Here is a 57,173-nt window from a genome sequence, read left to right on the forward strand (position 1 = left end):
TTGGGCTCCGTCTGTTTGTAGGTGTCCGGTTTCAGGTCTATTTCACTCCCCTCGTCGGGGTGCTTTTCACCTTTCCCTCACGGTACTGGTTCACTATCGGTCGCTGAGGAGTACTTAGGCTTGGAGGGTGGTCCCCCCGTGTTCAGACAGAATTTCACGTGTTCCGCCTTACTCAAGGATACATCATCGCATTACCCGTACGGGGCTATCACCCTCTAAGGCCCTGCTTTCCTGACAGGTTCCGGTTGTCTTTGATGTATCACTGGCCTGGTCCGCGTTCGCTCGCCACTACTAACGGAGTCTCGTTTGATGTCCTTTCCTCCGGGTACTTAGATGTTTCAGTTCCCCGGGTTCGCTTAAAACCTCCTATGTATTCAGAGATTTCATACCTTCACTTGATAACTGGAAATCCAAAACCTCGCGGCTTGGTCTCAAACATTGCTGTTCAAACCCCAAGATACGAGATCTTGGAGTTCCAGCTATCGAAGGTGGGTTTCCCCATTCGGAAATCCATGGATCAAAGCTTCTTCGCAGCTCCCCATGGCTTATCGCAGCGTAGCACGTCCTTCATCGCCTCTCAGCGCCAAGGCATCCACCGAACACCCTTAAGGCACTTGATTGCTCTCATTATCAATGTCCACACACTCGGCAGAATGTAGTCCGTACAATTGCCTTGAGGTCGAAACCTCAAAACGCGCACTCTCGATGAATGCTATGCACGGCCGGACAATGATTAGAAAGACCAGCTTGCTTCGTAAGATCAACCCGATAGCGAGGCGGTCAAGCTTCGCTAAAAAGATCATTTACAACTCACTCATCTCACTCATCTTGCGATGAATTACGATGCGCGAGCGCCGAAATGATCTGGAGATTATGAATTGGGCTCCGCAAATTGCTTTGCAGACCCAAAACTCGGATCAATCTCCTCTTTACGATGTCAGAAATCACGCACGCGTATCCCGTAGGACACGACATGCGAAGTGATGTTTCGCGGACGATTTGAAAGGCGCTTTGTTAGCAGGCCACTTTGTCGATCTTCAATTCCATCTGGTGGAGCCAGACGGGATCGAACCGACGACCTCATGCTTGCAAAGCACGCGCTCTCCCAGCTGAGCTATGGCCCCGTACCAGAAGACGAATGCTTACGTCGGTCATGAGACGTGATGCGCTCGATCAAAGTGGTGGGCCTGGGAAGACTTGAACTTCCGACCTCACGCTTATCAAGCGCGCGCTCTAACCAACTGAGCTACAAGCCCCTAACACGAGAGGCCGCAGTGGCGCGCACCGGCTTAACGCCAGATGCGTCGCACAAGCGCTAAGCCCCTGGCGCGTGTTCGTCCGCGAAGAAAGAGAAACGTAGACGGCGAAATCCCGCCAATGCAGCTCAACAATCCTGACGATCGTTGGCCACTGATGTTTCTAAAACGGTTCGATAGAAGCAAGCTTCTGAAGAACCATCCTTAGAAAGGAGGTGATCCAGCCGCAGGTTCCCCTACGGCTACCTTGTTACGACTTCACCCCAGTCGCTGACCCTACCGTGGCCGGCTGCCTCCCTTGCGGGTTAGCGCACCGTCTTCAGGTAAAACCAACTCCCATGGTGTGACGGGCGGTGTGTACAAGGCCCGGGAACGTATTCACCGTGGCGTGCTGATCCACGATTACTAGCGATTCCAACTTCATGGGCTCGAGTTGCAGAGCCCAATCCGAACTGAGACGGCTTTTTGAGATTTGCGAAGGGTCGCCCCTTAGCATCCCATTGTCACCGCCATTGTAGCACGTGTGTAGCCCAGCCCGTAAGGGCCATGAGGACTTGACGTCATCCCCACCTTCCTCGCGGCTTATCACCGGCAGTCTCCTTAGAGTGCTCAACTAAATGGTAGCAACTAAGGACGGGGGTTGCGCTCGTTGCGGGACTTAACCCAACATCTCACGACACGAGCTGACGACAGCCATGCAGCACCTGTCTCCGGTCCAGCCGAACTGAAGAACTCCATCTCTGGAGTCCGCGACCGGGATGTCAAGGGCTGGTAAGGTTCTGCGCGTTGCGTCGAATTAAACCACATGCTCCACCGCTTGTGCGGGCCCCCGTCAATTCCTTTGAGTTTTAATCTTGCGACCGTACTCCCCAGGCGGAATGCTTAAAGCGTTAGCTGCGCCACTAGTGAGTAAACCCACTAACGGCTGGCATTCATCGTTTACGGCGTGGACTACCAGGGTATCTAATCCTGTTTGCTCCCCACGCTTTCGTGCCTCAGCGTCAGTATCGGGCCAGTGAGCCGCCTTCGCCACTGGTGTTCTTGCGAATATCTACGAATTTCACCTCTACACTCGCAGTTCCACTCACCTCTCCCGAACTCAAGATCTTCAGTATCAAAGGCAGTTCTGGAGTTGAGCTCCAGGATTTCACCCCTGACTTAAAGACCCGCCTACGCACCCTTTACGCCCAGTGATTCCGAGCAACGCTAGCCCCCTTCGTATTACCGCGGCTGCTGGCACGAAGTTAGCCGGGGCTTATTCTTGCGGTACCGTCATTATCTTCCCGCACAAAAGAGCTTTACAACCCTAGGGCCTTCATCACTCACGCGGCATGGCTGGATCAGGCTTGCGCCCATTGTCCAATATTCCCCACTGCTGCCTCCCGTAGGAGTTTGGGCCGTGTCTCAGTCCCAATGTGGCTGATCATCCTCTCAGACCAGCTACTGATCGTCGCCTTGGTGAGCCGTTACCTCACCAACTAGCTAATCAGACGCGGGCCAATCTTTCGGCGATAAATCTTTCCCCGTAAGGGCTTATCCGGTATTAGCACAAGTTTCCCTGTGTTGTTCCGAACCAAAAGGTATGTTCCCACGCGTTACTCACCCGTCTGCCGCTGACGTATTGCTACGCCCGCTCGACTTGCATGTGTTAAGCCTGCCGCCAGCGTTCGCTCTGAGCCAGGATCAAACTCTCAAGTTGGACTTGAAACTTCAAACCGGCTGATCACAACGTTTGACGAGGTCCCACCATTTTTTGCCGGCCGAAGCCGACAAGCTGCCTACGATTCACATCGTGGGCAACGATGGTGTAACCTATGTAAACGTGTACCGCCGAAGTCTTTCGTCCGGCCCCAACACTTCAATACTTGCGTATTCAAGTAATCGAGGCCCGCAAGGACTCCGCCGTCCACGTTTCTCTTTCTTCATCTTCACTTGTCAAACAGCCCGGGACCCGAAGGACCCATCTCCCATGGTTGGGAGTTCCGAAAGCACCTTCACCGGACGGCAAATAACAACCGATTGGTATCGGCTGTTGATTCACTCATCATAATGAGGAGCTTCACGGGCGCGACAACTTGCCTTGGCCTCAGGGCCAAAGCAGCGCCGCGCTCAGTGGTCGGGTTATAGGCCCACCCGATCGGACCTGTCAACGCCCTTCGTCAACAAATTGTCGCACGATGTGGAAGAAATTTTGGACCCCAAGAAGTCTATATATTTGGGGCCTTTACGCCGTACTTGAGCCACAATCCTGCGACGTTCTGACTATAACGTAAGCATGGAACGGCCGGATGCCAGTGGGGGCTGCCGGTGTTCATCTACCAGGGATCGGCGATTTCAATGAACCCGTCGCCTTTCCCCACGCGGCCGAGAAACATCGAGAGATCTGCACATCATTGACGTTCGAGATTGCGGCCGGTCTTCTGGCCTCTGATTCCCGAATATCGATTCGTGCGGCGCGCGATGCACCGGGATCCTCCTTATAGGGGGCGCAAACCGGATCTGGATCGAGCGAAGGTCTAGTCGAATGTTGATGGAATTTGGGGGGACACAGGGTTGAATCAGAGGGCGTCACGCGGAAGCGGCTATGGACGCGAGACCGGGATCATTGATCTCGGTCACGAGCCGCCGCTTTCCGTCGATGGCTCCGAGGCCGCGGTGATCGACCGCCGCCGTGTCTCCGTACAATGGTTTAGCGGCACTATCCTGACTGGTCTGTGCGGCGCAGCTCTCATCGGCGGCGCCGTTTTCGCGTCGCTCGACGGCGAAATGACCTTTGCCAAGGTGCCGGAGCGCGTCGAAGGCGCGTTGCGCGGCGCTTTCGGCGCCAACGATCGCTCCGCCAGCCTGCACAAGAGCGACCGCCTGCCGCCGCCAGGTGATTCGACCGCCGCTCGTAATGTGCTGAGGGTGTCGACCGTCACCCGGGTCGGCAACCGCGACGTGATGCGGGTTCGGCCGTTCATCCGCATCTCCGGCAATTTGTCGATGACGACGAGCGACCTTTCCGCAAAAATCCCGCCATTCAACGCCCAGCGCATGCTGACCGATGTCGGCGCCCCCGCCCCTGCCGCCGCCGACGATCCGAACAACCCCGATGCCGTCGAACCCGATGCCGAAGTCTCCTTCGTCACCAAGGACCTCGCATCGGTGCTGCCGAAGGCGAAACTCGCCGCCGTGGTCGCGCTCGACGAAGTCCTGATGCGGGTGCGGGACGCCGCCAACTGGCGCGGCAACACCGGCGGCGTACGCTATACGGCGCTGGCGAACGCCGCCGCCGATGCCAGCGGCGTCCAGTCCGACATGAAGCTGGCCTACGCCACCGAGGGCACCGTCTCCGACCCCTATGCCGGCTTTGAAACCCGCGTGGTGCCGGAAAACGTCACGCTGCTGCCGAAGACCAAAGACCAAATCACCGGCGGCAACCCTTCCAACGAGCGCATTCACATCGTGAAGAAGGGCGATACGGTCACCTCGATCCTGCGCGATCAGGGCGCAACACCGGACGAGGCCAAGGCGATCGCCGCAACGCTGGGCGCCCGCGGCCGCGACGGCGGTCTAAAGGAAGGCCAGAAACTCCGTATCCTGATGGCCCCTGCTGCCCCCGGCCCGGGCGTGCGACTGCAGCCCTATCGGGTGATCGTCGCCAACGAAACCACCATCGAGGCCGTTGCCGCACTGTCCGACGTCGGCAAATACGTCGCCGTCGACGTGCAGAGCATGAACACCGTTGCCGAGGCTGCCGCCGGCAAAGACGACGACGACGATGAGGATGACGGCACCGGCGTCCGGCTCTACCAGAGCATTTACGAGACCGCGTTGCGCAACAAGGTGCCGGCCACCGTCATCGAGGACATGGTCAAGATCTATTCCTACGACGTCGACTTCCAGCGCAAGGTGCAGCCCGGCGATTCCTTCGACGTGTTCTTCGCCGGCGAAGACGACGGCGCGACCATCACCGAAAAGACCGAAGTGCTGTTCGCTTCGCTCACGGTCGGCGGCGAAACCAAGAAATATTACCGCTTCCAGACCCCCGACGACTCGGTCGTCGACTACTACGACGAGACCGGCAAGAGCGCGAAGAAGTTCCTGGTGCGCAAACCCGTCAACAACGCGATCATGCGTTCGGGCTTCGGCGGACGCCGCCATCCGATCCTCGGCTACACCAAGATGCACACCGGCGTCGACTGGGCCACGCCTTACGGCACGCCGATCTTCGCTTCCGGCAACGGCGTCGTCGAGAAAGTCGGCTGGGAAGGCGGCTACGGCAAATACGTCAAGCTGAAGCACAACAACGGTTACGAGACCGCCTACGGCCACATGTCGGCGTTCGCCAAGGGCATGGAGCCCGGCAAGCGGGTGCGACAGGGTCAGGTGATCGGCTTCGTCGGATCGACGGGCATGTCGACCGGCGCCCACGTGCACTACGAAATCCTGGTCAACGGCCGCTTCGTCGATCCGATGCGCGTGAAGCTGCCGCGAGGCCGCTCGCTCGAAGGCCCGGTCATGGCGGGCTTCGAGAAGGAACGCGATCGCCTCGACATCCAGATGAACAATCGCGGCGCTGCGCGCGTCTCCGATGCCGCCGGCAGCACCGCTGCGCCATCGGTGCGGCAAGTCAGCCGCTGAGCCGCTTCACTTCTCGGATTCTCATCTCTCATCAGCGTTAGCGTGAAGTTGGATGCGTTGCTGTTCCGCGACGCGGAATGTTTTGCGCGCGCATGAACTTGACGGAAGTTCCTCCGCAAAAAGATCGCATCGCACGCGCGCGATAATGCTTGCGGGCATTTCGGACGCGGTCCACTCTTGTTGAAGGGAGCAGACAACGGGGCACGCGGAATGCAGGCATATCTGGCACGGCGATTGTTGGCGCTTGTCCCGGCGCTGTTCTTTGCCAGCCTGATTGTCTTCGTCATCGTGCGGCTGGTGCCGGGCAACGTCATCGACATGATGCTCGCCCAGAACGACGTCGGCGCAGACAAGCTCTCGCGTGACCAGCTGATCGCAACGCTCGGCCTCGATCGCCCGATGTGGCTGCAATATTTTCACTGGATCGGCGGCATTCTTTTTCACGGCGATTTCGGCCGCTCGCTCTGGCAGAACACGCCGGTGCGCGAACTGCTCGGCGCACGGCTGCCGGTGACGTTCCAGCTCGGCTTCATGGCGCTGATCATCGCGCTGTGCATCGCGCTGCCGATCGGCATCTATTCTGCGATCCGGCAGGACACCGCCGGCGACTATCTCACCCGTTCGTTCTCGATCCTGATGCTGGCGGTGCCGAGCTTCTGGATGGGCACCATGGTGATGGTGTTCCCGTCAATCTGGTGGGGCTGGTCGCCGCAGGTGAACTTCGTCGCGTTCACCGATGATCCCCTGCAGAACCTCAAGCAGATGATTCTGCCGGCGATCATTCTGGGCACAGCGCTGTCGGCCATCACCATGCGCCTGACCCGCACCATGATGCTGGAGGTGCTGCGCCAGGACTATATCCGCACCGCCTGGGCCAAGGGCCTGTCGGAACGGCTGGTCGTCATCCGGCATGCACTGCGCAACGCGCTGATCCCGGTGGTCACGCTGATCGGCCTGCAGGCGCCGATCCTGATCGGCGGCGCCGTCATCGTCGAGCAGATCTTCGTTATTCCCGGCATGGGGCTGTTGCTGCTCGACGCCATCAGCCAGCGCGACTATCCGATCATTACCGGCGTCAGCCTCGTGATCGGTCTTTGCGTGATGCTGATCAATCTCGCCGTCGACCTGAGCTACGGCCTGCTCGATCCCAAGGTGAGATACCGCTGATGACGCTTGCGATCGATATTCCGGCCACGAGCGGCAAGACCGAGCGCAACGGCGTCCTCCGCTTTGTGATTCGCCTGTTCCGCGAGAAGCCGCTCGGCGCCGCCGGCGGCGTCATCTTCATTCTGTTCCTGCTGTGCGGGATCTTCGCCGATGTTCTGGCGCCCTATGGCATGAACCAGATCAGCCCGCGCAACCGCCTGATGGCGCCGTCCTGGGCCTATCCGTTCGGAACCGACAATCTCGGCCGCGACATGCTCTCGCGCTGTCTCTATGGCGCCCAGATTTCGGTGATCATCGCCTTTACCGCCGCCTCGCTGGCCACCGTCGTTTCGATCGCGATCGGCATTCTCACCGGTTATCTCGGCGGCAAGATCGATCTCGTCACGCAGCGCTTCGTCGATGCCTGGATGAGCTTTCCCGATCTCATCATCCTCCTGGTCGTGGTTTCGGTTCTCGGCCCCGGCCTGCCGCAGATCATCGGCACGCTCGGTCTGCTGCTCGGCATCGCCGGCTCGCGCATCATCCGTTCCGCCGTGGTGTCGGTGCGCGAGAACATGTATGTGCACGCCGCCCAATCGATCGGCGCCTCGACCGGCCGCATCCTGTGGCGACACATCCTGCCCAACATCATGCCGCCGATCATCGTGCTGTTCACGACGCGTGTCGGCACCGTGATCCTCGCCGAGTCGGGCCTGTCGTTTCTCGGCCTTGGCGTGCCGCCGCCGACCCCGACCTGGGGCGGCATGCTGTCGGGCTCGGGCCGCACCTTCATGTTCCAGGGACCGTGGCTGGCGCTGGCGCCGGGCCTTTGTCTCACGGTCGTCGTTTATTCCACCAACGTGTTCGGAGATGCCTTGCGGGATCTGCTCGACCCACGCATGCGCGGATCAAGATAACCAGAAAATAATATCCAGGAGGAAGTCATGCCCCATTCACGCGCCGTATCACGTCTCGCCGCCGCGTCAGTCGCCGTGGCCCTATCGCTTGCAACACCTGCATTCTCGCAATCCGAAGCGCCGCCAAAACCCGGCGGCACGCTGGAGATTGGGACAGTTTATGTCACGCTCTCGGCGCTCTCCTGGGATCTGGCCGACTGGAACTGGAAGCAGAACCACGACACCGGCCAGGTCTACGAGCAACTTTTCGCCGCGGACCTCTCCAAGTCCAAACGGCTTGGCGGCAAGCATTCGTTCTACGCCGATGCCTGGATCCCTTCGGATGCGATCCGCGGCGAACTTGCCGAAAAATGGGAGTGGAAGCAAAATCCGCTCCGCCTCGAGATCAATTTGCGCAAGGGGGTGATGTTTCCCGACAAGCCCGGGGTGATGGCGGCGCGCGAACTGGTCGCCGATGACGTGGTGTTCTCCTTCAACCACCGCGACAAGAGCCCCAAGAAAATCGCCACTTATTTCGATCACATCGACAAGGTCGAAGCCACCGACAAGCACACCGTGCTTTTCACCTTCAAGAACTACAACGCGGAATGGGACTATCGCTTCGGCTGGGGCTATTATTCCGGCATCATCCCGAAGGAAGTCGTCGACGCCGGCGCCGGCAACTGGAAGAACATCAACGGGACCGGCCCGTTCCAGCTTGCCGAGTTCGTGCAAGGCAACTCGAACACCTATGTCAAGAATCCGAACTACTGGGGCACGGAGAAGATCAACGGCGTCGAAACCAAGCTCCCGCTGGTCGACAAGGTCGTCTACCGCACGATCAAGGACGAGGCGACCTTCCTCACGGCATTGCGAACCGGCAAACTCGATATCCTAGAAAACATCAGATGGTCCGCGGTCGATGAGCTCAAGAAGAGCGCGCCGCAGCTAAAGTGGTCGAAGTGGCTCTCGATGAGCGGCCAGTTCCTCGCCATGCGCGTCGATACCAAGCCGTTCGACGATGTTCGCGTCCGGCGCGCCCTCAATCTCGCCGTCAACAAGCAGGAGATCGTCAAGGAATATTACGGCGGCAACGCCGAGCTGTTCGCCTACCCGCAGCACCCCGATTATCTCGGCTATTTCGAGCCGCTCGAGGCGATGCCGGACTCGATCAAGGAACTCTTCACCTACAACCCCGAGAAGGCCAAGAAGCTGCTCGCCGAGGCCGGCGTTCCGAAGGGGTTTACCCTCAAGGTTCAGGTCTGCGCGTGCAATCCCGACCATATCGACCTGATCCCGCTGCTGGCGGCCTATTATGAGCAGGTCGGCGTCAAGCTGGACATTCAAACCATGGAATACGGCGCGTTCCTTTCGGCCATGACCACCAAGACCAATGCACCGGGCTATCTCATGAACAACGGGCACACCAATCCGACGACGACCATTCGCAAGAGCTTCGTCAAGGGCCAGGTCTGGAACCCGTCGCAATGGTCCGATCCCGAATACGACAAGAAGATGGACGCGGTTTATCTTGAGCCGGACGAGACCAAGCGTCAGGCCATGCTGAAGGAGATGACGCGGGAGATTCTGGACAAGGCGCCCTATGTGTGGCTTCCCACCCCGTACATCTTCACGGCCTGGTGGCCCTGGGTGAAGAACTACGCCGGCGAACTCCGCGCCGGTGCGGTTCGTCCGGGACCGATCTATGCGCGGATCTGGGTCGATCAGGACCTCAAGAAGAAGATGGGCCATTGAGCGGGCGAGCTGCGATGACGCGCCCACTGCTGGAAGTCAAAAACCTGACGACGCGGTTCCGCACCGAGCGCGGAACCGTGACCGCGGTGGATGGCGTATCGTTTCATGTCGATCCCGGCGAGACGCTCGCGATCGTCGGCGAGTCCGGATCCGGCAAGAGCGTCACCGCGCTCTCGGTGCTGCGCCTGATCCCGAACCCGCCCGGCCGGATCGAGAGCGGCGAGATCCTGTTCGACGGCGTCGACCTGTTGAAGCTCGACGATCCCGGCATCCGCGCGGTCCGCGGCAACAAGATTGCGATGATCTTCCAGGAACCGATGTCCTCGCTCAATCCGGCGCTGACCGTCGGCCTCCAGGTCGCAGAGCCGATCAACGTGCATCGGGGCACGCCGTGGGAGAAAGCCTATGAAGCCGCGACCGAATTGATCGGCCGCGTCCGCATCGGCGATGCCGCGAGCCGGCTCGGCTCCTATCCGCACCAATATTCCGGCGGCATGCGCCAGCGCGTGATGATCGCGATGGCGCTGGCCTGCGCGCCGCGCCTGATCATCGCGGATGAACCCACCACGGCGCTCGACGTCACGGTGCAGGCGCAGATCCTCGACCTCTTGAAGGAAGTCACGCGTGAGACCGGCTCATCGCTGATCCTGATCACCCACGATCTCGGCGTCGTCGCCCGCTACGCCGACCGCGTCGCGGTGATGTATGGCGGCCGCATCGTCGAAGTCGCGCCGGCGCGCGAGCTCTACGCCCGGCCACAGCACCCCTATACGTCAGGCCTAATGGCGTCCGTCCCCCGCCTCGATGGCGGCGGCGGCCGGCGCCTGATGCCGATCGAGGGCCAGCCGCCTGATCTGGCCAGCCTGCCGCCCGGCTGTTCCTTCGCGCCGCGCTGCCGCTCGATCCTGGATCAATGCCGAACCGCGAAGCCTGAACTGGTTCAGGTCGCCGACCGTCACGCCAAAGCGTGTTTCGCCCATGTCTGACGCGCTGCCCGAGCCATCCGTCGATACCATCCTCCGGGTCGAGGATCTGAAGGTTCATTTCCCGGTCACCAAGGGCATCATCCTTCAGCGCCAGGTCGCGACCGTCAAAGCGGTCGACGGCGTTTCGTTCACGATCCGGCGCGGTGAGACACTGGGCCTCGTCGGCGAAAGCGGCTCCGGCAAATCGACCACCGGACTTGCGGTGCTGCGGATGCTGACGCCCACCGCCGGGCGGATCGTGTTCGAGGGACAGGACATCGCCCCGCACCGCGGCGCCGAACTATTGGGTGTGCGGCGCCGGATGCAGATGGTCTATCAGGACCCTTATGGCTCGCTCAATCCGCGCATGACGATCCGCAACATCGTCGGCGAGCCGCTGGCCGTTCATGGCCTCGATGGCGACAAGGCGGCGACCCGCGACAAGATCGCATCCCTGATCGCTTCCGTCGGCCTGTTGCCCGACATGGCCGATCGCTATCCGCATGAATTCTCCGGCGGCCAGCGCCAGCGCATCGGCATCGCCCGCGCGCTGGCACTGGAGCCGAGCCTCTTGATCGCCGACGAGCCGGTGTCCGCGCTCGACGTCTCGATCCAGGCGCAGGTCATCAACCTGTTCATGGACCTGCAGGAGCGGCTGGGGCTGACCTATCTGTTCATCGCGCATGATCTGGCGGTGGTCCGCCACATCTCGACGCGCATCGCGGTGATGTATCTCGGCCGCCTCGTCGAAATCGCCGACCGCGACGATCTCTATCGCAATCCGCTGCACCCCTACACCGAAGCCCTGATGGCGGCGGTGCCCGTCGCCGATCCCGAGGTCGAGGCGCGCCGGCCGCGAGCGGTGATTTCAGGTGAAGTGCCGAGCGCGCTGCGGCCGCCGCCCGGATGCAGCTTCCACACCCGTTGCCCCCGCGCCATGGCGGTGTGCAAGACCGATCAGCCGCCGCTCCGCGAACTCGGTCCGGGACGCGCGGTGGCGTGTCATCTGCATGCAGGCTGAACTCTCGTAAAATTCTCAAGAGTCCAGTTCTTAGCGCGTTGTCATTTTTGTGGCGGCCAGGCCGGGCCGCAACGACATGTTTTGTTTGCCAAACCCCACGAGCGAACGAATACTCACCTCCATAATAAAAAAACGGGAGGTAGCGTCATGACGAGCAGGCTCGCCTTCGGTGCGACCGTGGCTGCGGCAGTGTTTCTTGCCACCGGCGCCTCGGCGCAGACATATGAAGTTACCAAACTCGTTCCAGGCTCGGCGTTTCACGGCGTCCATGGGCTCGGCATCGACAAGGCCGGGCGGTTGTTCGCCGGCAGCGTCGCCGGTGCGGCGCTCTACGAAGTCGATCGCGCGAGCGGCACGGCCAAGATCTCGGTTGCCTCGCCGGAAGGCATGGCCGACGACATCGCATTTGCTCCCGACGGCACCATGGCGTGGACCGCATTCCTGACCGGCGACCTCTACTCTCGCAAGGGCGACGGCCCGGTCAAGAAGCTGGCCTCCGGCCTGCCCGGCATCAACTCGCTCGCGTTCCGCAAGGACGGACGGCTCTACGCGACGCAGGTGTTCCTCGGCGACGCGCTCTATGAGATCGACGTCGAGGGCGCCAAGCCGCCGCGCAAGATCATGGAGAAGACGGGCGGGCTCAACGGCTTCGAGTTCGGGCCGGACGACAAGCTTTACGGCCCGCTCTGGTTCAAGGGCCAGGTCGCCAGGGTCGACGTCGACAAGGCCGAACTGACTGTGGTCGCCGACGGCTTCAAGATCCCGGCAGCGGTCAATTTCGATTCCAAGGGCAATCTCTGGGTGGTGGACACCGCGCTCGGCCAATTGGTGCGGGTCGATCCGAAGTCCGGCGCCAAGAAAATGGTGGCGCAGCTCAAGCCCTCGCTCGACAACCTCGCGATCGACGACAAGGACCGGATCTTCGTTTCCAACATGGCCGATAACGGCATTCAAGAGGTCGATCCGGAAACCGGCGCCGCCAAGCAAATTATCATCGGCAAACTGGCGCTGCCCGGCGGCATCGGCGTCGTCTCGGACGGCGGCAAGGACACCCTCTATGTCGCCGACGTGTTCGCTTACCGCACCGTCGACGGCGCCACTGGCGAGGTCTCCGAGCCTGCCCGCATGCATGCGGACGGCGTGACGCTGGAATATCCGATGAGCGCCACCGCGAGGGGCGACGACGTGATCCTGTCGAGCTGGTTCACCGGCACCGTGCAGTTGATCGACCGCAAGACCGGCAAGACCAGGGAGATGCTTCACGACTTCAAGGCGCCGCATGACGCCGTCAAACTCGGTGACGGCTCCATTCTCGTCAACGAACTCGGCAGCAAATCGCTGGTCCGCGCCAGTGGCGAGCACGGCAAGGACCGCACTGTTCTGATCGGTGACCTTGAGGGACCGGTCGGCATGGCCGCCACCGCATCGGGAGATGCGGTCTATGTCACGGAAGCCTTCGCCGGCCGCGTGCCGAGGATCGGTACCAACGGCGAGAAGACAATCGTCGCCAAGGACCTGAAAATGCCCGAGGGCATCGCGCTCGGGCCCGACGGCATGCTGGTCGTCGCCGAAGTCGGCGCCAGGCGCATTGTCGGGATCAATCCGAAAGACGGGACCGTCACCGAGATCGCCGGCAACCTGCCGATCGGCCTCGCCCCTGCCCCCGGCGGATTGCCGTCCAACATCCCGACCGGCGTCGGCGTCGGCGCGTCAGGGGTGATCTACTTCTCGTCGGACCTGGAGAACGCGATTTACAAGGTGGTGAAGAAGTAGCCGGAACGCACCCAGCGCATAATGGAATCAACCGGTTCGGGGCGATCTTTACCGCCGCTGCAACCACCTAAAAAACAGCCTGCGCGAGGCAGGCTGTTTGCTCGTCTATGTCGCTCTGCGTGCATTGCCGGAGCGGCTGCTGCGCCGGCCAATCAACTCAGTTCAGCTTACGCTTCGGGATCGGCGCCTCGAAGGTCGCGATCTCGGCGGTCTGCGGCGCCTTGCCGTTGAAGGTCAGCACATTGCCTTCGCTGGAGATCACCACGCGATCGCCGTCGGCGACCTCGCCGGCGAGGATCATCTCGGCCAGCGGATCCTGCAAATTGCGCTGGATCAAGCGCTCCATCCGGGGACCGGCCGTGGCAGCGCACCGGGTGCATATCCATTTTTACGGCGCGGCGTTCGCGCAGATCAGGAAGACGACGCCCAGCGCCGTAAGGCCGAAAGCCACGGCTGCAAAGGGGGGTGATGCGACCGCTCGTATTTTTTCCAGACGAGGGACAGCGACCGGGGTACCAACACCGACATCAGGAGCAGCGCACTGACCCATTACCAGCGGAAGCTCGATGTCGCTTTGCCGGTCGAAAAGAATCCACCCTGCGACAACCAGGCGACAAGGCCGACGGCTGCACAGTAGATGTTAGGGGGAAGCTGATCGAACACCGGCTTGTTGTGAACGATGAGTTGCCTGGTCATGCGGACGCCTTCTCTCTTATGGCTATCCTTGCGGATGATTGGGGGCCGGCGCGGCTCGCATCTTCGCGAGACGCCGAGCGATTCATGCTGCCCGAAAGCGGAAGTATGCTTGCGCCGGAATGGGCCTGAACTCGCCGCTCCTGCGCCCGGCCACAGGGAGGAACCGGCTTGCCCCGGCTGCCGTTTCATTAAATTTTCATTCGGCCGCGATGGAACCGGCTAGGAGCAGTTCGGTTGATTGGAATGGGCAACCTTCAATGGAGGGTGTCATGGAGAACTGGACGAACGCTAGATATTGTGACGTCGCAAATCTGATCCTCGGCGCGGTTTTATTGGTTTCACCTTGGATATTCGGATTCGCAACGGGAGCAGCCTCTACAAACGCCAATGTCGCCGGCATCGCCATCGCGGTGCTCGCCATTGCGGCACTGGCGGCCTTTGCCGTCTGGGAGGAGTGGCTGAACCTCATCGTGGGATTGTGGACGCTGATTTCTCCCTGGATCCTGGGCTTCCAAGGGACCACCGCGATGACGGTGCATCTGGTGATCGGCGCCGCTGTGGCAGTGCTTGCGGCCATCGAGATCTGGCTCATGTCGCAGAACCCGCCGCGGCTTACCACGCACAGTTGAGGCACGAGACGGTTCCCTTCGCCTGCCGGTACTGGCAGGCGAAGGCCGGTTTGAGGGATGAAATGCCATGCAGCGCGTCACCCGTGACGACGTTACCAAGGCGATCGGCCCGGTCGACGAAGTGACCATCGCCAAAATCATTGGCACCGGTGCGACGGCGGACGAACTGGCGGAGGCCCAGGCCTGGATCGTCAACGACGAGCCGCTGATGAATGACGGCCGGCCGCTGGCGAGCGGCCGGGTTCGCGAACTCATCGATATCCTCGCGGAGTTTGAATCGAGCGAGGATGAAGATGGCAAGGCAGGGAGCCCCACGGACGGGCAGATCTGACGCACCGGCCCAATACGGGCGAGCGGGTGCCCCAGCGTCAAGCGCGATTCATTCGACGGTCGCCACCCTGGTTCACCTTATCTAGCTAGTTCAGCTTGCGCTTCGGGATCGGCGCCTCGAAGGGTGCGATCTCGGCGGTCTGCGGTGCCTTGCCGTTGAAGGTCAGCACGTTGCCTTCGCTGGAGATCACCACGCGGTCGCCGTCGGCGACCGAGCCTTCGAGGATCATCTCGGCCAGCGGATCCTGCAGATGGCGCTGGATCACCCGCTTCAGGGGACGCGCGCCGTAGGCGGGATCCCACCCCTTGGCGGCGAGCCAGTCGCGCGCCGCGGCATCCAGCGTGAGCGTGATCTTGCGCTCCTCCAGCAGTTTCTGCAGCCGCGCGAACTGGATCTCGACGATCCGGCCCATCTCGCTCTTCTGCAAGCGGTGGAACAGGATGATCTCGTCGACCCGGTTGAGGAATTCGGGCCGGAAATGCGCCCGCACCATCCCCATCACCTGCTCGCGCACTTCAGACGTATCCTCGCCTTCCGGCTGGTTCACCAGGAATTCCGAACCGAGGTTCGAGGTCATGATGATCAGCGTGTTGCGGAAGTCGACCGTGCGGCCCTGACCGTCGGTCAGGCGGCCGTCATCGAGCACCTGCAGCAGCACGTTGAAGACATCCGGATGCGCCTTTTCGATCTCGTCGAACAGCACCACCTGATAGGGCCGCCGCCGCACCGCTTCGGTGAGCGCGCCGCCCTCGTCATAGCCGACATAACCCGGAGGCGCGCCGATCAGCCGCGAGACCGAGTGTTTTTCCATGTACTCGGACATATCGAGGCGGACCATCGCGGTCTCGTCATTGAACAGATATTCCGCCAGCGCCTTGGTCAGTTCGGTCTTGCCGACGCCGGTCGGCCCTAAGAACATGAACGAGCCCATCGGGCGGTTCGGGTCCTGCAGCCCGGCGCGCGAACGGCGGACCGCGGTCGCCACCGCACGCACGGCTTCGGCCTGGCCGACCACCCGCTGGCCAAGACTGCCTTCCATCTTCAGCAGCTTGTCCTTTTCGCCCTCCAGCATCTTGTCGACGGGCACACCGGTCCAGCGCGACACCACCTGCGCGATGTGGTCGGCGGTAACCGCCTCCTCCATCATCTCGCCGGGGTTCTCCTTGGCTTCGATGTCGGCAAGCTTCTTCTCCAGTTCGGGAATCCGGCCATAGGCCAGTTCACCTGCGCGCTGGAATTCGCCGCGGCGCTGGGCGTTGGCGAGTTCGATCCGCAAGGCATCGAGTTCGCTCTTCAGTTTCTGGGCGTCGGAGAGCTTGTTCTTCTCCGCGCTCCAGCGCGCCGTCAGCGCCGCCGACTTCTCCTCGAGCTCGGCGAGTTCCTTTTCCAGCGTCTGCAGGCGGCTCTTGGAGCCGGCATCGCTTTCCTTCCTCAGCGCCTCCTGCTCGATCTTCAGGCGGATGATCTCCCGATCCATCGTATCGAGTTCTTCGGGCTTGGAATCGACCTGCATCTTGAGCCGCGCCGAGGCCTCGTCCATCAGGTCGATGGCCTTGTCGGGCAGGAAGCGGTCGGTGATGTAGCGGTTCGACAGCGTGGTGGCGGCCACCAGCGCCGAATCCGTGATGCGCACGCCGTGGTGCTGCTCGTATTTGTCCTTCAGGCCGCGCAGAATCGAAATCGTGTCCTCGACCGTCGGCTCGGAAACGAAGATCGGCTGGAACCGGCGCGCCAGCGCCGCATCCTTTTCGACATGCTTGCGGTATTCGTCGAGCGTGGTGGCGCCGATGCAATGCAGTTCGCCGCGCGCCAGCGCGGGTTTCAAGAGATTGGACGCGTCCATCGCGCCGTCGGCCTTGCCGGCGCCGATCAACGTGTGCATCTCGTCGATGAACAGGATGATGCTGCCTTCGGCCGACGTGACCTCGGCCAGCACGGCCTTCAGCCGCTCCTCGAACTCGCCGCGGTATTTGGCGCCCGCAATCATTGAGCCGAGGTCAAGCACCAGCAGCTTCTTGTCTTTCAGGCTCTCGGGAACATCGCCGTTGAGAATCCGCAGCGCCAGGCCCTCGACAATCGCGGTCTTGCCGACGCCGGGTTCGCCGATCAGCACGGGGTTGTTCTTGGTGCGGCGGGACAGCACCTGAATCGTGCGGCGGATTTCCTCGTCGCGGCCGATCACCGGATCGAGCTTGCCGTCGCGCGCGGCCTGGGTCAGGTCGCGGGCATACTTTTTCAATGCGTCATAGGCGTTCTCGGCGGTCGCCGAGTCAGCGGTGCGGCCCTTGCGCAGGCTTTCGATCGCAGCATTGAGGTTTTGCGGCGTGACGCCGCCCTTGCTCAGGATGGTCGCGGCCTCGCTGCCCTTCTCGAGCGTGAGGCCCAGCAGCAACCGCTCGACGGTGACAAAACTATCGCCGGCCTTTTCGGCGGCCTTTTCCGCAGCGTCAAACGCCCGCGCCAGTTCGGGGGCGAGATAGACCTGCCCGGCGCCGCTGCCGGATACTTTTGGGAGTTTGCCCAGCGCGTCCTCGGTCGCCTTGAGGATGGCGCGGGAGTTGCCGCCGGCACGGTCGATCAGACCGCCGGCCAGGCCCTCGCTGTCGTCCAGCAGCACCTTGAGCACGTGCAGCGGAGAGAATTGCTGGTGGCCGTCGCGCACGGCCAGCGATTGCGCAGACTGGATGAAACCACGCGCCCGCTCGGTGTATTTCTCAATATTCATTCTTCGCTTCCCTCGGCCTGCCACCCCCACCCCGAAGGCATGGATGCGGCATCTTCATTGGGTTTCCACGCGGCCGCATTGACTTTCCTCAACCAGCCGGTGGTCGTCGCCATCATTTTTCAGGCTTGGCGCAAATGTGGGCATGTCAGGCCAAAAACGGAAGAGGCCGATTTTGCAATTTCAGCATGTGGCGGGCTGCAAGGGAATCTCTTAAAAGGCCGGATGACCTCACCAAAACCCCCACAGATCACCGGCATCTACCGCTATCCCGTCAAAGGCCTGACCCCTGAACCGCTGCCGCGTGCGGCCCTGACCCCTGGCGAGACCCTGCTGGCCGACCGCCGCTACGCCATTGAAAACGGCCCTAGCGGCTTCGATCCGGCCGAGCCGAAATGGCTGCCCAAGCCGCATTTCCTGATGCTGCAGCGGGACGGCTGGCTGGCGGCGCTGCAGACCCACTTCGACGATGCCAGCCACGTGCTGACCATCCGCCACAACGGCGCCATCGCGGCGCAGGGCAACCTCGAAACCGCCGAGGGCCGGGCCGCGATCGAACGGTTCTTCGCCACCAGCTATGCCGGCCAGATCAAGGGACCGCCGAAGGTGCTGACCAGCCCCGGGCACAGTTTCTCCGACGTCGCCCGCAAGGTGGTCTCGATCATTAATCTCGCCAGCGTCCGCGCCATCGAGAACATGGTCGACCACCCCGTCCATCCCCTGCGCTTCCGCGCCAACCTCTATGTCGAGGGCTGGCCGGCCTGGCACGAGTTCGACCTGCTCGACCGGACGATCGCGATCGGCGATGTCAGGCTCAAGGTGGTGAAGCGGATCGTCCGCTGCGCCGCCGTCAACGTTGACCCTGACACAGCCGAGCGTGACCTCGCCATCCCGCAGGCATTGCAGCGCAGGCTCGGTCACGGCGATTGCGGGATCTATGCCGAAGTGACCGCCGGCGGCACCATTGCGGTCGGCGATGCCATCATGGCGGAGCAGCCGGAGCTGTTGTGAGGTAGCTCGGGACGGCTCGGCGATTTCCGCTGTCGTCCTCCGCGAAAGCGGGGGACCCAGTACGCCGCGGCTTCTCGGTTCAATCATTGACGTCTCTGGAATACTGGGTCGCCCGGTCAAGCCGGGCGATGACGACTGATCGTGTGTTCGCGATCTCGCGGCGCGATGCGTCCGAGCTTTGCCAGAAACTTCCCGCCCTCTCATCGAGAGGGCGCAGGGAAGACCGGGTGCGCGCTGCACCCGCGGTCTCGCGTGCGATTTGCACAAAACAAAATGCACACGAGCATACAGGTCCAGCGGAGAGCATCCGGCCTTCCCTGCGCAGTGGCTTTACGACTTATATCGAGCTCTCCCTGGTGAACGGGCTTTCTTGCCACCATTGCCCGCAAGAAGCGTTTGGCTCCTCGCGAACGTGACGCCAGCAACGGGGCGCCAGGACCACCGTGACGACGGCCGACGCCCTCTGAGTGGGACGGGATGGCGATATATGTGCCCCTGATTTGCCTTCTGGAAAAGCGAAATATTTTTTATTTCAGGGCTTGACATCGTTTCCGAAAATCAGAATTGATTTGCCCCGGCTTCGCCAAGGCTACGCCGGGCGCGGCCGTCGGGTTGATTTGCCGCAGGTCTGCAGCGGGATTTGATTTGCGCCAGGGGCGACGCAGTTGATGTAGCCCGGATGAGCAAAGCGATATCCGGGGTGGCGTTGGAGTGGTCCCGGATGTCGCTTCGCTCATCCGGGCTACTTGCTTCGGCCCTACGGCCTACGGACTACGTCCTTCTTCGAAATCCGGATCGACACGGAGCCGCGGCGCATGTCGGTGATCCCTGACGATCTGAGAAATGCGCGCCGCTGGACGAAACCCTCATCGGGGTCCGCGGTAATACAGCCATCCTGCAGCTGATCGTCGAGGAATACGCTGACATCATAACCGTCCGCGATCAGCGCCAGATGATTGCGGTAGCCGGGATCGAACATCACGGACGATATGCGGCCAAGGAAATGCTGTTGTACAAAGCGGCGGAGTTCAAATGCGTCCGCGGTCATCACACATAGCTCCAAATCGATGCGTGATGCTGGCTGAACAATGCGCTTGTCCCGGATTTGTTCCTCCGGAATCCACCCCCCGTTAAGCTGTCGTCCCTGCGTACGCAGGGACCCATACGCCGCGGCGGAAGCTATCTGGGCACACTGCTGGACGACTTTCCTTGCAACAACCGCTCACTGTGGCTATGGGTCCCTGCGTACGCAGGGACGACAAGCAGCGACATCCGGGATGGCGTTGCAGTGGTCCCGGATGTCGCTGCGCTCATCCGGGCTACTTGCTGACGGATAGAGGTTGCGCAGGGACCGGTTCTGCGGAAAATGGCAGGCGATCTCGCAACTCGCGATATCTGTCACGGGCACCGGTAAACAATGACCACCAACATTTCCATCTTCGACGGCCATAACGATGTTCTGCTGCGTCTTTACAAGTCGGCTTCCAGCGACGTGGTGTCCGATTTCTTGGGCGGCGAAGACGCCGGCCATATCGACCTGAAAAAGGCCAGGGCCGGAGCTTTTGTCGGCGGTCTGTTCGCGATGTACTCGCCATCGCCAGGCAATTTTGCGTCGCTCAGCAAGCAGATGACGGGCGGCCGTTATGCGGTGCCGCTTCCTGATCCGCTTCCCATCGAAGAGGCACGGAAATCCGTTGCCGGTGAGCTGGCGATCCTGATGCGGGTTGTCAGGAGATCGCGGGGCGCCGTGGCGCTTTGCAAGACGACCGCGGAGATCCATTCGGCGATCGCGCGCGGAGCGCTGGCGGTGGTGCTTCATCTGGAAGGCGCCGAAGCCATCGACGGTGATCTGCATTTTCTGGAGGTGCTGTACGCGGCGGGCCTGCGCTCGCTGGGACCGGTCTGGAGCCGGAACAACATTTTTGGTCATGGCGTCCCGTTTCAGTTTCCCGCCGGACCGGATACCGGCGATGGCCTGACCGCTGCCGGTGAAAAGCTCGTCAGCGCCTGCAACGAAATGAAGATCCTCGTCGACCTCTCGCACATCACCGAAAAGGGCTTTTGGGATGTCGCGCGCCTCTCCACAGCGCCGCTGGTCGCGACGCATTCCAACGCGCATGCGTTGTGCCCTTCGCCGAGAAACCTGACCGACCGGCAATTGGCCGCGATCCGCGATTCCGCAGGCATGGTCGGTCTCAACTTCGCGACCTGCTTTCTTCGCCCTGACGGCAGCATGATCGCGGATACGGATGTCGAACTGATGGTGCGTCAGCTCGACTATCTCATCGACAAGCTCGGCGAGGACCATGTCGGATTTGGATCGGATTTCGACGGCGCAACCGTGCCGGCGAAAATCGGCTCGGCGGCCGGGCTGCCCGTGCTGATCGAGGTTCTCCGGCAAAGTGGATACTCCGAGCCGCTGTTGAAGAAGCTGGGCTCGACCAATTGGTTCAATCTGCTCGAACGCACGATTGGCTGAAACCGGGAGTCGTCGACCTCCTGGCGACCACGCCGCCACCTGCCGCCCGCAACGGGCTTCGGCTGACATGCGCTCTTTGAGTTCGCGCGTTCCTTGGAAAATTCGGGGTGCTCCGAAAGAGTAGCTGTTGTTCGCGCTTCGGAATGCGACCTGCTTCACGCAAACAGGTCGGGCGCCGGCGCGCGTGAACTTCACGTCGGGGGCGGACTCGCGTTTCCAGAGCCAGTCCTTGGCGAACGGCCCCGCGATCCGTTATTCGAGATCGGGGTGATAAAATCTCTGTGCAGGGCAGTTGGTCTGTTGGCGCCATCGAACAACACGGTAACGCCCGTGTTGCTAGGGCTCACCTCGACAACGATCCCAGTCTGCCCGGCCAGTTCCGGGCATCGAGCGGCTCCGAGTTCACTCATCTTAAAACGAGTGCCGACGACCAATCTGGTGGTTTTCTGATCCATCCCTGAAGCTATTCAATAGTGAAAAGGTCTTTCTGCTAAAATGTAATGGTGCCAACTGGTTATAAAAATTAATTGCGCGACTCAGGTAGCGACCAATTTAAATCGTTCCGGGTTTGGTCGTCTGTTCGATACCCGACATTTCGGGCAGGTGCCACTTTTTCCCGGGAACCCGAATGAAGCGAGGGGCGTGTACGGCGCTAATTAGTATTGGTCGCAGGCCGCGTTCTTTTGGTTCAAAGGGCGGGGCCTCAGCCAGCGCTTCTGACCGGTTGCCGCAGGATCGTCTTGAGCTTTTCCGGCGGCGTCCGGCGTGCATCGCTGAGATGGATCTCGTGATGCGGCCCTGAAAACGTCACCCCCATCGCAGGCATGATGTCGTGGTGAAGCCTGGCGAGCACCGGGCCCTCGTCGTCATAGCTGCCGACATGCAGCGTCTGCAGGCATCGCCCTTCGTCCAACGGCTCGAGGCGCAGCGAGACCGGAGGCTCTCCGAGCTTGTCCCGCGATCTTGCGAGCGCAGCCTCGTACAGGGGCCGCTCGACGAAGTCGGGCACCATGATCATCATCGTCCATTGCCACAGATGCTCCCGCCGCCCGACAAAATCGTCGGGATTGTCGGCCCACCAAAGGCCTTCGAGCGGCGGAACGACGTAGTCCTTTCCCGATGCGGTCTTGCTGGCAAATTTCATCGCGTAGCTCAGCGAATACAGCCACTCGATGGCGCGCTGATAGGCTGGATCACGATTGGGGTCGCCTTCGCCGTTGATCTTGACGAATTGCATGGCTGGCATGTCGACGGTGGCAAAACTGCCCCTGGGCGCGCTGTAGAATGTTGCGAGCTGCTTCTTGAAATCGATCTTGTCCACGTTCGTCGCGGTTCGCTAGATGCTGCGCTGTGTCGCGTTCCGGTCCAATCCGCATGCAATGGTACAATCCACCGCTTGAGACAGGTAGCGGCGGATTGCGCAACGCGAATCCGCCGTACGAGCTACGGGCTGCGAATGGTTGGCAAGCATGTCGCCAACGTCAAGCGCGACGTGGTGCGCTAGCAGGCGAGGGCGCCTCTCATCCGAGAGGCGGCGCATTCCATCATGCTTCGTCTTTGGGCACGTATTTGCCCGCGATGCATTTGTATCTCTGTAGTTTCCATTGGTGATACGGACCCTTGGCGAGCCATTCGGCAATGCCGATTTGCGCATTGACCATACAGGCGGTCATGGTGATGCCTGACTGCTCACTGTTGGTGACGACTTTCTCCAGGCATAGCTGGCCGTTGCAGAGAACGGCGACAAGAGTAACGAGCATGGCGTCCTTCGTTGATAGGAAATTCCCGGTCAACTAACTCCATGCAGGCTTCATGCCATGATTCTGCATGCGCCGTACGCAGCCAAAGGCTTTCCCGGTAATACTACGGGCGCGCGAAACCAAACGCCGCAAGCGCGCTACTCGGTGGGAGATTAGCGCAACGGGTCCGTCCAATGCGCGGCCCGATGACAGGCTCCGGCGTAATGCGCCGCTTTAGAAAAATACGTAACGGCAGATTACGCCTTCCGCCTTCGCTCTTCGAGCTACGGCGGACAAGCCGGCTCCAATCCGCTCTACGGGCTACGGGGTGACCATGGCCATGACACTGACGGTTGCGGTTTTTTGGCTTGCGGCCGCACCTGACTTGGCGCCGGCTTTTGCGTCTGGGCGACATTGGCCGACTGCCGCGGACGCGGCAGTGGTGTTCCGGGCATCACCTTTGGCTCTTCAGGGATCATCTTTGGCTCTTCGGACATCGCCTTTGGCTCTTCGGGCAGCGCGTTTAACTCCGAAGCGCTGGCGATGATGCGGGCGAGTTGTTGCTGGCTTGCGTTGACGCGATCGGTCAGCGTCTGGCTTTCGCGCGCCATCTGGATCTGGGTCGCCCTGAGCTGGTCGATGATGCCGTTGTTGCGCGCGATTTCCTCTCGCCCCGCCGCCAATTGGCTTCTGAGATTTTCATTGTCGCGGACCAATTGTTCTTGCGTCACCCTGAGCTGTTCGACCGTTTGCCTCAAGGCAGCGAGATCGCGCGCCATCGGTTGGAGTTGCTGCTCCAATCCGGCAGACGCGGCAACAGCAGCCGGTGCGGCGTCTTTCGGCGCAGCGGCTTCCGGCGCAGCCTGTGTCAGAGCTATCGGATTTGAGGGGGCCGTCATCGCCGTATCGGCGGAGGACGACCACCACCAGGCGACGACACCAATGGCTGCTGCCAGCAGGCAACCGGCGAAAGCCACATGGCGCCAATCCGTCAATCGGCGACTCGTTGGCGGCGGGACGCTCGACGTCTTCATGCTGGGCGGCGGGGCCGAAGCATTAAATCCCGCTTCGCGCGCCAGGTTCGAAAGCTGCTCCTCCAGGCTCGCGATCTGCCCTTCGGCGAGCCTGTCGCTCATTGTGGAACTCATTTGGTGCTCCGTATCAAATGCAATGGCACCCGCCTGAAAGCGATCCGCACATCTGCGTTTTAACGCAGCCGAGGAGGCGGAACTATGTTCACGGCCGGAGAACTACGGAAGGAACTCTGACCCTTTGCGGGCGCGCTTCATTCATCGCCTGGTGGGATAGGCGGATTGGCCCAACGGTTCCGCGCAAGGCGCGGCCGGATGACAGGGTTCCGGCGTGGTACGAGCAGCCTGCTACGTGCACTGGCCTCGACGCCGCACCAAGCGTCAAAAGATCGGCTCGCCGATCGCGACCTCGCTGCGCGGACCAAGCACGATCACGTTGCCTTCGGCATTCCTGGCGCCAAGGATCAGCAGTTCGGACGTGAAGCCGGCGATGTTCTTCGGCCCGAAATTGCAGACGCACACGACCGGCGAGCCGAGCAGGTCGGCGGGCTGATAGTTCGTGATCTGCGCGCTCGACCACATGATCCTGTCAGCGCCGACGTCGACGCCGACCTTGACGGACGGATTGCGCGCGCGGGGGAACGGCTGGACGTCCACGATCTTTCCGATCCGGATGTCGAGGCGGGCGAAATCGTCGTAGGTGGCCTGGGGTTTCAGGACAGTCATTTATCGCTCACGGTTGGTGCGGACGGCGGCTACATGAGGTAGCGAGCGCAGCTTAAGCAAGCGCCTTGCGGCGACCGCGCAAGTCCCCACCGCGCGCCCCGAAAATTCCAGCGAACCTCCACGGCTCCTCGCGCGACCAACACGCGGTTCTGCATTCCATCATCACGTTTTTGTGCGTTGCAGCATTGAACTATTGCATTGCAACAATTGACATATAGATCAGCATTCCAAGCCATCGAAGGAGAATTGCCGTGAAGAAGATTTCCCTGTCCATCGCCGCCGCTGCCGTGTTCGCCATGACGGCTGCTGGCGGGGCTGTCGCAGCCGAGTTGCCGGCTTACGAAAAGGCAGGCGTGCCGGTCTCGGCCGTGCAGGTTCAGGTGCTCGGCGCTGAAGGCGTCCAGCAAGCGTCGCCGGCCGCCACGTCGGTCACGCCCGTTCAGCTCAGCGTCCTGACACCGCGGAACAAGATCACGACCGCCCAGGGCCGCACCGAAACCATCGGCCGCGCCATTCAGTGAGGACAGATGCTTGATCGGCGCTTCGACCGGCGCCGATGCATGAGCACCTTGTCGCGTTTGCAGAAAGCCCGCGATGTCGTCGCGGGCTTTTTGTCGTGATGAGGGCGCATAACGGCGAAGCAATGTGTTGTTAGGAATTGATCCGCGCTGATTTGCGCGATTCCGATTCGTTCCTTGCGAACAAACTGGAGTCGGATGGAGAACAAAGCCGCCTTGGCTGATCCATACTGCGTAGGGGCTAGGCCAGCAGGGCGCTTTTGTTGTGTCGATCATGACAATGATGGTCCATACGTCCGCGATCTCGCGGCGTGAAGCGCCCGAGTTTTGCGACTTGCTGACCCTCCCCAAGTGAGGAGGGCGCAGGGAATGCCGGATGCGCGCTGCACCCGCGGTCTCGTGTGCGGTTTGCACAAAACAAAGTGCACACGAGCATACAGGGCAGCGGAGAACATCCGACATTCCCTGCGCAGTGGCTTTACGGCTTATATCGTGCTCTCCCTGGTGAACGGGCTTTCTTGCCACCATCGCTCCTGATCAGCGTTTGGCTTCTCAGGAACTTGACGCCAGCAACGGGGCGTCAGGACCACACGACTTCGCCGTACGCCTCTGTCGCGTTACGTCTCCGCAACATCGGCGTCCACCGCAACCCGTCCAACGTCCGTGACGACGGCCGACGCCCTTCTGAGTAGGACGGGATGGCCAACGTTATGCCCTTGATTTGCCCTTCGGGAAAAGCGAAATATTTTTTATTTCAGGACTTGACACGATTTCCGTAAATCAGAAGTGATTTGCCCGACGGGCCGATTTGCCGCAGCTGGTGCACGAAATTTGATTTGCGCGCGAAGCGACGCAGCGAACGGAGCGGTAGGGCGGATTAGCCCAACGGGTCCGCGCGAAGCGCGGCCCGATGACAGGCTCCGGCGTAATCCGCCTTCTTGGAAAACACGTAACGGCGGATTACGCTTCGCTAATCCGCCCTACAACTTCTTCGCCTCAGCGCGCATCAGTCGGCGTCGGCGATCTGCCGCTCATGGTCGGAGGCATTGGATTTATCCGTCATGACCTGCGGACAGCGGAAGCAGGCCTCTTTGCCTTCCTGACGAAACCAGCGGCAGGTGGATCTGATCTGGCACGCAGGCAGCGCGTTGACCACCACAGGGGTGCCCGCAACGATGCGTTCGGCCAGACTGCAGGCGTTGCCTTTGAAGTGCTTGCAGCCGCCGCTGGCGCCGGCGCACGGCGCCGCAATTCTGAAAAGTTGCGTGGGCTTGGCCGGTCCTGCCAGCGCCAGCAGTTTTTCGGACACCGGCAGGGTCTCGGTGAGATAGCCAACCCTGTGTTCTTCAGGTGCGCCCGTCATGACGCCAAAGACGCGCGCGCCATCCGCTGTTGCCTGGGCGCTGGGGCAGTCGATCTCTTGGCTGGATGCTCGGGACATCAAACGACCCTCCAGTTCGCGGCTGGTGCCGATCGATTGCCTCACCGCAGTTGGGTGTGCAGCGGGAAGCGCAATCCGCGGCTCTGCCTTGAACGCTCAGTCTCGCAAATGCTTATCTGAAAAGCCTTCGAGACGGCGTCCGGCGCATCACGCGCCAAACGCCATCCCGCATATGGAAATCAACTAACTTGTCAGCTTGGTGGTGGTCGTCTTCGGCCCAACGGCGCCTGTCGTGGTCGTGCCGGTGCCCTTGGGGTCGATGCGCCTAATCATGCCGCCTGCGACGGCTTCGAGTTGATCCGGGTCGAGCTGAACCGGCGCTTCGACCTTCTTGTCGGCGGACTTCTTGGAGTTCGTATCAGATTTTTTCATCTGCGCTTCTCCTCTGCCGAGACGAAGCGACCATCCGCTTCGACTGTGGAGGGATGCTATCACGGACTGGGTGGTTTACCAGTTGGCAGAGCGGTGCTGCTGTGTGACCGCCGTCACAACGGCTGACCGGATCGTCCTTGCTGAAAATTGTGCGCAGCAACGGGCCGTCATTGCATCGCGCCGCCTGGCTTCAATCCGAACAAGCGAATGAAGCCTTCGGCTACGGCGCAGTTATTGCCCGGACGCGCGGCGATGCCATTTCACAATCCGCCTGGCCACGAGGATGGCCGCAGCTGCATAGGCGACGCTTACGGCCATGAATGCGAAGGAGGGGAGCTGGAGTGCTCTCATCTGCACTAGAACAAGGGGAAAATAGAATGCGGCGCTCATGAGGACGAGGGCCGCCCAATGCGACATGAACCCGACTGCCCGGGAAATCCCCATGAAAAAGAACGGCATCAGAAACATGCCGACCGCGATCCCGCTCCCGATCACCTGCCAAAGCGGCGGGGCCGGACGGGGGCCGAGATAGCTGACCTGGCAAGCCATCAGGATGCCCCAGGCAATTGATGCTCCAGCCGCGGCGGCAATGAACGCGGGCTCATCGTTGCCAAGGAGAACCTTCGCAACGCGCATGGCAATCGATTTCTTGGGAGGTTCTGACATTGGTCGTGGCAAGCCCATGTTCGAGATAGTCTCTACTGGCCGCAATCTGCCTTGAACCCCCGATTCCTGGTGTGATGCTCCGCACAGTTCGTGGATTCATCTCGAAGCGAAATTCGAAGGAGACTCGACGGCGGAGTACGCTCCGCTAATCCGCCCGACGAGCTACGGCGCATTCCGATGTCGTCCCGGCCGAGTGCGCAATTGCGCACGGGGGCCGGGACCCATAACCACCGGCCGCAATTGCTTTTACGCGCTGATCGTTATCTTTCTTTCCAACAACATTGGCCGCGGCGTATGGGTCCCGGCCCCCCGTGCGCAATTGCGCACTAGGCCGGGACGACAACGGAAACGCTGCGCTCCAATCCGCCTTAGGGACCACGGACCATTCACGTGATTCAAATCACGGAAATTGAATCGCCGTGGTCTCACCCTGGCCCGGATGAATCGAGGGATGATCCTTCTTTCTTATCCAACGGAGCAGAACATGAATACGCGGAAAGATGAACTCGGCTGCCTGGAGAGCACGGTCGAATTGTCAGTTGCCGACCTCGACCAGGTGAGCGGCGGACGGCGCGCGATCGAAGGCGAGATCCAGTACCTGAATTGGGTCAAACAGTTTTATTCCCCCTGGGCGAACATCAACTTCGGCGGCGGCCGGACGATGGTCGCCTAACGCGTAACGGGTAGGGCGGATTACGCTTCGCTCCAATCCGCCTTACGAGTTTCGGCAAGGGCCGCCGTAACGTCAGGTTTGATGTGGTCAGGCTGGAACGAGCCGACGGCGCGGCAGAAGCCGCTCAGCCATTGTGCGCCCAAAATTGATAGAGGGACGTTCGACAGTGCGATAGAATATCTCGGAGGCACAAAGAGCGATAATTGCAGCCAAAGCCACGATGTAAATCATCGGAATCGTCGTATTGAGAAGGTGTGCAGCCGCGATCAAAATGGGCACATGGATCAGGTAAAGGCTGTAAGAAATCTTTCCAAGCCAAAGGGGGACCGAAGCGGTAAGTGCGTCGCGGACCTTCACATCGGCAAAACTTAAAGCGACGAGCAGAGCGGAACCGACTGCAGTCGGTATCCCCCCGAAGTGTATCGGATTTACCGAAAACGGAATGAGCGCCGCGCACCATAATCCCAGTCTGGCCCGTCCGCTCAATGCCTGAGAGACCTTTATAATCTGCGACGAGTTCTCGGCGAGCACAGCACCCACGACAAACAGATAAAGGTACTTTCCCGTCTGAAACGGATTGAAGAGCCAGTCGGGCGAAAAGCTTCTCTCAATGTAGAAGCAGGCTGCCGAAATAAGAGCTCCTAGCGCCATGGCCACGCGCCAGTCTCGTTTGACCGCAACAGCGATGACCGGAAAGATCAGTGACAACCTCAGTTCGATGACAAGGCTCCACATCACGTTGTCGAGCGACTGCCACGCCTGCACGTCGGTCATTGCCAGATGGGCCAAAACCACGGACCAGATAGGGCGGAGGTGCCAGCTGTATTCGTTTGCCCAGTTGCCCACATCGAGCATAGGCCCCGCCGGGTTGACCAGATACCAAAGAGCCGCCGAGATCAGGATGGCAACGCAGAATGGCGGATAGATCCGCAAGAATCGTTTGGCTGCAAAAGACCAGTAGGAGCCGCCGTCTCGTGAGGTCAGCGCGAGGTAGAGAACAAGGCCGCTTAGAATAAAGAACACGGTGACGGCAGATTCGCCCGCAATCAAAACCCTCAAAGGAGAGTATTTGATCCAGGCCGGCGTTTCCGGAAACATCAGTCGCATGTGAGACGCTACAACGATCAACGCAGCGATACCTCGCAATGAGTCCAGCGATCCGATTCTCATCACGGTTTGCACATCCCTTGCTGCGGCCGCAGGCGGTACGCCCTATCCGGATGTTGGTTTAGCGCGACAAAGCGGCACGGTCCCTATGACCTCACAGTTAACCCTAACCAGCTGGCTCGAATCACTGGTCTGCTAACGTTCCGAAGTTTGCCTTCATTGCCTGTTGATTACGCTGACAGCGCGGTAGGGCGGATTAGCCCAACGGGTCCGCGCAAGGCGCGGCCCGATGACAGGCTCCGGCGTAATCCGCCACTTTTTGGAAAACACGTAACGGCGGATTACGCTCCGCTAATCCGCCGTGCCAGCCAAAACTGGGTGTTGAAATCACGCACAGCTTGTTCCGCAGGGAACAGCGCGAGCGGGGCTAGTCCGTCATTGTCCTGATCAGCCCCGAAGCGATCATGCAGCGGGCCGCAAACAGGAGCGTAAAATGGAACGAGCAAATTTGAATGCAAAGTACCCAAAAACCCGCGTGTTGACGGACGCAGATCTCGATAACGTGGCCGGGGGGTTCATTTTTACAATTGGAGGAAAGACATACCAGTCGAGCCTGCAGGAAACGACGGATAGATATATTCATCGGCACACAAAATAGGTAAGCCGCGGGCATCCGAGATGGTCCCAGCTTTCTTCGGGCTGGGGCCATTTGGGAATGATCTGGCGCTGTGGCGTTTCCCGAACCGGAGATTGCATGCAGCGCGGTAGGGCGGATTAGCGAAGCGTAATCCGCCGTTCTCGTAGCAAACAAGGCGGCGGATTACGCCTTCGGCTCCAATCCGCCCTACGAGCTACTCAGCGTTCGGAAGTTCGCCGTCCTTATGTATACCTGTCCAGACTTCTTGTTCGAGCGAAGGCTTTTCCACTTTGAGCGAGGCGAACTTATCCTTTGGCGTCGACTGTAAAGCGCTGAACACGGCGAAGCGGTGGGCACCGTCAATAAGGCTTAATCCCTCGGGCCTACGCATGACAAGCGGTGTTGCGGGAAACGTACCGGTGTTTAGCATATAGCGAAAAATGTTGTCCCAGCGGCGTTTGGTGCTCGCGCTCGGCGCGCCGCCCGAGATCTCTTTGCGAATGTCCAATACGTCCGCCCGTGCTTTCGGGGTGAGTTCCGAGAGTCCGCAGTCCGTTTTTTCTAGGGCCCAGGTGACGTTCTGCCACCATGACAACGGTCGTTGCCCGAGGAGTCGGCCCCAGCGATGGTTGCCGTATGGTTCGGGCGGCGGCCAACCCATGCCAGGGTCGTTCGCGAATTCGATCAACCACGGATCGATCACGGCATCGGGCCAATTCGGGAAATCCTTTTGGATGTCGGCGACGGTCACTATCGAGGTCTCTCCAGAGACTTGTTCAGCGCATTCCGTCTTGGGTGCCGCGCGCTTCACATTCAGGCACCCGTCCTGCGTTGCAGCGGTGCATGGCTGAATGTAGTAGTGGCCGCAAAATTCGCATTCTGAGGCACGCGGGCGCGATTTTCCGGTCTCTTGTCCCACAGTTAACCTCGATCGCGGTCCGGAATAAACGAGTAGGGCGGGTTAGCGAAGCGTAACCCGCCCTACGAGCTGAAGACATCCGAGGTGAGCGGTCCGCCCCAACTGTAGGAAAATCCGGCCCCAGTCAGGAGAATGAAGGTCATGGCTTAACCGGCCTTGGCATGTTGTACAGCAAAAGGGTGACGATGATGTCCCGCTGCTTATCCTCGGGATGGCTGAAGATGTACCTGAGCCTAGTTTCACTCTCGTTGGTTGGCCCTGATTTGTAGTGCTGATGATCCTTCATCGCACGCTGAGCCTCTGAAATGACATTCGTGAAGTCGAGGTTACGGTTGAAGATGATGAGGGCTGTCCTCGTGTCCCTCCAAGTTGTGTATCCCAAGAGCTGGTCGACCGTTTTCTTCATGGCCTCGTAGCCGCCCCAGAACTTACACTCGGCCACAAAGACGTTCTTGTTCTCATGCCTGATGAGAATGTCCGTATCGCCGATGTGATTGAAGGTCTCGCCCGTGGCCTCGCCCTGGTACTGGCCATTCAACTGAACGAGGTAGTGTACCCTGATGTGTTCTTCCCCAACGCCGATGAAAACGGAAGGGCTGCGCTCCATCACGAGCGACATGCTTTCGCAGATTTTCAGGATGTTCTGGTAGTCGACCTCGTCGAGGATATAGGACTTATCGACCTTGACCGGCTTCGGAGTGAGCTGCTTGGGCTTCTCGGGAAGTTTGAACGTCTCGGGTGCATTGGCCAATCGCCTCAGGGGATACTTCAGGCCTTGGGTCGTCTGCCGAGTTTTCTTCGCGATCTCAATCCGGTGAGCTAGTCGGGCAACGATCACATCGCGAAGGGCGGCGTTGAACGGCGTGACGTTCTTCGCGACTCGGGCGATCCCGTCCTCAAGCGTCGCAAGGTTGGCGTCGAACTGTTGATTAATGGACTCGGAGGTGTGCCATGCGCCGCCGGCGGTGAAGACAACCTCGGTCTTGGATACGGTGGCATGCGCCGGGTTCGGGGGCGGGGGTAGCGGCATGTAATGAAACAGATACTCGTCGCCCGTGTAGGGGACATGGAGCGAATAGATTCGACCCTTCACCCCCGGCTGCTGGTCGAAATCGGGGTTCGGGGTCCGGTATTCCGGGACGTAACCATCAACCCAGTCGCTCCCGATGTTGTCTTTGTCCAACACAGGCGTCTTGACGGCGAATTTATCGTATACGCTGTCGGCTAGATCCTCGATGGGGTGGCCCAGCACATAGTCATCGCTGAAACTCGCGATTTCACTTTCGGCATTTCCTTGCACATTTTTGAGGGCTACCTGGACATCGGCGCCCGAAAACAGGAGGGCCATTCAAAATCTCGCAGCGGTTAAGGCAGTATCTGACGAACTTTGAGTGCAAAGAAAACGAGCCAGCTGCCAATACTCAAGACCGATAATGTGAAAGCGGTGACGCGGTTGGTCCGGCTATCCAAGAGACGGTCGATCATCACGCCAATTCCTTTGGCGGAAGTCTTCAACTTTCCTGCAATCATCTGCCTGATGGCATAGGCAAAAAACTGAACCTTACTGATAGTGGACAGGTGCATTCGGATGTAGTCTTGGTTCGCAAAGCATTGAGACTCTTGTTCACCGGTCAAATAGTCCTTAGGCATCTCGCCTTGCATGTGGATCAGGTTCGGCATCTGCTTGTGCGGGACATAAAGGTCTCCGTATTTATCCCGCAGCATATCGTTGAGATTTACGCGGCTCTCAACCGGAATATCGGTAGCCTTCTTTCCCGTCAGCACCTCGTACCGGTGCGAGAGATGCTCGAACCCAAAGACCACGCTTCGCATATTCCAGTGAATCCAACAGAGGTGCGCCCGGGGAGCGGCGAAGTTATAGAACTGGCGAAGCATCTCGGCTTCGATGGTGTCGTATTGGGCAACGACATTCTGCTTGGGGATATTTAGAATGTCGGCGACCGTGTGGATGGCAAAGCTGGTGATCTGCCCCGTCGCGTAATGAATCGCCACGATCGAGGTGATCCGGGGAGCGTTGCCCTGTATTGTCTTGTCGTACAGGCTCTCCGACGAATAATGAACGATGTAGTATTTCTCGGGACGTTCTTTTATCTCTTTGAGAAATTGAGCAGATTTGGCCACCGACTCCCCCAGGCTAGGCGAATGCCAATCTCTAGCATGGATTGCAGCCGCGTGTTGGCAAAGCCTCATTGCGTAACGGGTTGTTAAGCGACGTTTTTTTCACCCGTTCAAAAGTAACGTAGGGAGGTAGTCGTGTGACTACCTCCCTATCGCGTGGATGCCCGGGTCAAGCCCGGGCATGACGATTGCTAACCGCTCAACTGCACCCCGTCGTGGACCCACACGTATCGCACTTCATGCACGTCCCGTTGCGGACGAGAGTAAAGTTGCCGCACTCGCCGCACATCTCGCCTTCGTAGCCGCGCGCCTTGGCTTCGGCGCGGCGTTCGGCTTTGGTCACGGTGGGCTGGGCGGCTTGCGCTGCTCCCGCCTTGCTCCACTGCAACGCTTCCAGCTTTTCTGTCGGCGACAGGTCGTGCTGGGCTTCCTGCTTCAGCGCGACGGCGCCTTCGACGGCGTCGGCTGCGCGGGAGGTTGCGCCGTGGGCGGCCAGCGAGGTGACGCGGGAGCCGCCTGTCGGCGCCTGGTCGGAGCCAGAGGAGACGGCGGTCGAGCCGCCGCGCATCACAACCAGATTATCCGTGCGCGAGCGGGTGAGGCCCTTGGACAGATATTTGGTGGCCTGGTGGTGGCCCTGGCTGCCGTCCGGCTCCTTGCCTTCCTCGACGCCCTTGCCGAGCGCGTCGAAATTCGACTCGGAGGGATCGACATGGGCGAGGTCGAAGCGGCTCATGTAGCTGACCGCAAGTTCCCGGAACACGTAGTCGAGGATCGAGGTCGCGTACTTGATTGAGTCGTTGCCCTGCACCGGACCCGCCGGCTCGAAGCGGGTGAAGGTGAAAGCGTCGACATATTCTTCCAGCGGCACGCCATATTGCAGGCCGAGCGAGACCGCGATCGCGAAGTTGTTGATGAAGGAGCGCAACGCCGCGCCTTCCTTGTGCATGTCGATGAAGATCTCGCCGATCCGGCCGTCGTCATATTCGCCGGTGCGGAGATAAACCTTATGCCCGCCGACGACCGCCTTCTGGGTGTAGCCCTTGCGGCGATCCGGCATCTTCTCGCGCTCGCGCATCACGACGATACGCTCGACCAGTTTTTCGACGATCTTTTCCGAGACCTGCGCGGTGCGCGCCGCCATCGGCTTGTCGTAATACGCGTCGGTCGCATCATCCTCGTCGTCATCATCGCTGATGAGCTGCGAGTTCAGCGGCTGCGACAGTTTTGAGCCGTCGCGGTAGAGCGCGTTGGCCTTCAGCGCCAGTTTCCAGGACAGCAAATACGCCGACTTGCAATCCTCGACGGTGGCGTCGTTCGGCATGTTGATGGTCTTGGAGATCGCACCCGAGATGAACGGCTGTGAGGCCGCCATCATGCGGATGTGGCTCTCCACGGACAGATAGCGCTTGCCGATCTTGCCGCAGGGGTTGGCGCAGTCGAACACCGCATAATGTTCTGCCTTGAGGTGTGGAGCTCCCTCGACCGTCATCGCGCCGCAGATGTGCACGTTGGCGGCTTCGATCTCGCGCTTGGTGAAGCCGACGGCGGCGAGCAGGTCAAAGCCGGGGGCGGCGATCACTTCCGGCGCCAGCTTCAGCGTCTCGCGCAGGAATTCCTCACCAAAGGTCCACTTGTTGAAGGCGAACTTGATGTCGAAGGCGGTCGGCAGCGCGGCTTCCACTTTTGCAAGCGCTTCGTCGGTGAAGCCCTTGGCCTTCAGGGTGGAGACGTTGACGCCGGGCGCGTTGGAGAGCGAGCCGTGGCCGACGGCATAGGCCTCGATCTCGGCGATATCAGCTTCGCGATAGCCGAGCGTGCGCAGCGCCACCGGGACAGCCTGGTTGATGATCTTCCAGTAGCCGCCGCCGGCGAGCTTCTTGAATTTCACCAGCGCGAAATCAGGCTCGATGCCGGTCGTGTCGCAATCCATCACGAGGCCGATGGTGCCGGTCGGCGCCACCACCGTGGTCTGCGCGTTGCGGTAGCCATGGGCTTCGCCGAGCTGGAGCGCGAGGTCCCAGGCGGCCTTGGCGTGCTCGACGATGTCGGTCTGCGGCACGCTGGCGTAATCCAGCGGCACCGGGTTGACGGCCAGCGCCTCGTAGCCACGGCTTTCACCGTGCGCGGCGCGGCGGTGGTTGCGGATCACGCGCAGCATGTGCTGGGCGTTCTTCTTGTAGCCGGGGAAGGGGCCGAGCTCTTTCGCCATCTCGGCCGAGGTCGCGTACGACACGCCGGTCATGATCGCGGTCAGCGCGCCGCACAGCGCGCGGCCTTCCTTGGAGTCGTAGGGCAGGCCCATGGTCATCAGGAGGCCGCCGATGTTGGCAAAGCCGAGGCCCAGCGTGCGGAACTCGTAGGAGAGTTCGGCGATCGCCTTCGACGGGAACTGCGCCATCATCACGGAGATTTCGAGGACGACGGTCCAGAGCCGGCAGAGGTGCTCATACGCCTCGACGTCGAAGCGTTTTGTCGTGGTCGAGTAGAACGTGATCAGGTTCGCGGACGCCAGATTGCAGGCGGTGTCGTCCAGGAACATGTATTCCGAGCACGGATTGGAGGCGCGGATGTCGCCGGACGCCTTGCAGGTGTGCCAGTCGTTCATGGTGGTGTTGAAGTGCAGGCCGGGATCGGCCGACGCCCAGGCGGCGTGACCGATTTTTTCCCAGAGATCGCGGGCCTTGAGAGTCTTCGTCACCTTCTTGCTGGTGCGGCCGATCAGATTCCAGTCGCCATCGGTTTCGACCGCGCGCAGGAAATCGTCCTTCAGCGAGACCGAGTTGTTGGAGTTCTGGCCTGACACGGTGAGGTAGGCTTCCGAATCCCAGTCGGTGTCGTAGGTCGGGAAGTCGATGTCCTTGTAGCCTTGCTTGGCAAACTGGATCACGCGCTTGATGACGTTGTCGGACACCAGCGCGCGGCGCGCGAGCTTGATTTCGCGGCGCAGGGCAGGGTTCTTTTCGGGATCGAAGCAGTCGTCGCCGGAGCCTTCGCAATTGACGCAGGCTTTCAGCACGGCCTTGAGGTGCTTCTGGTTGATCTTGGAGCCGGTGACCAGCGCCGCAACCTTCTGCTCCTCCTTCACCTTCCAGTCGATATAGGTCTCGATGTCGGGGTGATCGGCGTCGACCACGACCATCTTGGCCGCGCGGCGCGTGGTGCCGCCGGACTTGATCGCGCCGGCCGCGCGGTCGCCGATCTTGAGGAAGCTCATCAGGCCGGACGAGCGGCCGCCGCCGGACAGGCGCTCGCCTTCGCCGCGCAGGCGCGAGAAGTTGGAGCCGGTGCCGGAGCCGTATTTGAACAGCCGGGCTTCGCGGACCCAGAGGTCCATGATGCCGCCCTCGTTGACGAGGTCGTCATCGACGCCCTGGATGAAGCAGGCATGCGGCTGCGGATGCTCGTAGGCCGATTTTGACTTCGTCAGCTTGCCGGTCTTCCAGTCGACATAGTAGTGGCCCTGGCCGGGGCCATCGACGCCGTAGGCCCAATGCAAACCGGTGTTGAACCACTGCGGCGAGTTCGGCGCGACCATCTGCTTGGCGAGCATGAAGCGCAGCTCGTCGAAGAACGCCTGCGCGTCTTCTTCGCTCGAGAAATAGCTGCCCTTCCAGCCCCAATAGGTCCAGCAGCCGGCGAGGCGGTCGAATACCTGTTTGGCCGAGAGTTCGCTGACGAAGCGCTCGTTCTCAGGCAGCAGGGCCAGAGCTTCGGTGTCGGGAACCGAGCGCCACAGCCAGGACGGCACGGTCTCTTCCTCGACCTTCTTCAAGCGTGCGGCCACACCCGCCTTGCGGAAATATTTTTGCGCCAGGACGTCGGAGGCGACCTGCGACCAGAACTGCGGCACCTCGACGTTTTCCAGCCGGAACACGATCGAACCATCGGGATTGCGGATCTCCGATGTCGTTAATCTGAAATCAATCCCTGCGTAGGGTGACTGGCCTTGAGTCGTGTTGCGCCGTTCGATTCGCATGGTCGTGCCCCGTCTTCTTCTGACCGGTCCGCATTGTCGCGGGTTCCGGAATGTTATCCTTGAGCGGACCTCCCGAACCATGGCTGCCAGTTGCAACCCTGATCCCTTGATCCGCAGCTCAACCGGTGAACCCGGTCTGTCTCTCTGGCACTTGCTGGGGGTCCCGATCCGGGCCTTCCAGGTCATGCAATCAACGCCCCAACGCTTCACTTGTGGGCCTATTCCAGCCCGCTTTTTTCGGGCCTTGCGGCCCTGTTTTCGCGCCCCGAACTGCCCGTTTTTGAGGGCAGAAAAGTCCTCTCCCGCGGCCTTAACCGGCGGGCGGAGTGGTCGTTTCGGAACCCTTTTGGGATGACCGGCGGGGACCCAAAACACACTCGCGCCGAACAGGAAGAAAGCTAGGCCAAGTCCGTTACGCCCGTCAAGGACTAGTACGAGTTCCTGAATCAAATACTAAATATGGTGGAAAGAGGGGGATAACAGGGGGTGATCTCGCGCCTGTGATCGGTCCAAGTATCAGTGAGTCCTCACAGATTCGACAAGGAAAAAAAGTTGCCGGCCTGTGGAGCGCGGCCTTCTCCCGGCTGTTCACAGGACAAGTATTTATTCGCGTCTTTCGGGCCTTCCGGGATTGCGCTTTGGAGACTCACGTAAGGCTACGGAGAACTCCACCCTGGCATGCCGGCGAGCCGATGGTCGCCGCCGCCGATAAGGGCCAAAGTCGCCGCCGATTCCCCCGGCTGATTCTTGAGCCGATTCTCTTTTCTCCGATTCCCTTTCGGTCCTTGCCGGTCGTTCATGACAGACCCTGTGTCACCAGCTGCGCGTGCGCGTATCGCACCCGCCGGCCTCATGTTCCTCGCCATCACCTCGGTGGGCTGGGGCTTTAACTGGCCGGTCACAAAATTCCTGCTCGGCGAACTGCCGCCGCTGACCTTGCGCGGCGTCACCGGCGTGATCGGGGCCTTGCTGCTGGCGGCGCTGGCGCTGCTGCGGGGGCAGACTCTGCGGGTCGACCGGGCGCTGTGGCCGCGGCTGCTGCTGGCGGCGCTCCTCAACGTCACCGGCTGGATGGTGCTGATGGGGCTGGCGCTGCTGTGGCTGCCGGCCAGCGAAACCGCGCTGATCGCCTACACGATGCCGGTCTGGGCCTCGCTATTGGCCTGGCCGGTGCTGGGCGAGCGGCCGACATTATTGCGCACGGTCTCGCTGGTGATGGCGTTCGCCGGGTTAGCTGCCATCATGGGCGGCAATGGTGTGACGGCGTCCGCGGCCAAACTGCCGGGGATCGTGATGGCGCTGGCCGGCTCGATCGGCTTTGCGCTCGGCACGGTGCTGGCCAAGAAACTGCCGCTCGACATGCCGCCGATCCCGGCCGCCGCGTGGCAGATCGGGCTTGGCTGTTTTCCGGTCGCCATTGTCGGCCTCGCGATCGAGACCACGGATCTGGGCAAGGTCAGCCAGATCGGCTGGTGGCTGCTGATCTACTCCACCGTCATCCAGTTCTGCATCGCCTATGTCAGCTGGTTTGCCGCGCTGTCGCGGCTGCCGGCCTCGGTTGCCGCCATCGGCACCATGGCGGTGCCGGTGATCGGCGTGGTGGCCTCGGCGGCAGCCCTGGGCGAGCCGTTGGGATGGGTCCAGATCGTGGCGCTGCTGTTCACGCTGGCGGGCGTGGTGCTGGCGACGCGGTCGTAACGGCTCACAAGCCTCGTATCACTTGCTCTTACTTCTCGCGGCTCCACGGGAACAGATTGGCCGGGAAATCCGCCGCGTAGCGGTGTCCTTTGCGCAGGTGGGGTTCTTCCTCTTGTGGAGGATTGGGATCCGGCTCCACCACTTTCCGGTACAGATGCCAGGTGGCATGGCCGAGCACCGGCAGAACGACGGCCAGGCCAACGAACAGCGGCAGCGAACCGATCACCAGCAGCGCCGCGACAATCAGACCCCACGCGGCCATCGCAACCGGATTTTTCATCACGGCCCAGATCGACGTCCGGATCGCGTCTATCGCCGTCGCATGCCGGTCAAGCATCAACGGAAACGATACGACACTGACGCACAGCGCCACGACCGCGAACAGAAAACCGACGCCGCACCCGACGATGATGAGCGACCATCCTTCCGGCGTCGTCAGCACGCGCGTTGCGAAGTCAGGGATGCTCGCAGCCGGAGCGTGGCCGAAGATTGAAACGTAGATGGCGTTCGCTACGCCGATCCAGGCCCCGAACAGGACGAGCAGGAGAATGCCGAGTTCCAGCATGGCGCCGAAAGCGGGCGCGCGCAGCACGTGAAGTGCTTTCGATACGTCGACTTCCTCGCCGCGCTCGCGGCGGCGGCTGAGCTCGTACAAACCAATCGCGGCAAAGGGTCCAAGCAAGGCAAACCCGGCTGCCAGTGGAAACAGCAGAGGCAGTACTGAATAGCCAAGGACCATCCGGAACAGGGCAATACCGAGCACGGGATAGATCACGCACACGACCACCGCGTGGCTTGGCATTGCCTTGAAGTCTTCCCAGCCCAGGCGCAGCGCCTCGTGCAGGTCGGACAGTCCGATTTTGCGAATCGGATATGTGGCCGCGTCCCCGAAGACGTGGCGTCCAACTCTTGCGATGTTGTCGGAATACAGAGTGGCCATCGACGCACCTCCCGTGCTGAAAGTCGCGGCGATGCAACGGCGCGGTTTCCAGCCACGCGTGTCCGCCGCTATGTGCGAGAAACGCGATCGAGCCGAGTACCGGCAAACCCGAGGTCAACGAAGTAGCCGGACGAAACTTGTCGCGACCTGCAGAGCCAGATTAACGCGATTGGGATTAGGCAGCGCTCACGGTTCGGTGAAGTGTGCACGTTTGCAGTCATTTGCCCGGCCACTTGCTGCGTTGCGTCATCATCAAACGGTTGTGCCGGCTGACGCGCGCTTGCTTGCGGCATCAGTCTGGCGCCCCGACGAGGTAGTCCTCTATTGATTATTGATCTATTGACGCGTGGCTCGACGCGTACCATCTTACTTTCTGACGCCCCGGATCCGATGGTTAGCGGTCGTAACGTGTGCTCCGTGCCACGTCTGGATGTCGCGACCGGTCATATGGGCGAGGCAAGACGCACTGCGATGGCGCATGTGAAGTCGGCCATCGAGCAGGTGTGAGCTGCGCCCTTTAATCCGTCTCCGTTGCCTTGATTGGCAAGGAGGACTGAAGGATGGTTGTCGCACTCATACTGCTTCTGGTCGCAGTCGGCTCGGTGCTGTTTCACATCTACAGCCCGTGGTGGTGGACGCCGATCGCCACCAACTGGAGCTACATCGACCACACCATCAGCATCACCTTCTGGATCACCGGAGCGGTGTTCTTCGCGGTCATCGCCTTCATGGCCTATTGCGTCTTCCGCTTTCATCACAAGGAGGGAAGGCGGGCAGCCTACAATCCCGAAAACAAGAAGCTCGAATGGTGGCTCACCATCGGGACTGCGGTCGGCGTCGGAGCCATGCTGGCGCCCGGCTTGGTGGTCTGGCACCAGTTCGTCACGGTTCCGGCTGATGCCACCGAGATCGAGGTCATGGGCCAGCAGTGGCAATGGAGCTTCCGCCTCCCGGGGAAGGATGGCCGGATGGGCACAACCAATGTCCGCAACATCAGTCCCGAAAACCCGATGGGCTTGAATCGCGACGATCCGAATGGACAAGACGACGTCGTGATCGAAAGCGGCGACTTGCACCTTCCGATCGGGAAGCCGGTCAAGGTTTTGCTCCGCTCCCTCGATGTCCTGCACAATTTCTATGTGCCCGAGTTCCGGGCCAAGATGGATATGGTTCCTGGCATGGTCACCTATTTCTGGATGACCCCGATCCGGACCGGAACGTTTGATGTGCTGTGCGCCGAGCTATGCGGCGTGGCGCACGCGCAGATGCGGGCCAAGGTCATCGTCCAGGAGGTGAGTGAATATCACGCCTGGCTGGAGCAGCAGCAGACGTTTGCAGAACTGTCGGGCCGAAATGCCGTGACGAAGGCGACGTACAAATCCGGCGGCGAGTAAGAAAGCGCCGCTGGGAAGATAGATCGGGCGCGTGAACTCATCGCCCCCGATGGAAACGACCAAGGAGGTTTTTCTATGGTCGATGTCCCATATGACGCACGCGCGGACGCGCCGCCTGCCGAAGTGCCGGAGGTTGAGCTCTATCATCCCAGAAGCTGGTGGACGCAGTATGTCTTTTCGCAGGACGCCAAAGTCATCGCCATCCAGTACTCGCTGACGGCGTCCGCAATCGGGCTGGTGGCCCTGGTACTGTCGTGGCTGATGCGACTGCAACTGGGATTTCCCGGCACGTTTTCCTTTATCGATGCAAGCCAATACCTCCAGTTCATCACCATGCACGGCATGATCATGGTGATCTATTTGCTCACGGCATTGTTCCTGGGCGGTTTCGGCAACTACCTTATCCCGCTGATGGTCGGCGCCCGGGACATGGTTTTCCCCTATGTGAACATGCTGAGCTACTGGATCTACCTGCTCGCAGTCCTGGTGTTGGCGTCGACCTTTTTCGTGCCTGGCGGGCCCACCGGCGCCGGCTGGACGCTCTACCCACCGCAGGCGGTTCTCTCCGGTACCCCCGGGCAGGATTGGGGCATCGTTCTCATGCTGGTCTCCCTGATCCTGTTCATCATCGGCTTCACCATGGGCGGGTTGAATTATGTGGTGACGGTGCTGCAGGCGCGCACACGCGGCATGACGTTGATGCGGATGCCCCTGACGGTGTGGGGCATATTCACGGCCACCGTGATGGCGCTGCTGGCCTTCCCCGCGCTGTTCGTCGCCTCGGTCATGATGCTGTTCGATCGTCTGCTGGGAACCAGCTTCTTCATGCCCGCACTCGTCGAGATGGGGCAGCAGATGAAGTATGGCGGGGGCAGCCCGATCCTGTTCCAGCACCTGTTCTGGTTCTTCGGTCATCCGGAAGTCTACATCGTCGCCTTGCCCGCCTTCGGCATCGTTTCGGATCTGATCAGCACCCACGCGCGAAAGAACATCTTCGGCTATCGCATGATGGTTTGGGCGATCGTGGGAATCGGCGCTCTCAGCTTCGTCGTATGGGCGCACCACATGTATGTGAGCGGCATGCATCCGAAATTCGGCTTCTTCTTCGCCACCACGACGCTCATCATCGCCATCCCGACCGCCATCAAGGTCTACAACTGGGTGCTAACCCTGTGGCGCGGCGACATTCATCTCACCGTCCCGATGCTGTTCGCCCTCGGCTTCATCATCACGTTCGTGAACGGCGGGCTCACGGGCCTCTTCCTCGGCAACGTCGTCGTGGACGTCCCGCTTTCGGATACCATGTTCGTCGTCGCGCATTTCCATATGGTGATGGGCGTGGCGCCAATCATGGTCGTGCTGGGGGCGATCTATCATTGGTACCCCAAGGTCACCGGGCGAATGCTGGATGACTGGATGGGCAAGTTTCATTTCTGGGTGACGTTCCTCGGCGCCTATCTGATCTTCTTCCCCATGCATTATATTGGACTGCTCGGCGTTCCGCGCCGGTATCACGACATCGGCGAGGCGGCGTTTATCCCGTCATCGACCCATACGCTCAATGCCTTTATCACCGTCATGGCTTTGATCGTGGGCTTCGCCCAGATGGTGTTCCTGTTCAACCTTGTCTGGAGCCTGTTCAAGGGCAGGCCTTCGGGTGGCAATCCATGGCGGGCGACAACACTGGAGTGGCAGACGCCGGAAACCCCGCCCGGCCACGGCAACTGGGGCAAGGAGCTCCCGGTGGTCTACCGATGGGCGTATGACTACAGCGTGCCCGGTGCCGCGCAGGACTTCATTCCGCAGAACCAGCCGCGGGTGACGCCGGCGCTTCAGGGAGCTGCGCCGTGAGCGCCATCATCCTGTTCATGGCGGTGATAACGGTCATCGTCGGATGGTGGCTCTCGCAGCAACGGCTGACAGCCAAACCCTGGCTGGAAGAAGGTTCGATCGATGATTTCCCGGGCACGGGTGCTATCACCTTGCCGGCAGCCAAGATCGGACTGGGCGTGTTTCTCGCTGTCGCCGGCTCGCTGTTCGCACTCTTCATCAGCGCTTACTCGATGCGCATGAACATGGCGGACTGGCGCACGATGCCCGTGCCTTCGCTGCTGTGGTTCAACACGGGCGTCCTGGTCCTGAGCAGTATTGCGCTGCAATGGGCACACGTGGCCGCGCACCGGAACAACATGGACGGTGTGATCGTCGGCCTCTGCGCCGGCGGCGCGTCCGCGGTTACATTCCTGATTGGGCAACTGCTGGCGTGGCAACAGCTGCGCGAAGCGGGTTATTTCGTCGCGTCCAATCCAGCCAATTCCTTTTTCTACATGATGACCGCGGCGCACGGGCTGCACCTGATGGGCGGTTTGGTGGCGCTCGGCAGAGCGACTGCCAGGGTGTGGCGCGGCGCCGAGATGGCCCAGTTACGCCTGAGCGTGGAGCTCTGCACGATCTACTGGCACTTCCTGCTGTTGGTCTGGCTGGTCTTGCTTGGTCTGCTGACGGGCTGGACGGACGATTTCGTCGACATCTGTCGCAGGTTGCTCACCTAGGAGAGACCAGATGGCAGAGACTGTGCTGACAAACCCTGGAGAATCGCCCGCGCGTGCCGCCGGCTTGCGGGGCGTTGCCGACGACTGGTCCTCGGATCAGCGCGCGTTCAAGAATGTCTCCTGGGGGAAGGCCATGATGTGGATCTTCCTCCTGAGCGACACCTTTATCTTCAGTTGTTTTTTGCTGTCCTACATGACCGCGCGAATGTCCACGACGGTGCCGTGGCCGAATCCGAGTGAGGTATTCGCTCTCACGATTGGCGGGCATCATATACCCCTCATCCTGATCGCCATCATGACCTTCGTCCTGATCTCTAGCAGCGGCACCATGGCGATGGCCGTCAATTTCGGTTACCGCCGCGATCGCGTCAAAACCGCAGTCTTGATGCTGGTCACAGCGGCGCTTGGCGCAACGTTCGTCGGAATGCAGGCCTTCGAATGGACCAAGCTGATCATGGAGGGCGTACGGCCCTGGGAAAACCCCTGGGGCGCGGCGCAGTTCGGCTCGAGCTTCTTCATGATCACCGGCTTCCACGGCACTCACGTGACGTTCGGCGTGATTTTCCTGATCGCCATCGCGCGAAAGGTCTGGCGGGGAGACTTCGACGTCGAAAGGCGCGGCTTCTTCACGAGCAGAAAGGGACACTACGAGATCGTCGAAATCATGGGCCTGTACTGGCACTTCGTCGATCTGGTGTGGGTGTTCATCTTTGCCTTCTTTTATCTTTGGTGAGGTCGGCGCATGACAAACGTGGCGGTACATCTGGAAGCCCAGCAACCTTCGCTGCACGCGCATGTGCATGACGTGCCCGCATCGGGAGCCACGCATACAAAGGGCCAGCAGCACCCGATCAAGCTCTATCTCGTGGTCTGGGGATGGCTGTTCGTCCTCAGCGCCTGCTCCTATCTCGTCGACTACTTTGGCTTCCATGGCTATCTCAGATGGTCGCTGATCCTGCTGTTCATGGTGTTGAAGGCCGGCTTGATCGTCGCCGTCTTCATGCACATGGCCTGGGAGCGGCTGGCCTTGAGCTATGCCATCCTGCTGCCGCCGGTGCTGGTGTTGGTGTTTGTGGCGATCATGGTGTTCGAATCCGACTACACGCACCTCATCCGGGTCGTGTTCTTCGCGCCTACGACGTAGGCGCCGTTGCCTCGTACCAAATGGAGGATGGCCATGACCACATATGTCATGCTTGCAAACTGGACCGAGCAAGGCATTCTGAAGGTGAAGGACTCGCCAAGCCGTCTGGACGCAGCAAAGAAAGCGCTCAAGGACATGAGCGGCGAGTTCAAATTGTTTTTCCTTACCATGGGCGACTTTGACATCGTCGCGATCTACGAAGCTCCTGATGACGCCGTGGCAGCACGTTTCAGCCTGCAACTGGGCATGCAGGGAAACATCCGGACGCGCACGCTGAAAGCGTTTCCTGAAACAGCCTATCGGGAAATCATCAAATCGCTGGGTTAGACGGCACAAAGGTGTGCTCGTGAATAGCCGCGGATTTTCAAGGTCTGGTTTTGCAAAAGGATCGTTCAGCGCAATTGCATCATGTTTTAATACGCAGCCGTCGCCATGGCGCCGGCAAGGGGAGGCATTAATCTCATGCAAATCAATCGTTCAATTCCCCTTCGCGGGAGCTATGCCAGCATCGGGGACTATGTCGCGCTGACGAAACCGCGCGTGATGTCGCTGGTCGTCTTTACCGCACTGGTTGGTCTCATGGTCGCACCAGGCGGCATCGATCCCTTCGCCGGTGCCGTTGCTCTTCTTTGCATCGCTGCCGGAGCTGGCGCCGCAGGTGCGCTCAATATGTGGTACGACGCCGACATCGATGCGCTGATGGCGCGTACCGCCATGCGTCCGATTCCCAGCGGCCGTGTATCGCGCTCGGAAGCATTGGTCTTCGGATTGATACTTGGAATGGGCGCCATTCTGGCCCTCGGCACTTTGCTGAACATGGCCGCGGCCGCGCTGCTGGCTTTCACAATCTTCTTCTATGTCGTCGTCTACACGATGTGGCTCAAACGCCGAACACCGCAAAATATCGTCATTGGCGGTGCGGCCGGCGCGCTGCCTCCGGTGATCGGCTGGGTTGCGGCAACCGGAAATGTCGGGCTCGAGCCGCTCATCCTGTTCCTGATCATCTTCCTTTGGACGCCGCCGCACTTCTGGGCATTGTCGCTTAATCTTGCCGGGGAATATGCCAGCGCCGGTGTGCCGATGTTGCCGGTCGTCGCCGGCAAGGCCGAAACAAAGCGCCAGATTCTTCTCTACAGCGTTGTTCTGGCTCCGATCTCGGTGATCCCCTGGGTACTGGGGTTCGCGGGAGCGATCTATGGCGCGGCTGCGGCGATGCTTGGAGCGATCTTGATTGTTCTCGCATGGCAGGTACGTCGGAGCGACGACAAGGAAAGGCGGCCCGCGCGTCGCCTGTTCGTGTTTTCGATGCTCTATCTGGTCCTGCTTTTTGGTGTGTTGCTGATGAATGCTGTTCCCTCCGTTCAGTCCCACTAGGACGCGGACTCTCGCTAAGCTCCTTCGTAGAACTGGCGATTGCCCCGCCGGCCCCGCGTGGTCCAGCGAAGCCAGCCGGAAAGCGAGGTCGGCGTTTGCTTTCCGAGGTAAGGCATGTCGGCGGCCAGCAGCTTGCGCGCGTCCATGTAGGCCGCGGTCTCTCCGTACAGCGCCTCGATATGCGCCAGCTCGTCGAGGGCGCCGAGGTCGCATTGCGACGATGAGGTCAGCAGCGGCAGGGTGAAGTAGTGGCGAACCCAGTAGTTGCTTTCGTAGGCGTCGCGCCACGCGGCCTGGGTCCGAAACAGGGGCGAGAACCCGAGCCGCTGCACGATCTCGTCCAGGTGCCTTTCGGTCGCCTTGTTGCCGGGTGCGACGGCGGGCTCGCGGCCGATGAACGGGCCCAGCAGGCTCCGCGGCAGCGCCATCCAGGCAGGCCGACGCGCGAGGCGGCGCTCCCGGACAGCGTCCGCATAGTCATGCACGCTGTGGAGCACTTCGAACCGGTTGAGCGCGAGCTCGCTGCGGCGGTAGAAGCCTCTATCGATGTTTGTCGCAATGCCTTGGAGAAGCCCTTCGTCGCCCTTGAACCCCGACTCGTTGGCGTCTCGTTTGACGTAGAACCCCGGCTGACAAGCCCAGAAAATCCAGGCGGCGATGGCGATGTCGCAGTCGGGATCGTCGATCATGCGCTGCCTCATCGACTCCCCACCGTCCCAGACCATGCTCTTCAAAAACATGAGCCACGTGCCCTGGGGCTGCGACGGTAGCCACGCCTCGATCTCGGCGCGGTAGTCTCGCTCGCGGGACCCATCCTTATACGCCACATAGATGACGGGGATTGTGCTTGTTTCAGCCATGGCCCACCTGCTTGCGAAGCGGTCGCGAAGGCCGAAGCCTAGCAAGCCGGGGGTTACGAAACGGTTGGCGCCTACGGGGCGCTGTTCATTGTTTGCAAGCGCACCCGTGGCGAGGCTAGAAACCCGATCCCGACACCAACAGAATTGCTCCGATCACCATAAGGAGAATGCCCGGCCAGTTCGTTCCCAGGCCCAGGAATCGGAGGCTGCGCCGTGGCGGCTCCAGAGTACCGCGAACCGGCCGGGAGGAGTCCGGGCCGCTGAGCGATCCCCGCCAAATAGCGGTGCGTGCCATGTACAACATTCCGCCGAGAACGAGCAGCGCGCCAAGTCCCATGAGGAACATTTTCGCCTCTCAGTTCATGGTTGCCACGTACAACAGAACCAGGATTCAAGCGCCAGGTGGTAGGATTCGTTCCGGGCTACGCGCTAATGAGTCCGCCCGGTTCTGCTTCAATCTGAACCGATAAGGCCCCTAGTCCAGCGCCTGGCGGATCATTTTTGCCAGTTGCGACTTGCGATAGGGCTTGCTCAGCAGCAAGACGCCGGGGTCGAGCCGCCCCTGGTGCACGATCGCGTTGTCGGTATATCCAGAGGTATACAGCACTCTTATACCGGGCCGGTGTTTGACGACTTCGTCGGCAAGCTGCCTGCCGGACATGCCGTTGGGCAGGATCACGTCGGTGAAGAGCAGGTCAAATGGCAATCCGTTTTTCACGGCCTGCAGTGCCGAGGGACCGTCTGATGTATCGAGGGTCTGGTAGCCGAGGGTCTGCAACTGCGTGGTGACGAAGTTGCGCACCAGCTCATCGTCTTCCACCACCAGGATGGTTTCGGCGCCGCCGACCAGCGGGGCGGCCGCGGCCACGGCCGCCGGCGCCTGGCCACGGGCGGGCGGCAGATAAAGCTTGATCGTGGTGCCGTGGCCTTCCTCGCTGTAGACCCGGATGTGGCCGCCGGACTGCTTGACGAAGCCGTAGACCATGCTCATGCCGAGGCCGGTGCCCTTGCCGACTTCCTTGGTGGTGAAGAACGGCTCGAACACCTTGTCCTGGATCTCCTTGGACATGCCGGTGCCGGTGTCGCTGACCGCCAGCATCACGTACGGGCCGGGCAGCACGTCGGGATTGGCCTGTGCATAGGCCTCGTCGAGCGTAACGTTGCGGGTCTCCAGCAACAGCTTGCCGCCTTCGGGCATCGCATCGCGGGCATTGATCGCCATGTTGAGCAGCGAGTTCGCCAGCTGCGAGGGATCGATATGCGCCGCCGCAACCTCCGGCTCGAGGATCGAGTCGATCTCGATGTGTTCGCCGAGGGTAGGGCGCAGCAGCTTGGCGATGTCGAGGACGGTGCCGTTGACGTCGATATTGCGCGGCTGAAGCGGTTGCCGGCGCGCGAATGCCAAGAGATGCTGGATCAGCTCGATGCAGCGTTCCGCCGCCACGTCGATCAGCTCGGCGGTTTTCCGCAGCGCCGGCTGGTCCTCGAGTGCGCCGACCAGCCTTTCGGTGGTGCCGGTGATGACGGTCAGCATGTTGTTGAAATCGTGGGCGACGCCGCCGGTCAGTTTGCCGATGGCGTCGAGTTTTTGCGACTGCTGCAGCTTGCGCTCGATTTCGCGCGTCGCGGTGATGTCATGATAGAGCAGCGCCGCGCCGCTGATGGCGCGCGACGCGTCGCGCAGCGGCCGGCCGCTGATGACGAGGTGAGCCGGCGCGCTGCCGCTCTTGGGCCGCACCACGATTTCGGTGGCGTCGAATTCCTCGCCGCGCAGCGCGCGCGCCGCCGGCATCTCCCGGGTGGGCAGCGGCGTGACGCCATCGGCACGAAAGACGGTGCTCAGCTGCCGCAGCAGTTCCACGGTCATGCCCGGGCGGTATCGCAGCATCTTTTCCGCGGCCGGGTTGGAGAGCAGCACGCGGCCCTTGATGTCGATGACAAGCACCGCCTCGGCCATGCTGTGAAAGGTGCTCTGCATCACTTCGGTCGAATGCCGGAGTTCCTCGTGGGCCGTGACCAGGTGCCCGGTGCGTTCGGCGACCGCGGCCTCCAGCGCCTCATTGGTGGCCTTGGTTGCAGTCAGGGAGTCTTGCAACTCACGGCGTGACCTGCCGGTCGAGCGCGTGAGGACGGTCGCAAGGATCAGGATCAGCAGCACGCAAGCCAGGTCAACCGCCAGCAGGAAGCCGCCGTTGGTTTCGGACTGGGTGCGCCGGAGCGTGAGACGCCTTCGCTCTTCGGCGACGGTCTTTGCCAGATTTTCGCCGATCGTCTCCGTCGCCTTGCGGTCCTCGTCATTGGCCAGCAATGCGGCGATTTTCGCCTGGTCGCCCGCATTCTTGAGCCTGATCAACTCGCCGCCCGTCACAATCTGGCGGGCCACCTGGGCCTTGGCTTGCTCGAGCAGCTGGGTTTGACCGGGATTGCCCTCGACGGTCTTGATCAGGTCATCGAAGGCCGGCAGGATTGCGTTACTGGACTCGTTATATTCCTTCACGAAGTCCGGGTTGCCGGTGAGCGCAAAGCCGCGCGCAGCACTTTCGGCGCGGCGCAGCAGCGGCCGGATATCCGAGATTCTCTTCAGCACTTCCAGGGCGTGGTCGACCGAAGCCGTGTCGGCCCGCGACTTCAGGTCGAGACCGATGGAAGCAGCACCGATAAGGAGGAGGATCGCGAGGCCGATTCCAAGGATGATACGCTGCGAAGGCATTGACGCTTTTATTTTCATCTTTTCGAGAGGCGCGCAGGCTGTATCGGTTTGGTGAGGCATTCGTTGACGCCGGTCAACAGCGCGTTGGGCGTGAACGGCTTGCGCAGGCAGCATGCCGCGCCGAGTTCGATGGTCAGCCGCAGCAAATCGGGCGCGCGGTCGGTATTGGCGAAGCCGTAGCCCGACATCGCAATGATCGGAACCTCGGGCCGGCGCTCGTGGAACGTCCGAATTGATTGAAACCCGCGCATCTGCGGCATGAAGACGTCGATCAGCATCACGTCGAAATCGGACGCTTCTAGCGCCTGCATCCCGGCCTCACCACCATCGGCAATGGTGACATCGAAACCCTGGCTCTGCAGACAAACTTCGATGGCAACGCAAACCATCGGGTCGTCATCGACCACGAGAACGCGCGGCACGAGGATTCCTTTTGCTCGGGCTGCAGTCGGCGACTCGCAAAACCCCTGACAAGGATTAAGTCGGAACGTTGACCAGCCGTCTGTATGATAGAGTGCATATAAGATTTGCCTAGAGGCGAATTCGGTAGTCTGTGTCAGAACGAGAACAAATGCGTCCCCGGTTCCGGATCTAAACCCGCCGTGTCCATACATCGCCCAGCGGGTCGTCCCCGAATGTCGCCGCTCGGCCTCATTGTCCTGTCGATCGCCTCGGTGGGCTGGGGCCTCAACTTCCCGATCATGAAACATCTGCTGACCGAGTGGCCGCCGCTGTCGTCGCGCGGCCTGTGCGGCATCGTCGGCGCTGCAGCCCTCGCGTTGATCGCGTTGGCGCGGCAGGAGACGCTCCGCGTTCCCAGAGGAATGTGGCTGCGGCTGTTGCTGGTTTCCACGTTGTCGCTCGGCGGCTGGGTTGCGTTCATGGGGCTCGCATTGCTGTGGCTGAGTGCCAGCGAGGCTGCGGTGCTCGGCATCTCGATCCCGGTCTGGGTGGCGTTTCTGGCGTGGCCGATCCTCGGCGAACGGCTGTCGCTGCTGCGTGCCCTTTCCCTGACGGTCGCGCTGGCCGGCATTGCGGTGCTGATCGGCGGCAGTGGCTTCGACGCCAGCGTCGAGAAGCTGCCGGGCATCCTGTGCGCCCTGGCGGGCGCCGTCTGCGTCGGGCTCGGCACCGTGCTGACCAAGCATTTTCCGCTTGCGATGCCGCCGCTGTCACTGGCCGCCTGGCAGATCGGCCTCGGCTGCCTGCCGATCGCGGTCATCGGGCTCGCCGTCGAACAGCCGCAGCTGGCGGCGCTCTCGGGGATCGGCTGGGCGTCGATGGTCTACATCACGCTGATCCAGTTTTGCCTGTGCTACGTCTGCTGGTTCGCAGCGCTGGAGCGGCTGCCGGCGGCGACCGCGTCGATCGGCACCCTGCTGGTACCGGTGGTCGGCGTGGTGGCGGCGGCGGCCATGCTGAATGAGCCGTTGGGCTTGCGCGAGGTCGCAGCCCTGGTGATCACGCTCGGCGGCGTCGCGGTGGCGCTGCGCGCATGAAAAGAGCGGCGCCCCGGAATGCGCCGCTCTTCCAATTCAGATTGACTGGCTAGCGTTACGGGCAGGGATGCCGCTGCCCGTCATAGCCGAGATAGGTTTGCGACCGGACATCGTAGGAGCGATATTTCTGCCTGCAGGAAGCAACCGTGTCGCCGCCGGGGACCACCGCCACCACGCCGTCATCGACATATTCGTCGCCGTAGTAGTAGGGATCGTTGTAGTAGCCGTAGCTGCTGCCGTAATAGCCAAGCCCGCTGCCGATAAAGGCGCCGGTTGCGAAACCGGGGTAGAAACCGCCGTGGCGATGGCGATGATGATGGCGATAGCCGCCGCCTTGATAGACGCCGCCGCCGCCGCTAAACCTCGGGCCGGGGGCCACACCGCCGCCGATGACGGCGCCGCCGCCGCCGCCACGAATGCCGCCTGCCATCGGTGGGGGTGCACCGCCGCCGCCTCGGAAGGCGCCGCCACCACCGCCACCAATCACCGCTCCGCCGCCGCCTCCGCGGAAACCACCGCCGCCGCCACCGATAGCTGCTCCGCCGCCGCCGCCACCCCCGATGGCTGCTCCGCCACCGCCACGGCCGCCGCCACCACCGCCTCCGCCGCCACCCCCGGCGCTAGGCGGGGCTTGCGCGAAGCTTGGGTTGGGCAGCACGGTCGGTGCAACGAGTGCCGCGATCGCTGCGGCAGAACATAAAACTTTCAAACTGATCATTGTCGGCTCCATCTCCGGGATACGGACCTAACCATTTCAGGAGAAAGGCGTTCCCGAGCCCGCGCACGGATCGTGCGCAGCGCTGAACCTGTCAGGCAGGAACTGTATGCCAAATGAACGGATCGTTCTGATTCCGCGACAATTGGACGCCAAAAACGGGCGCTAAGACGGACACGCCACGGTCTGGCCAAGGTCCGGCGGGGTCTGGGCGTAATTGGCGATCGCGTCTGGACAATCGGGCGCGCCGATGGCATCACCGGCCCACGCCTTCTCGAACCGGCCGAGCCCTCATGAAGCTGTTTCTGCTCAAAATATTCACCTGGTGGAACGGCCAGACCTTCGGCACCCAATTGTGGACGTGGCGGTTCGGCGAACTGGTCGGCCAGGACGAGCAGGGCAATACCTACTATCGCACCAAGGGCGGCAAGATCGATCCGACGCTCGGCTTCCAGCGGCGCTGGGTGGTCTACAACGGCTATGCCGAAGCGACGAGGGTGCCGCCGTCATGGCACGGCTGGCTGCATCACACCGTCGACGTCGCCCCGACCGAAGAGACCTACACCCCGCGCGAGTGGGAAAAGCCGCACCAGCCGAACCTGACCGGCACATCGGCGGCCTACCGTCCATCCGGCTCGACGCTGGCGAGCGGCCGCCGTCCGAAGGCGACCGGCGACTACCAGCCCTGGACGCCGGGAAGCTGAACCACCGCATCGGCGCGTCGCCTGCGCCTAGCCTCACATATTCTTCAACCACTGATCCGGGCTATTGCGTCGGAATGATATGTGTATCTACACTCATTTTCATGGCAACGCGCGAATTCGACACCACCGATTACATGGCCGCCGGCGGCTGCTTCTGCCTCGCGTCGCGGCAGGCCGCGCGGAAGATCACCCGGCTATACGATTCACACATGCAGGAATCCGGCATCCGTGCCACCCAGTTCACGATCCTGTCGCAACTGATGCTGCGCGGTGAAATGCCGGTCGGCAAGCTGGCCGGTTTTCTGGGAACGGAGCGCACCACGCTGACGCGCAATCTGGCGCTGCTCGAAACACAGAAATGGATTTCGACCAAGCCCGGCGAGGATCCCCGCGTGCGCATGATCGCCATCACCGCCCAGGGGCGGGGCGTCGTGCGCCGCAGCTTTCCCTATTGGGCGAAGGCGCAGGCCGAGGCCGGCAAGCTGCTCGGCGCCGACGGCCAGGCGGCCCTGAAAGTGTTGGGTTCTCGAAATCTGGGATGAATGGGACCGGCGTTTTTCGCCCGGCATTTGTGCGTCTTGATACGTGTAATTACACTTAAAAGGAGGCTGCGATGCTCGAACTGATTGGAACGACCGTTTTGACCGCCGTAATCGCGTTGAGCCTGAATGCCGCGATCACCATGATGCCGCTGTCGCCGCTGCAGAAACTGACGACGGTGACCATCGTGGGACTGTGGACTGGCCTGGCTATCGCGCTGGGGACCACCGGCATCTATGCCTCGACGGCGACACCGGTGCCTGTGGTCGGCGTCATGTTGGCCCTGCCGCTCGTAGCCATCGGTGCAGCGGCGCTGTTGTCGGCGCGCTTGCGTGAAACGCTGCTGGCGTTGCCGATGCGCCTCTTGCTCGGTCTCAATGCCCTTCGCATCCTGCCGGGCGCCTTCATCCTGTTGCTGGCGTCGCAGGGAAAACTAAGCGGACCATTTCCGCAATCGGCGGGATGGGGCGACATCATTGTCGGCGTCACCGCCATCCCGTTGATGCTGGTCGCGGCGCGCAACTTTGCCGGCAGCCGTCATGCGCTGCTGGCGTGGAACGTTCTCGGCACGCTCGATCTGGTGGAAGCGGTTGCGCTCGGCGTGTTGTCGGCGCCGGGATCGCCGCAACAGATCTTTGGCGGTGCGGTCGGCTCCACCGCAATGTGGTCGCTGCCGTGGTCGACCATTCCAACGCTGTTGGTGCCGTTCTACTTCATCACCCACGGCATCGTTTTCGCGCAGTTGCTGCAGGGCAAACGCCAGACGGATGCATTTGCTGCGTCGCAAGCGCGCCTGTGAATATCGGGAACAGCGGGGACGGTTGTTACGGTGTGCTTGCGCGCCGAACGCATTCGCCGTTCAATGAACCCATCTTACGGAGATGGGAAACCATCGCGTACGGTTCGGGCTCCAGTTCGCGACTGTCCCGATGAGCAGCGGCACCCGATCAGGATACGGCTGGGAGATAGGCCCCAGTGCAGAGGTTCTGAAATCGCCCGTCAATGTGGCGCCGCCGTAGGAAAGGAAAGGCCGTCTGGGCAACCAGGCGGCCTTTTTCTTGTGCCGTAGCGGAGGCGGCGCGTCACGTCATCCTTGCGGCCGCGCGGCCGATCATTTCGGTGCGGCGGGCTTGCGCGGGCGCGATCTTGTCTTTCATCAGCGCGAGGATTTCCGGCGGCGCGGTGTCGGGCGAGCCTGAATTGAACGGCGGCGCCGGGTTATATTCGAGCCGGAGCTGGATCGCTTCGGCGGTCCGCCGGTCGACCAGCAGCGACACCAGCGTCAGCGCAAAATCGATGCCCGCGGTGACGCCGCCGCCGGTGACGCGGTTGCGGTCGACGCAGACGCGGGTCCTGGTCGGTGTGGCGCCGAACGCGGAGAGAAACTCCATCGCGGTCCAGTGCGTCGCCGCTCGATATCCTTTCAGCAGGCCGGCCGCGCCCAGCACCAGCGATCCCGTGCAGACCGAGGTGATGTATTTGGCGCCATCCGCCTGCTTGCGCAGGAATGTCAGCATCTCCGCGTCATTGACCATATCATCGGTGCCGAAACCGCCGGGCACGCAGATGACGTCGAGCTGCGGGCAATCCGCAAAGGTCACCGTCGGCGTGATCGTCATCACCGAGTCGCTGGGCACAGGCTCGATGCGTTTCCAGATCAGATGCACCTGCGCGCCCGGTACGCTGGAGAACACCTGCAGCGGCCCGGTGAAATCGAGCTGGGTCACCTTTGGAAACAATACGAGACCGATCTGAAGCGGCGCCGACATGAGGACCTCCAACGTTTTGCGAGTTCCGGCCGCTCCCTGTCATTGCCGGGCTTGACCCGGCAATCCATCCACTTCGCAACTCTTGCGAAGGGTGATGGATGCCCGGATCAGGTCCGGGCATGACGACCGCGGCCTTGACTTGTGCATCCTGACATGATGGCCTTCTGTCAGAAATGCCATATTTCCCTCATTTAAGGACATAGCCTCAAATGATCGGTGTGCTGATCTTTCCGGACTTTCAGTTGCTCGATGCCGCGGGGCCGATTTCGGTGTTCGAAATCGCCGCGCGCTTCTCGGGTGCGGCGCCTGCGATCAGGACTTTGGCGGCGACGCCGGGTCCGGTGCGCAGCACCTCCGGCGTCGAGATGCTGGCGCGTGGCTTCAAACCTTCCAGCGCGATCACGACGCTGATCGTGGCGGGCGGCGAGGGCGTGCGAACGGCGGCGATCTGCCCGAAGACGCTGGCTTTCGTGCGTGCTTTGGCCAGGCGCGGCGTCCGCGTCGCCAGCGTTTGTTCCGGCGCTTACGTTCTGGCCGAGGCCGGTCTGCTCGACGGACGCCGCGCCACCACGCATTGGCAACGCACGCGGCACTTCGTGTCGGCCTATCCGAAAGTGAAGCTGGAAGCCGATCGGATCTACACGCGCGATGGCAATGTCTGGACCTCGGCGGGGATATCAGCGGGCATCGATCTTGCGCTCGCGATGGTCGTCGAGGATTACGGCGACGAGATCGCGCAGCGCACCGCAAAGCAGCTCGTGCTGTACCATCGCCGCAGCGGCGGCCAGTCGCAATTCTCCTCGCTGCTGGAATTGAAGTCGCCGACCGGACGGTTCGGACCGTTGCTGGCCTGGGCGCGCGAACATCTCGATGCTCCGCTCACGGTGGAGGACATGGCCGAGCAGGCCGGCATGAGTTCGCGGCATTTCACCCGCGCCTTCATTGCCGAGACCGGCACCACGCCGTCGAAGGCGGTCGAGCGGTTGCGGATCGAGGTGGCGCGGCAGCGCGTGCAGTCGTCCAGCGAGGCGATTGAACGCGTTGCCGAGACCACCGGCTTTCGCGATCCGGAACGGATGCGCCGCGCCTTCATCCGCGCGTTCGGCCAGCCGCCGCAATCGCTGCGCCGCGCGGCGCGCGCGGGGTGAGGCGCTGATGCGGCGAGATCAGCCGACATGATCCGGAAAGCGCACGAACGCGACGCGTCGGCGATCGCTGCGGTGAGCATCGAGGTCTGGATGAACACCTATCTTCGGAAGGGCATCAGTCCACACTTCGCAGACTATATTCTTTCGGAATTTACGACGCAGAATTTTTGCGATGCGATCGGTGATCCCAGCAAGGCGATCTGGGTCTCGGAGAACGGCACCGGAATTGACGGGTTCGTGACCGTGTGTTCATCGGCAACGCCGCCTTTGGCCGATTGCTCGCCGCTGGAAATCAAAACCCTCTTTGTTCGGCCGAGGCAGCAGTCGGGCGGAAGGGGCACCGCATTGTTGCACTGTGCGCTGGAGCATTGCCGGGACCTCGGCGGCGAGAGCGTCTGGTTGACGGTCAATGCCAGGAACAGCCGGGCGATCGGCTTCTATCTCAGGCATGGCTTCAACAAGATCGGCACCACGCATTTTTGGATCGGCGATCAGGCTTACGAAAACGACGTGATGAAGATCGATATCCGGCGTCCGCCCGCAGGGTAGGCCGCCGCAACGATCGCAGGTGCAATCGCCGCGGCGAATGGCGCGGTAGGCACACATCTCTATCGGCGGAAATCCAGCCGTCCCTCTGGAAAGCAGCCATCTATGCGCCTGTTGTCAACGATCAGGCCGATCCAGGGGCGGGTGATCGCGGGGCTGGAGAGGTTGATATATTTTCCGACCAGCTGCTGTGGGCCATCGCGTTTGGCATCGATCAGGCCTTTGCGCGCGCCGGAATCCCAGTCGAAATAGAGATAGACGCGATCTTGCGCTGCTTTCGCCTGGCCTCGGCCCTGTTTCCATTTGTCGGCAGAATCGCCAGCGATC

49 protein-coding genes, 2 tRNA genes, 2 rRNA genes and 1 pseudogene (2 of these 54 running past the window's edge) are annotated in these 57,173 nt (G+C 61.3%); 27 read left to right on the top strand and 27 right to left on the bottom strand.

Annotated features, from left to right (window positions below):
• The 4 genes from JQ567_RS08490 to JQ567_RS08505 form a co-directional block, all read right to left on the bottom strand.
• Positions 1-620 (bottom strand): 23S ribosomal RNA (locus tag JQ567_RS08490); it reaches 2,225 nt to the left of the window's first position.
• A 428-nt stretch (positions 621-1,048) separates the two neighbouring features.
• Positions 1,049-1,124 (bottom strand) — tRNA-Ala (locus tag JQ567_RS08495).
• 55 nt (positions 1,125-1,179) lie between these two features.
• Positions 1,180-1,256, bottom strand: a tRNA-Ile gene (locus tag JQ567_RS08500).
• 208 nt (positions 1,257-1,464) lie between these two features.
• A 16S ribosomal RNA gene (locus JQ567_RS08505) occupies positions 1,465-2,955 on the bottom strand.
• Together the 16S and 23S rRNA genes with 2 tRNA genes alongside form the textbook arrangement of a ribosomal RNA operon.
• Positions 2,956-3,809: 854 nt before the next feature.
• Between JQ567_RS08505 and JQ567_RS08510 the strand changes: the two genes are divergently transcribed.
• The 7 genes from JQ567_RS08510 to JQ567_RS08540 all read left to right on the top strand — a co-directional run bounded on the left by JQ567_RS08510 (position 3,810) and on the right by JQ567_RS08540 (position 13,438).
• The gene (locus JQ567_RS08510) at positions 3,810-5,882 is read left to right on the top strand and encodes a M23 family metallopeptidase (RefSeq protein ID WP_212438399.1); all 2,073 of its coding nucleotides are present in this window, start codon (positions 3,810-3,812) and stop codon (positions 5,880-5,882) included.
• A 210-nt stretch (positions 5,883-6,092) separates the two neighbouring features.
• On the top strand, positions 6,093-7,049 hold the full coding sequence (locus JQ567_RS08515; RefSeq protein ID WP_212438400.1) for an ABC transporter permease: 957 nt from the start codon (positions 6,093-6,095) through the stop codon (positions 7,047-7,049).
• Positions 7,049-7,945, top strand: a complete 897-nt coding sequence (locus JQ567_RS08520; RefSeq protein ID WP_212438401.1) for an ABC transporter permease — start codon at positions 7,049-7,051, stop codon at positions 7,943-7,945. Before JQ567_RS08515 ends, JQ567_RS08520 begins: the two co-directional genes overlap by 1 nt.
• 27 nt (positions 7,946-7,972) lie before the next feature.
• On the top strand, positions 7,973-9,679 hold the full coding sequence (locus JQ567_RS08525; protein WP_212438402.1) for an ABC transporter substrate-binding protein: 1,707 nt from the start codon (positions 7,973-7,975) through the stop codon (positions 9,677-9,679).
• A gap of 14 nt (positions 9,680-9,693) precedes the next feature.
• Positions 9,694-10,665: an ABC transporter ATP-binding protein gene (locus tag JQ567_RS08530; protein ID WP_212438403.1), complete on the top strand. Its 972-nt coding sequence runs from the start codon at positions 9,694-9,696 to the stop codon at positions 10,663-10,665.
• Positions 10,658-11,665, top strand: a complete 1,008-nt coding sequence (locus JQ567_RS08535) for an ABC transporter ATP-binding protein (RefSeq protein WP_210337426.1) — start codon at positions 10,658-10,660, stop codon at positions 11,663-11,665. The genes JQ567_RS08530 and JQ567_RS08535 overlap by 8 nt, the downstream gene beginning before the upstream one ends.
• 147 nt (positions 11,666-11,812) lie before the next feature.
• The gene (locus JQ567_RS08540; protein WP_212438404.1) at positions 11,813-13,438 is read left to right on the top strand and encodes an SMP-30/gluconolactonase/LRE family protein; all 1,626 of its coding nucleotides are present in this window, start codon (positions 11,813-11,815) and stop codon (positions 13,436-13,438) included.
• Between the two features lie 157 nt (positions 13,439-13,595).
• On the opposite strand, the pseudogene JQ567_RS08545 reads toward JQ567_RS08540, so the two are convergent.
• Positions 13,596-13,784, bottom strand: a pseudogene (locus JQ567_RS08545) (hypothetical protein); the annotation flags it as partial.
• 203 nt (positions 13,785-13,987) lie between these two features.
• Positions 13,988-14,134, bottom strand: a complete 147-nt coding sequence (locus tag JQ567_RS08550; protein ID WP_212438406.1) for a hypothetical protein — start codon at positions 14,132-14,134, stop codon at positions 13,988-13,990.
• 269 nt (positions 14,135-14,403) lie between these two features.
• Here JQ567_RS08550 and JQ567_RS08555 point away from each other — a divergent pair, with 269 nt between their 5' ends.
• Positions 14,404-14,763 (top strand): SPW repeat protein, encoded by a 360-nt coding sequence (locus JQ567_RS08555; protein WP_212438407.1) that lies wholly within the window; start codon positions 14,404-14,406, stop codon positions 14,761-14,763.
• 67 nt (positions 14,764-14,830) lie between these two features.
• Positions 14,831-15,094 (top strand): hypothetical protein, encoded by a 264-nt coding sequence (locus JQ567_RS08560; RefSeq protein ID WP_212438408.1) that lies wholly within the window; start codon positions 14,831-14,833, stop codon positions 15,092-15,094.
• A gap of 85 nt (positions 15,095-15,179) precedes the next feature.
• Here JQ567_RS08560 and clpB read toward each other — a convergent pair whose 3' ends face one another.
• Positions 15,180-17,819, bottom strand: a complete 2,640-nt coding sequence (clpB, locus tag JQ567_RS08565; protein WP_212438409.1) for an ATP-dependent chaperone ClpB — start codon at positions 17,817-17,819, stop codon at positions 15,180-15,182.
• Between clpB and JQ567_RS08570 the strand changes: the two genes are divergently transcribed.
• Positions 17,742-18,827 (top strand): MOSC domain-containing protein, encoded by a 1,086-nt coding sequence (locus JQ567_RS08570; protein WP_312017374.1) that lies wholly within the window; start codon positions 17,742-17,744, stop codon positions 18,825-18,827. The genes clpB and JQ567_RS08570 overlap by 78 nt on opposite strands.
• Positions 18,828-19,584: 757 nt before the next feature.
• Here the strand turns inward: JQ567_RS08570 and JQ567_RS08575 are convergent.
• On the bottom strand, positions 19,585-19,875 hold the full coding sequence (locus tag JQ567_RS08575; protein ID WP_212437256.1) for a hypothetical protein: 291 nt from the start codon (positions 19,873-19,875) through the stop codon (positions 19,585-19,587).
• 369 nt (positions 19,876-20,244) lie between these two features.
• Here JQ567_RS08575 and JQ567_RS08580 point away from each other — a divergent pair, with 369 nt between their 5' ends.
• Positions 20,245-21,306 carry a dipeptidase gene (locus tag JQ567_RS08580; protein ID WP_212437255.1) on the top strand — a complete coding sequence of 354 codons (1,062 nt, stop codon included), beginning with the start codon at positions 20,245-20,247 and terminating at the stop codon, positions 21,304-21,306.
• A 703-nt stretch (positions 21,307-22,009) separates the two neighbouring features.
• Here the strand turns inward: JQ567_RS08580 and JQ567_RS08585 are convergent.
• The 4 genes from JQ567_RS08585 to JQ567_RS08600 all read right to left on the bottom strand — a co-directional run bounded on the left by JQ567_RS08585 (position 22,010) and on the right by JQ567_RS08600 (position 24,802).
• On the bottom strand, positions 22,010-22,627 hold the full coding sequence (locus JQ567_RS08585; RefSeq protein WP_212437254.1) for a GyrI-like domain-containing protein: 618 nt from the start codon (positions 22,625-22,627) through the stop codon (positions 22,010-22,012).
• Between the two features lie 223 nt (positions 22,628-22,850).
• Positions 22,851-23,066 carry a hypothetical protein gene (locus JQ567_RS08590; RefSeq protein WP_212262085.1) on the bottom strand — a complete coding sequence of 72 codons (216 nt, stop codon included), beginning with the start codon at positions 23,064-23,066 and terminating at the stop codon, positions 22,851-22,853.
• A gap of 293 nt (positions 23,067-23,359) precedes the next feature.
• Complete coding sequence (locus JQ567_RS08595; protein ID WP_212437253.1) at positions 23,360-24,193, bottom strand: hypothetical protein; 834 nt, start codon at positions 24,191-24,193, stop codon at positions 23,360-23,362.
• Positions 24,194-24,457: 264 nt separating this feature from the next.
• A complete protein-coding gene (locus tag JQ567_RS08600) occupies positions 24,458-24,802 on the bottom strand; it encodes a tRNA-binding protein (protein ID WP_212437252.1) in 345 nt (114 codons plus the stop codon).
• A 251-nt stretch (positions 24,803-25,053) separates the two neighbouring features.
• Between JQ567_RS08600 and JQ567_RS08605 the strand changes: the two genes are divergently transcribed.
• Positions 25,054-25,323, top strand: a complete 270-nt coding sequence (locus tag JQ567_RS08605; RefSeq protein WP_212437251.1) for a hypothetical protein — start codon at positions 25,054-25,056, stop codon at positions 25,321-25,323.
• Between the two features lie 1,003 nt (positions 25,324-26,326).
• Here the strand turns inward: JQ567_RS08605 and JQ567_RS08610 are convergent.
• From JQ567_RS08610 to JQ567_RS08620, 3 genes are all read right to left on the bottom strand, one after another.
• A complete protein-coding gene (locus JQ567_RS08610; RefSeq protein ID WP_212438411.1) occupies positions 26,327-26,761 on the bottom strand; it encodes a hypothetical protein in 435 nt (144 codons plus the stop codon).
• A 183-nt stretch (positions 26,762-26,944) separates the two neighbouring features.
• Entirely contained in the window at positions 26,945-27,133 is a 189-nt protein-coding gene (locus tag JQ567_RS08615) for a hypothetical protein (protein ID WP_212438412.1), read from the bottom strand.
• A gap of 231 nt (positions 27,134-27,364) precedes the next feature.
• Entirely contained in the window at positions 27,365-27,769 is a 405-nt protein-coding gene (locus tag JQ567_RS08620) for a hypothetical protein (RefSeq protein ID WP_212438413.1), read from the bottom strand.
• Between the two features lie 514 nt (positions 27,770-28,283).
• On the opposite strand from JQ567_RS08620, the gene JQ567_RS08625 reads away from it, so the two are divergent.
• Positions 28,284-28,472, top strand: coding sequence for a hypothetical protein (locus tag JQ567_RS08625; protein WP_212438414.1), 189 nt, complete (start codon positions 28,284-28,286; stop codon positions 28,470-28,472).
• Between the two features lie 87 nt (positions 28,473-28,559).
• On the opposite strand, the gene JQ567_RS08630 is transcribed toward JQ567_RS08625, so the two are convergent.
• From JQ567_RS08630 to JQ567_RS08650, 5 genes are all read right to left on the bottom strand, one after another.
• Positions 28,560-29,642 carry an acyltransferase gene (locus JQ567_RS08630; RefSeq protein ID WP_212438415.1) on the bottom strand — a complete coding sequence of 361 codons (1,083 nt, stop codon included), beginning with the start codon at positions 29,640-29,642 and terminating at the stop codon, positions 28,560-28,562.
• A gap of 788 nt (positions 29,643-30,430) precedes the next feature.
• Positions 30,431-30,967 (bottom strand): hypothetical protein, encoded by a 537-nt coding sequence (locus tag JQ567_RS08635; RefSeq protein ID WP_212438416.1) that lies wholly within the window; start codon positions 30,965-30,967, stop codon positions 30,431-30,433.
• Between the two features lie 307 nt (positions 30,968-31,274).
• Positions 31,275-32,483 (bottom strand): hypothetical protein, encoded by a 1,209-nt coding sequence (locus JQ567_RS08640; protein WP_212438417.1) that lies wholly within the window; start codon positions 32,481-32,483, stop codon positions 31,275-31,277.
• A 17-nt stretch (positions 32,484-32,500) separates the two neighbouring features.
• Positions 32,501-33,277 (bottom strand): hypothetical protein, encoded by a 777-nt coding sequence (locus JQ567_RS08645; RefSeq protein ID WP_212438418.1) that lies wholly within the window; start codon positions 33,275-33,277, stop codon positions 32,501-32,503.
• 196 nt (positions 33,278-33,473) lie between these two features.
• A complete protein-coding gene (locus tag JQ567_RS08650) occupies positions 33,474-37,253 on the bottom strand; it encodes a vitamin B12-dependent ribonucleotide reductase (protein ID WP_212438419.1) in 3,780 nt (1,259 codons plus the stop codon).
• A 798-nt stretch (positions 37,254-38,051) separates the two neighbouring features.
• On the opposite strand from JQ567_RS08650, the gene JQ567_RS08655 reads away from it, so the two are divergent.
• A complete protein-coding gene (locus JQ567_RS08655; protein WP_212438420.1) occupies positions 38,052-38,951 on the top strand; it encodes a DMT family transporter in 900 nt (299 codons plus the stop codon).
• 28 nt (positions 38,952-38,979) lie between these two features.
• On the opposite strand, the gene JQ567_RS08660 is transcribed toward JQ567_RS08655, so the two are convergent.
• Positions 38,980-39,891, bottom strand: coding sequence for a DUF2189 domain-containing protein (locus JQ567_RS08660; protein ID WP_212438421.1), 912 nt, complete (start codon positions 39,889-39,891; stop codon positions 38,980-38,982).
• Between the two features lie 560 nt (positions 39,892-40,451).
• On the opposite strand from JQ567_RS08660, the gene JQ567_RS08665 reads away from it, so the two are divergent.
• The 7 genes from JQ567_RS08665 to JQ567_RS08695 all read left to right on the top strand — a co-directional run bounded on the left by JQ567_RS08665 (position 40,452) and on the right by JQ567_RS08695 (position 46,355).
• Positions 40,452-41,285 carry a cytochrome c oxidase subunit II gene (locus JQ567_RS08665; RefSeq protein ID WP_212438422.1) on the top strand — a complete coding sequence of 278 codons (834 nt, stop codon included), beginning with the start codon at positions 40,452-40,454 and terminating at the stop codon, positions 41,283-41,285.
• A 75-nt stretch (positions 41,286-41,360) separates the two neighbouring features.
• The gene (locus tag JQ567_RS08670; protein ID WP_212438423.1) at positions 41,361-43,136 is read left to right on the top strand and encodes a cbb3-type cytochrome c oxidase subunit I; all 1,776 of its coding nucleotides are present in this window, start codon (positions 41,361-41,363) and stop codon (positions 43,134-43,136) included.
• Positions 43,133-43,837, top strand: coding sequence for a cytochrome c oxidase subunit 3 (locus JQ567_RS08675; protein WP_212438424.1), 705 nt, complete (start codon positions 43,133-43,135; stop codon positions 43,835-43,837). The genes JQ567_RS08670 and JQ567_RS08675 overlap by 4 nt, the downstream gene beginning before the upstream one ends.
• A gap of 10 nt (positions 43,838-43,847) precedes the next feature.
• Entirely contained in the window at positions 43,848-44,570 is a 723-nt protein-coding gene (locus JQ567_RS08680) for a heme-copper oxidase subunit III family protein (RefSeq protein WP_212438425.1), read from the top strand.
• Positions 44,571-44,579: 9 nt separating this feature from the next.
• Positions 44,580-44,981, top strand: coding sequence for a cytochrome C oxidase subunit IV family protein (locus tag JQ567_RS08685; protein WP_212438426.1), 402 nt, complete (start codon positions 44,580-44,582; stop codon positions 44,979-44,981).
• Between the two features lie 33 nt (positions 44,982-45,014).
• On the top strand, positions 45,015-45,308 hold the full coding sequence (locus JQ567_RS08690) for a GYD domain-containing protein (protein WP_212438427.1): 294 nt from the start codon (positions 45,015-45,017) through the stop codon (positions 45,306-45,308).
• Positions 45,309-45,443: 135 nt separating this feature from the next.
• On the top strand, positions 45,444-46,355 hold the full coding sequence (locus JQ567_RS08695; protein ID WP_212438428.1) for a heme o synthase: 912 nt from the start codon (positions 45,444-45,446) through the stop codon (positions 46,353-46,355).
• A 14-nt stretch (positions 46,356-46,369) separates the two neighbouring features.
• On the opposite strand, the gene JQ567_RS08700 is transcribed toward JQ567_RS08695, so the two are convergent.
• The 3 genes from JQ567_RS08700 to JQ567_RS08710 form a co-directional block, all read right to left on the bottom strand.
• On the bottom strand, positions 46,370-47,215 hold the full coding sequence (locus tag JQ567_RS08700; RefSeq protein WP_212438429.1) for a DUF4274 domain-containing protein: 846 nt from the start codon (positions 47,213-47,215) through the stop codon (positions 46,370-46,372).
• 475 nt (positions 47,216-47,690) lie between these two features.
• The gene (locus JQ567_RS08705) at positions 47,691-49,925 is read right to left on the bottom strand and encodes a CHASE3 domain-containing protein (protein ID WP_212438430.1); all 2,235 of its coding nucleotides are present in this window, start codon (positions 49,923-49,925) and stop codon (positions 47,691-47,693) included.
• A gap of 14 nt (positions 49,926-49,939) precedes the next feature.
• A complete protein-coding gene (locus JQ567_RS08710; protein ID WP_212438431.1) occupies positions 49,940-50,347 on the bottom strand; it encodes a response regulator in 408 nt (135 codons plus the stop codon).
• Positions 50,348-50,560: 213 nt separating this feature from the next.
• Here JQ567_RS08710 and JQ567_RS08715 point away from each other — a divergent pair, with 213 nt between their 5' ends.
• Entirely contained in the window at positions 50,561-51,424 is an 864-nt protein-coding gene (locus JQ567_RS08715) for a DMT family transporter (RefSeq protein ID WP_212438432.1), read from the top strand.
• A gap of 55 nt (positions 51,425-51,479) precedes the next feature.
• On the opposite strand, the gene JQ567_RS08720 is transcribed toward JQ567_RS08715, so the two are convergent.
• Positions 51,480-52,142: a BA14K family protein gene (locus JQ567_RS08720; protein WP_212438433.1), complete on the bottom strand. Its 663-nt coding sequence runs from the start codon at positions 52,140-52,142 to the stop codon at positions 51,480-51,482.
• A gap of 290 nt (positions 52,143-52,432) precedes the next feature.
• Between JQ567_RS08720 and JQ567_RS08725 the strand changes: the two genes are divergently transcribed.
• The 3 genes from JQ567_RS08725 to JQ567_RS08735 all read left to right on the top strand — a co-directional run bounded on the left by JQ567_RS08725 (position 52,433) and on the right by JQ567_RS08735 (position 54,182).
• Positions 52,433-52,843, top strand: a complete 411-nt coding sequence (locus JQ567_RS08725; protein ID WP_212206654.1) for an NADH:ubiquinone oxidoreductase subunit NDUFA12 — start codon at positions 52,433-52,435, stop codon at positions 52,841-52,843.
• 101 nt (positions 52,844-52,944) lie between these two features.
• Positions 52,945-53,385, top strand: coding sequence for a MarR family winged helix-turn-helix transcriptional regulator (locus JQ567_RS08730; protein WP_212438434.1), 441 nt, complete (start codon positions 52,945-52,947; stop codon positions 53,383-53,385).
• A gap of 71 nt (positions 53,386-53,456) precedes the next feature.
• Complete coding sequence (locus JQ567_RS08735; RefSeq protein WP_212438435.1) at positions 53,457-54,182, top strand: hypothetical protein; 726 nt, start codon at positions 53,457-53,459, stop codon at positions 54,180-54,182.
• 283 nt (positions 54,183-54,465) lie between these two features.
• Here JQ567_RS08735 and JQ567_RS08740 read toward each other — a convergent pair whose 3' ends face one another.
• Positions 54,466-55,152, bottom strand: a complete 687-nt coding sequence (locus JQ567_RS08740) for a DJ-1/PfpI family protein (RefSeq protein WP_212438436.1) — start codon at positions 55,150-55,152, stop codon at positions 54,466-54,468.
• 209 nt (positions 55,153-55,361) lie between these two features.
• Here JQ567_RS08740 and JQ567_RS08745 point away from each other — a divergent pair, with 209 nt between their 5' ends.
• The gene (locus tag JQ567_RS08745) at positions 55,362-56,300 is read left to right on the top strand and encodes a GlxA family transcriptional regulator (protein WP_212438437.1); all 939 of its coding nucleotides are present in this window, start codon (positions 55,362-55,364) and stop codon (positions 56,298-56,300) included.
• A gap of 27 nt (positions 56,301-56,327) precedes the next feature.
• Complete coding sequence (locus tag JQ567_RS08750) at positions 56,328-56,849, top strand: N-acetyltransferase (protein WP_212438438.1); 522 nt, start codon at positions 56,328-56,330, stop codon at positions 56,847-56,849.
• Between the two features lie 59 nt (positions 56,850-56,908).
• On the opposite strand, the gene JQ567_RS08755 is transcribed toward JQ567_RS08750, so the two are convergent.
• Positions 56,909-57,173, bottom strand: the 3' portion of a protein-coding gene (locus JQ567_RS08755) for a hypothetical protein (protein WP_212438439.1). Its footprint extends 239 nt past the window's final position; the window shows 265 of its 504 coding nt (coding positions 240-504); its start codon lies off the right edge, out of view; the stop codon is at positions 56,909-56,911.

This window comes from Bradyrhizobium sp. AUGA SZCCT0431, assembly GCF_018131065.1.
GTDB lineage: Bacteria > Pseudomonadota > Alphaproteobacteria > Rhizobiales > Xanthobacteraceae > Bradyrhizobium.

Bases quoted from the DNA above. Each gene is read 5' to 3' on its own strand.
- JQ567_RS08590 (WP_212262085.1), bottom strand. From the start codon at position 23,066: ATGCTCGTTACTCTTGTCGCCGTTCTCTGCAACGGCCAGCTATGCCTG.
- JQ567_RS08580 (WP_212437255.1), top strand. From the start codon at position 20,245: ATGACCACCAACATTTCCATCTTCGACGGCCATAACGATGTTCTGCTG.
- JQ567_RS08620 (WP_212438413.1), bottom strand. From the start codon at position 27,769: ATGCGCGTTGCGAAGGTTCTCCTTGGCAACGATGAGCCCGCGTTCATT.
- JQ567_RS08655 (WP_212438420.1), top strand. From the start codon at position 38,052: ATGACAGACCCTGTGTCACCAGCTGCGCGTGCGCGTATCGCACCCGCC.
- JQ567_RS08740 (WP_212438436.1), bottom strand. From the start codon at position 55,152: ATGTCGGCGCCGCTTCAGATCGGTCTCGTATTGTTTCCAAAGGTGACC.
- JQ567_RS08735 (WP_212438435.1), top strand. From the start codon at position 53,457: ATGCTCGAACTGATTGGAACGACCGTTTTGACCGCCGTAATCGCGTTG.
- JQ567_RS08685 (WP_212438426.1), top strand. From the start codon at position 44,580: ATGACAAACGTGGCGGTACATCTGGAAGCCCAGCAACCTTCGCTGCAC.
- JQ567_RS08535 (WP_210337426.1), top strand. From the start codon at position 10,658: ATGTCTGACGCGCTGCCCGAGCCATCCGTCGATACCATCCTCCGGGTC.
- JQ567_RS08650 (WP_212438419.1), bottom strand. From the start codon at position 37,253: ATGCGAATCGAACGGCGCAACACGACTCAAGGCCAGTCACCCTACGCA.
- JQ567_RS08610 (WP_212438411.1), bottom strand. From the start codon at position 26,761: ATGTCCCGAGCATCCAGCCAAGAGATCGACTGCCCCAGCGCCCAGGCA.
- clpB (WP_212438409.1), bottom strand. From the start codon at position 17,819: ATGAATATTGAGAAATACACCGAGCGGGCGCGTGGTTTCATCCAGTCT.
- JQ567_RS08695 (WP_212438428.1), top strand. From the start codon at position 45,444: ATGCAAATCAATCGTTCAATTCCCCTTCGCGGGAGCTATGCCAGCATC.
- JQ567_RS08730 (WP_212438434.1), top strand. From the start codon at position 52,945: ATGGCAACGCGCGAATTCGACACCACCGATTACATGGCCGCCGGCGGC.
- JQ567_RS08725 (WP_212206654.1), top strand. From the start codon at position 52,433: ATGAAGCTGTTTCTGCTCAAAATATTCACCTGGTGGAACGGCCAGACC.
- JQ567_RS08670 (WP_212438423.1), top strand. From the start codon at position 41,361: ATGGTCGATGTCCCATATGACGCACGCGCGGACGCGCCGCCTGCCGAA.
- JQ567_RS08515 (WP_212438400.1), top strand. From the start codon at position 6,093: ATGCAGGCATATCTGGCACGGCGATTGTTGGCGCTTGTCCCGGCGCTG.
- JQ567_RS08665 (WP_212438422.1), top strand. From the start codon at position 40,452: ATGGTTGTCGCACTCATACTGCTTCTGGTCGCAGTCGGCTCGGTGCTG.
- JQ567_RS08520 (WP_212438401.1), top strand. From the start codon at position 7,049: ATGACGCTTGCGATCGATATTCCGGCCACGAGCGGCAAGACCGAGCGC.
- JQ567_RS08630 (WP_212438415.1), bottom strand. From the start codon at position 29,642: ATGAGAATCGGATCGCTGGACTCATTGCGAGGTATCGCTGCGTTGATC.
- JQ567_RS08745 (WP_212438437.1), top strand. From the start codon at position 55,362: ATGATCGGTGTGCTGATCTTTCCGGACTTTCAGTTGCTCGATGCCGCG.
- JQ567_RS08530 (WP_212438403.1), top strand. From the start codon at position 9,694: ATGACGCGCCCACTGCTGGAAGTCAAAAACCTGACGACGCGGTTCCGC.
- JQ567_RS08640 (WP_212438417.1), bottom strand. From the start codon at position 32,483: ATGGCCCTCCTGTTTTCGGGCGCCGATGTCCAGGTAGCCCTCAAAAAT.
- JQ567_RS08750 (WP_212438438.1), top strand. From the start codon at position 56,328: ATGATCCGGAAAGCGCACGAACGCGACGCGTCGGCGATCGCTGCGGTG.
- JQ567_RS08555 (WP_212438407.1), top strand. From the start codon at position 14,404: ATGGAGAACTGGACGAACGCTAGATATTGTGACGTCGCAAATCTGATC.
- JQ567_RS08690 (WP_212438427.1), top strand. From the start codon at position 45,015: ATGACCACATATGTCATGCTTGCAAACTGGACCGAGCAAGGCATTCTG.
- JQ567_RS08595 (WP_212437253.1), bottom strand. From the start codon at position 24,193: ATGAGTTCCACAATGAGCGACAGGCTCGCCGAAGGGCAGATCGCGAGC.
- JQ567_RS08575 (WP_212437256.1), bottom strand. From the start codon at position 19,875: ATGACCGCGGACGCATTTGAACTCCGCCGCTTTGTACAACAGCATTTC.
- JQ567_RS08615 (WP_212438412.1), bottom strand. From the start codon at position 27,133: ATGAAAAAATCTGATACGAACTCCAAGAAGTCCGCCGACAAGAAGGTC.
- JQ567_RS08560 (WP_212438408.1), top strand. From the start codon at position 14,831: ATGCAGCGCGTCACCCGTGACGACGTTACCAAGGCGATCGGCCCGGTC.
- JQ567_RS08720 (WP_212438433.1), bottom strand. From the start codon at position 52,142: ATGATCAGTTTGAAAGTTTTATGTTCTGCCGCAGCGATCGCGGCACTC.
- JQ567_RS08700 (WP_212438429.1), bottom strand. From the start codon at position 47,215: ATGGCTGAAACAAGCACAATCCCCGTCATCTATGTGGCGTATAAGGAT.
- JQ567_RS08625 (WP_212438414.1), top strand. From the start codon at position 28,284: ATGAATACGCGGAAAGATGAACTCGGCTGCCTGGAGAGCACGGTCGAA.
- JQ567_RS08540 (WP_212438404.1), top strand. From the start codon at position 11,813: ATGACGAGCAGGCTCGCCTTCGGTGCGACCGTGGCTGCGGCAGTGTTT.
- JQ567_RS08550 (WP_212438406.1), bottom strand. From the start codon at position 14,134: ATGACCAGGCAACTCATCGTTCACAACAAGCCGGTGTTCGATCAGCTT.
- JQ567_RS08680 (WP_212438425.1), top strand. From the start codon at position 43,848: ATGGCAGAGACTGTGCTGACAAACCCTGGAGAATCGCCCGCGCGTGCC.
- JQ567_RS08715 (WP_212438432.1), top strand. From the start codon at position 50,561: ATGTCGCCGCTCGGCCTCATTGTCCTGTCGATCGCCTCGGTGGGCTGG.
- JQ567_RS08705 (WP_212438430.1), bottom strand. From the start codon at position 49,925: ATGCCTTCGCAGCGTATCATCCTTGGAATCGGCCTCGCGATCCTCCTC.
- JQ567_RS08525 (WP_212438402.1), top strand. From the start codon at position 7,973: ATGCCCCATTCACGCGCCGTATCACGTCTCGCCGCCGCGTCAGTCGCC.
- JQ567_RS08660 (WP_212438421.1), bottom strand. From the start codon at position 39,891: ATGGCCACTCTGTATTCCGACAACATCGCAAGAGTTGGACGCCACGTC.
- JQ567_RS08600 (WP_212437252.1), bottom strand. From the start codon at position 24,802: ATGACTGTCCTGAAACCCCAGGCCACCTACGACGATTTCGCCCGCCTC.